This window comes from Leptospira harrisiae, assembly GCF_002811945.1.
GTDB lineage: Bacteria > Spirochaetota > Leptospiria > Leptospirales > Leptospiraceae > Leptospira_A > Leptospira_A harrisiae.
This window is the reverse complement of record NZ_NPDX01000002.1, coordinates 288358-346028: the sequence shown is the minus strand read 5'-3', so window position 1 is coordinate 346028 and position 57671 is coordinate 288358. Positions and strand designations below refer to the sequence as shown.

Annotated in this window: 55 protein-coding genes (2 of these 55 only partly in view); 38 read left to right on the top strand and 17 right to left on the bottom strand. The window is 36.9% G+C overall.

Features of this window, described 5'->3' with window-relative positions:
- The 5 genes in view from CH364_RS11485 to CH364_RS11465 are tightly spaced (at most 60 nt apart) and all read right to left on the bottom strand, a layout consistent with a single transcriptional unit that may run on beyond the window.
- On the bottom strand, window positions 1-186 hold the start of the coding sequence (locus CH364_RS11485) for an efflux RND transporter periplasmic adaptor subunit (protein ID WP_100744026.1). Its footprint begins 759 nt before the window's first position; 186 of the gene's 945 nt are visible here — the first part of the coding sequence; the start codon lies at window positions 184-186; its stop codon lies beyond the left edge, outside the window.
- Window positions 176-1525 carry a TolC family protein gene (locus CH364_RS11480; protein WP_100744025.1) on the bottom strand — a complete coding sequence of 450 codons (1350 nt, stop codon included), beginning with the start codon at window positions 1523-1525 and terminating at the stop codon, window positions 176-178. The genes CH364_RS11485 and CH364_RS11480 overlap by 11 nt, the downstream gene beginning before the upstream one ends.
- A gap of 60 nt (window positions 1526-1585) precedes the next feature.
- Window positions 1586-2530, bottom strand: coding sequence for a TPM domain-containing protein (locus tag CH364_RS11475; RefSeq protein ID WP_100744024.1), 945 nt, complete (start codon window positions 2528-2530; stop codon window positions 1586-1588).
- A gap of 48 nt (window positions 2531-2578) precedes the next feature.
- A complete protein-coding gene (locus CH364_RS11470; RefSeq protein WP_100744023.1) occupies window positions 2579-4189 on the bottom strand; it encodes a SulP family inorganic anion transporter in 1611 nt (536 codons plus the stop codon).
- 32 nt (window positions 4190-4221) lie between these two features.
- Complete coding sequence (locus CH364_RS11465) at window positions 4222-5781, bottom strand: AraC family transcriptional regulator (RefSeq protein WP_100744022.1); 1560 nt, start codon at window positions 5779-5781, stop codon at window positions 4222-4224.
- A gap of 144 nt (window positions 5782-5925) precedes the next feature.
- On the opposite strand from CH364_RS11465, the gene CH364_RS11460 reads away from it, so the two are divergent.
- From CH364_RS11460 to CH364_RS11450, 3 genes are read left to right on the top strand one after another with little or no spacing between them, the layout of a single operon-like run.
- Window positions 5926-6912, top strand: coding sequence for a sodium-dependent bicarbonate transport family permease (locus CH364_RS11460; RefSeq protein ID WP_100744021.1), 987 nt, complete (start codon window positions 5926-5928; stop codon window positions 6910-6912).
- Window positions 6913-6949: 37 nt separating this feature from the next.
- Entirely contained in the window at window positions 6950-8788 is a 1839-nt protein-coding gene (locus tag CH364_RS11455) for an alginate export family protein (RefSeq protein ID WP_100744020.1), read from the top strand.
- 60 nt (window positions 8789-8848) lie between these two features.
- Window positions 8849-9472 carry a TetR/AcrR family transcriptional regulator gene (locus CH364_RS11450; RefSeq protein WP_100744019.1) on the top strand — a complete coding sequence of 208 codons (624 nt, stop codon included), beginning with the start codon at window positions 8849-8851 and terminating at the stop codon, window positions 9470-9472.
- On the opposite strand, the gene CH364_RS11445 is transcribed toward CH364_RS11450, so the two are convergent.
- Window positions 9469-10224 carry a lysophospholipid acyltransferase family protein gene (locus CH364_RS11445; RefSeq protein WP_100744018.1) on the bottom strand — a complete coding sequence of 252 codons (756 nt, stop codon included), beginning with the start codon at window positions 10222-10224 and terminating at the stop codon, window positions 9469-9471. The two genes, CH364_RS11450 and CH364_RS11445, sit on opposite strands and share 4 nt — an antisense overlap.
- A 453-nt stretch (window positions 10225-10677) precedes the next feature.
- Between CH364_RS11445 and CH364_RS11440 the strand changes: the two genes are divergently transcribed.
- From CH364_RS11440 to CH364_RS11415, 6 genes are all read left to right on the top strand, one after another.
- On the top strand, window positions 10678-11307 hold the full coding sequence (locus tag CH364_RS11440) for a hypothetical protein (protein WP_100744017.1): 630 nt from the start codon (window positions 10678-10680) through the stop codon (window positions 11305-11307).
- Window positions 11308-11335: 28 nt separating this feature from the next.
- A complete protein-coding gene (locus CH364_RS11435) occupies window positions 11336-12199 on the top strand; it encodes an LIC_13355 family lipoprotein (RefSeq protein WP_207762264.1) in 864 nt (287 codons plus the stop codon).
- A gap of 364 nt (window positions 12200-12563) precedes the next feature.
- Window positions 12564-13121, top strand: a complete 558-nt coding sequence (locus CH364_RS11430; RefSeq protein ID WP_100744747.1) for a slr1658 superfamily regulator — start codon at window positions 12564-12566, stop codon at window positions 13119-13121.
- Window positions 13122-13134: 13 nt separating this feature from the next.
- The gene (locus tag CH364_RS11425; protein ID WP_100744016.1) at window positions 13135-13482 is read left to right on the top strand and encodes a slr1659 superfamily regulator; all 348 of its coding nucleotides are present in this window, start codon (window positions 13135-13137) and stop codon (window positions 13480-13482) included.
- Window positions 13483-13683: 201 nt separating this feature from the next.
- Window positions 13684-15195 carry a PP2C family protein-serine/threonine phosphatase gene (locus tag CH364_RS11420; RefSeq protein WP_100744015.1) on the top strand — a complete coding sequence of 504 codons (1512 nt, stop codon included), beginning with the start codon at window positions 13684-13686 and terminating at the stop codon, window positions 15193-15195.
- A 149-nt stretch (window positions 15196-15344) separates the two neighbouring features.
- On the top strand, window positions 15345-15929 hold the full coding sequence (locus tag CH364_RS11415; protein ID WP_100744014.1) for a DUF6272 family protein: 585 nt from the start codon (window positions 15345-15347) through the stop codon (window positions 15927-15929).
- Here CH364_RS11415 and CH364_RS11410 read toward each other — a convergent pair.
- Window positions 15904-16575 (bottom strand): TetR/AcrR family transcriptional regulator, encoded by a 672-nt coding sequence (locus CH364_RS11410; RefSeq protein ID WP_100744013.1) that lies wholly within the window; start codon window positions 16573-16575, stop codon window positions 15904-15906. The genes CH364_RS11415 and CH364_RS11410 overlap by 26 nt on opposite strands.
- A 68-nt stretch (window positions 16576-16643) precedes the next feature.
- Between CH364_RS11410 and CH364_RS11405 the strand changes: the two genes are divergently transcribed.
- Window positions 16644-17567 carry a hypothetical protein gene (locus CH364_RS11405; RefSeq protein WP_100744012.1) on the top strand — a complete coding sequence of 308 codons (924 nt, stop codon included), beginning with the start codon at window positions 16644-16646 and terminating at the stop codon, window positions 17565-17567.
- Entirely contained in the window at window positions 17564-18001 is a 438-nt protein-coding gene (locus CH364_RS11400) for an ABA4-like family protein (protein WP_100744011.1), read from the top strand. Before CH364_RS11405 ends, CH364_RS11400 begins: the two co-directional genes overlap by 4 nt.
- On the opposite strand, the gene CH364_RS11395 is transcribed toward CH364_RS11400, so the two are convergent.
- On the bottom strand, window positions 17998-19638 hold the full coding sequence (locus CH364_RS11395; RefSeq protein ID WP_100744010.1) for an ankyrin repeat domain-containing protein: 1641 nt from the start codon (window positions 19636-19638) through the stop codon (window positions 17998-18000). The genes CH364_RS11400 and CH364_RS11395 overlap by 4 nt on opposite strands.
- Before the next feature lie 86 nt (window positions 19639-19724).
- On the opposite strand from CH364_RS11395, the gene CH364_RS11390 reads away from it, so the two are divergent.
- From CH364_RS11390 to CH364_RS11325, 14 genes are all read left to right on the top strand, one after another.
- Window positions 19725-20552 (top strand): hypothetical protein, encoded by an 828-nt coding sequence (locus tag CH364_RS11390; RefSeq protein WP_100744009.1) that lies wholly within the window; start codon window positions 19725-19727, stop codon window positions 20550-20552.
- Window positions 20553-20609: 57 nt separating this feature from the next.
- A complete protein-coding gene (locus CH364_RS11385; RefSeq protein ID WP_100744008.1) occupies window positions 20610-21632 on the top strand; it encodes a zinc-dependent alcohol dehydrogenase in 1023 nt (340 codons plus the stop codon).
- Between the two features lie 61 nt (window positions 21633-21693).
- Entirely contained in the window at window positions 21694-22473 is a 780-nt protein-coding gene (locus CH364_RS11380) for a DUF4846 domain-containing protein (protein ID WP_243401357.1), read from the top strand.
- Window positions 22470-23609 carry a hypothetical protein gene (locus CH364_RS11375; RefSeq protein ID WP_100744007.1) on the top strand — a complete coding sequence of 380 codons (1140 nt, stop codon included), beginning with the start codon at window positions 22470-22472 and terminating at the stop codon, window positions 23607-23609. The genes CH364_RS11380 and CH364_RS11375 overlap by 4 nt, the downstream gene beginning before the upstream one ends.
- Complete coding sequence (locus CH364_RS11370) at window positions 23596-24186, top strand: LOG family protein (protein ID WP_100744006.1); 591 nt, start codon at window positions 23596-23598, stop codon at window positions 24184-24186. The genes CH364_RS11375 and CH364_RS11370 overlap by 14 nt, the downstream gene beginning before the upstream one ends.
- 27 nt (window positions 24187-24213) lie before the next feature.
- Window positions 24214-24996 carry a hypothetical protein gene (locus tag CH364_RS11365; protein WP_100744005.1) on the top strand — a complete coding sequence of 261 codons (783 nt, stop codon included), beginning with the start codon at window positions 24214-24216 and terminating at the stop codon, window positions 24994-24996.
- 55 nt (window positions 24997-25051) lie between these two features.
- Window positions 25052-26227 (top strand): MFS transporter, encoded by a 1176-nt coding sequence (locus tag CH364_RS11360; RefSeq protein ID WP_100744004.1) that lies wholly within the window; start codon window positions 25052-25054, stop codon window positions 26225-26227.
- Between the two features lie 217 nt (window positions 26228-26444).
- Window positions 26445-27008: an RDD family protein gene (locus tag CH364_RS11355; RefSeq protein WP_100744003.1), complete on the top strand. Its 564-nt coding sequence runs from the start codon at window positions 26445-26447 to the stop codon at window positions 27006-27008.
- Window positions 27009-27568: 560 nt separating this feature from the next.
- The gene (locus tag CH364_RS11350) at window positions 27569-28195 is read left to right on the top strand and encodes a hypothetical protein (protein ID WP_100744002.1); all 627 of its coding nucleotides are present in this window, start codon (window positions 27569-27571) and stop codon (window positions 28193-28195) included.
- Between the two features lie 66 nt (window positions 28196-28261).
- Entirely contained in the window at window positions 28262-29443 is a 1182-nt protein-coding gene (gene mreC / locus CH364_RS11345) for a rod shape-determining protein MreC (RefSeq protein ID WP_100744001.1), read from the top strand.
- The gene (mreD, locus tag CH364_RS11340; protein WP_100744000.1) at window positions 29440-29955 is read left to right on the top strand and encodes a rod shape-determining protein MreD; all 516 of its coding nucleotides are present in this window, start codon (window positions 29440-29442) and stop codon (window positions 29953-29955) included. The genes mreC and mreD overlap by 4 nt, the downstream gene beginning before the upstream one ends.
- Entirely contained in the window at window positions 29952-31889 is a 1938-nt protein-coding gene (mrdA, locus tag CH364_RS11335; RefSeq protein ID WP_100743999.1) for a penicillin-binding protein 2, read from the top strand. Before mreD ends, mrdA begins: the two co-directional genes overlap by 4 nt.
- Complete coding sequence (rodA, locus tag CH364_RS11330) at window positions 31889-33403, top strand: rod shape-determining protein RodA (RefSeq protein ID WP_100743998.1); 1515 nt, start codon at window positions 31889-31891, stop codon at window positions 33401-33403. The genes mrdA and rodA overlap by 1 nt, the downstream gene beginning before the upstream one ends.
- A gap of 8 nt (window positions 33404-33411) precedes the next feature.
- The gene (locus CH364_RS11325; RefSeq protein WP_100743997.1) at window positions 33412-34176 is read left to right on the top strand and encodes a hypothetical protein; all 765 of its coding nucleotides are present in this window, start codon (window positions 33412-33414) and stop codon (window positions 34174-34176) included.
- On the opposite strand, the gene CH364_RS11320 is transcribed toward CH364_RS11325, so the two are convergent.
- A complete protein-coding gene (locus CH364_RS11320; RefSeq protein WP_100743996.1) occupies window positions 34162-35094 on the bottom strand; it encodes a bifunctional riboflavin kinase/FAD synthetase in 933 nt (310 codons plus the stop codon). The genes CH364_RS11325 and CH364_RS11320 overlap by 15 nt on opposite strands.
- Window positions 35095-35130: 36 nt before the next feature.
- On the opposite strand from CH364_RS11320, the gene CH364_RS11315 reads away from it, so the two are divergent.
- Window positions 35131-35700, top strand: a complete 570-nt coding sequence (locus CH364_RS11315; protein WP_243401356.1) for an LIC10729 family protein — start codon at window positions 35131-35133, stop codon at window positions 35698-35700.
- Window positions 35701-35709: 9 nt separating this feature from the next.
- Here CH364_RS11315 and CH364_RS11310 read toward each other — a convergent pair whose 3' ends face one another.
- The gene (locus CH364_RS11310) at window positions 35710-36054 is read right to left on the bottom strand and encodes an STAS domain-containing protein (RefSeq protein WP_002973307.1); all 345 of its coding nucleotides are present in this window, start codon (window positions 36052-36054) and stop codon (window positions 35710-35712) included.
- 118 nt (window positions 36055-36172) lie between these two features.
- Here CH364_RS11310 and CH364_RS11305 point away from each other — a divergent pair, with 118 nt between their 5' ends.
- The 4 genes from CH364_RS11305 to CH364_RS11290 are packed head-to-tail and all read left to right on the top strand — an operon-like array spanning window position 36173 to window position 39001.
- Window positions 36173-36892 carry an LIC_12936 family protein gene (locus CH364_RS11305; protein ID WP_100743995.1) on the top strand — a complete coding sequence of 240 codons (720 nt, stop codon included), beginning with the start codon at window positions 36173-36175 and terminating at the stop codon, window positions 36890-36892.
- 15 nt (window positions 36893-36907) lie between these two features.
- Window positions 36908-37615 (top strand): DnaJ domain-containing protein, encoded by a 708-nt coding sequence (locus tag CH364_RS11300; protein ID WP_100743994.1) that lies wholly within the window; start codon window positions 36908-36910, stop codon window positions 37613-37615.
- Between the two features lie 11 nt (window positions 37616-37626).
- A complete protein-coding gene (locus CH364_RS11295; protein WP_100743993.1) occupies window positions 37627-38643 on the top strand; it encodes a type I phosphomannose isomerase catalytic subunit in 1017 nt (338 codons plus the stop codon).
- A 55-nt stretch (window positions 38644-38698) separates the two neighbouring features.
- Window positions 38699-39001: a hypothetical protein gene (locus CH364_RS11290; RefSeq protein WP_243401355.1), complete on the top strand. Its 303-nt coding sequence runs from the start codon at window positions 38699-38701 to the stop codon at window positions 38999-39001.
- Window positions 39002-39018: 17 nt separating this feature from the next.
- Here CH364_RS11290 and CH364_RS11285 read toward each other — a convergent pair whose 3' ends face one another.
- Genes CH364_RS11285 through CH364_RS11270 form a run of 4 tightly spaced genes read right to left on the bottom strand, consistent with a single transcriptional unit; the run spans window position 39019 to window position 42861 of the window.
- Window positions 39019-39879 carry a pirin family protein gene (locus CH364_RS11285; protein ID WP_100743992.1) on the bottom strand — a complete coding sequence of 287 codons (861 nt, stop codon included), beginning with the start codon at window positions 39877-39879 and terminating at the stop codon, window positions 39019-39021.
- The gene (locus CH364_RS11280; RefSeq protein ID WP_100743991.1) at window positions 39876-40940 is read right to left on the bottom strand and encodes a glycoside hydrolase family protein; all 1065 of its coding nucleotides are present in this window, start codon (window positions 40938-40940) and stop codon (window positions 39876-39878) included. The genes CH364_RS11285 and CH364_RS11280 overlap by 4 nt, the downstream gene beginning before the upstream one ends.
- 15 nt (window positions 40941-40955) lie before the next feature.
- Complete coding sequence (locus CH364_RS11275; protein ID WP_100743990.1) at window positions 40956-41498, bottom strand: SRPBCC family protein; 543 nt, start codon at window positions 41496-41498, stop codon at window positions 40956-40958.
- A gap of 43 nt (window positions 41499-41541) precedes the next feature.
- Window positions 41542-42861: an MFS transporter gene (locus CH364_RS11270; protein ID WP_100743989.1), complete on the bottom strand. Its 1320-nt coding sequence runs from the start codon at window positions 42859-42861 to the stop codon at window positions 41542-41544.
- Window positions 42862-42907: 46 nt separating this feature from the next.
- Here CH364_RS11270 and CH364_RS11265 point away from each other — a divergent pair, with 46 nt between their 5' ends.
- Window positions 42908-43882 (top strand): cysteine synthase A, encoded by a 975-nt coding sequence (locus tag CH364_RS11265; protein ID WP_100743988.1) that lies wholly within the window; start codon window positions 42908-42910, stop codon window positions 43880-43882.
- Between the two features lie 56 nt (window positions 43883-43938).
- Here CH364_RS11265 and CH364_RS11260 read toward each other — a convergent pair whose 3' ends face one another.
- Complete coding sequence (locus tag CH364_RS11260) at window positions 43939-44700, bottom strand: hypothetical protein (RefSeq protein WP_100743987.1); 762 nt, start codon at window positions 44698-44700, stop codon at window positions 43939-43941.
- Window positions 44697-46661, bottom strand: coding sequence for an acetoacetate--CoA ligase (locus CH364_RS11255; protein WP_100744743.1), 1965 nt, complete (start codon window positions 46659-46661; stop codon window positions 44697-44699). The genes CH364_RS11260 and CH364_RS11255 overlap by 4 nt, the downstream gene beginning before the upstream one ends.
- A gap of 91 nt (window positions 46662-46752) precedes the next feature.
- Here CH364_RS11255 and CH364_RS11250 point away from each other — a divergent pair, with 91 nt between their 5' ends.
- From CH364_RS11250 to CH364_RS11225, 6 genes are read left to right on the top strand one after another with little or no spacing between them, the layout of a single operon-like run.
- Entirely contained in the window at window positions 46753-48123 is a 1371-nt protein-coding gene (locus tag CH364_RS11250) for an MBOAT family O-acyltransferase (protein WP_100743986.1), read from the top strand.
- Between the two features lie 9 nt (window positions 48124-48132).
- Complete coding sequence (locus CH364_RS11245) at window positions 48133-49221, top strand: DUF1574 family protein (RefSeq protein ID WP_100743985.1); 1089 nt, start codon at window positions 48133-48135, stop codon at window positions 49219-49221.
- A 4-nt stretch (window positions 49222-49225) separates the two neighbouring features.
- Window positions 49226-49621 carry a hypothetical protein gene (locus CH364_RS11240; RefSeq protein ID WP_100743984.1) on the top strand — a complete coding sequence of 132 codons (396 nt, stop codon included), beginning with the start codon at window positions 49226-49228 and terminating at the stop codon, window positions 49619-49621.
- 40 nt (window positions 49622-49661) lie between these two features.
- Window positions 49662-50993 (top strand): TolC family protein, encoded by a 1332-nt coding sequence (locus tag CH364_RS11235; protein WP_100743983.1) that lies wholly within the window; start codon window positions 49662-49664, stop codon window positions 50991-50993.
- Complete coding sequence (locus CH364_RS11230) at window positions 50990-52129, top strand: efflux RND transporter periplasmic adaptor subunit (RefSeq protein WP_100743982.1); 1140 nt, start codon at window positions 50990-50992, stop codon at window positions 52127-52129. The genes CH364_RS11235 and CH364_RS11230 overlap by 4 nt, the downstream gene beginning before the upstream one ends.
- 2 nt (window positions 52130-52131) lie before the next feature.
- A complete protein-coding gene (locus tag CH364_RS11225) occupies window positions 52132-55242 on the top strand; it encodes an efflux RND transporter permease subunit (protein ID WP_100743981.1) in 3111 nt (1036 codons plus the stop codon).
- On the opposite strand, the gene CH364_RS11220 is transcribed toward CH364_RS11225, so the two are convergent.
- Entirely contained in the window at window positions 55191-55997 is an 807-nt protein-coding gene (locus tag CH364_RS11220; protein WP_100743980.1) for a dienelactone hydrolase family protein, read from the bottom strand. The two genes, CH364_RS11225 and CH364_RS11220, sit on opposite strands and share 52 nt — an antisense overlap.
- Window positions 55998-56286: 289 nt before the next feature.
- Here CH364_RS11220 and CH364_RS11215 point away from each other — a divergent pair, with 289 nt between their 5' ends.
- On the top strand, window positions 56287-57671 hold the 5' portion of the coding sequence (locus CH364_RS11215; RefSeq protein WP_100743979.1) for an acyl-CoA dehydrogenase family protein. 328 nt of this gene lie beyond the right edge of the window; 1385 of the gene's 1713 nt are visible here — the first part of the coding sequence; its start codon is at window positions 56287-56289; the stop codon falls past the right edge of the window.

Genomic DNA, 57671 nt, shown 5'->3' with positions numbered 1-57671 from the left:
TTTGATTTCCAATCGGTTTTTGGGGATGGCGGTACCTGTGGCACGAACTGTGACAATCAAATCTCCACGAAACACTTTTGAAGATTCTACTTTTATATTTGGTTTCGATTTCCCAAATCCAATAAAATATATTGCAAAAGAAATGATTACAAATGCAAAGGTTATGAAAACAAATTTAATCTTCATCAAAACACTTTCCTAAATTTCTCAAATATGTAGCTTCTGCCAAACCTAAATCCCTTTTGCCTATCAATAGATTTTTTTCCCGATTGATTAAATCGTTTTCAATGATATCCCAATTTTCAAAACTAATAAGTCCATTCGAATACTGAGATCTAGCAATCATGGCCCGAATCTCAGAAGCTTTATAGAACTCTGTCAATACAACCAATTGTTCTGAGGCATTTTTGAAATTAAGGTGTGACTGCTCTAAGGAAAACGAAAGAGAATTTTTTTTGGCATCTCTTGTGTGGATTGATTTTTCATATTCAGTTTTTGCAATTTTTACGTTATAATAATCTCTTCCACCGTTAAACAAAGGATAGGTTAAATTCAGTCCAAAACTATAATTTCTTGGTTTTGGTAACCATACATCATCTTGTCTAGTGACAGTGGCACTTAAATTTAAATCTGGATAAAATCCTGCTTCTGCTACTCCAATGTTTGCCTGTGCAGCCCGCACTTTCGATTGTTCAGCCATTACAGATGGATGGGATTCTAACAAAGTTTCTTTTTCCTTATCCGAAAACTTTTTTTCTAAAACCGGCTCATAAACAAATTCTGAACTTATATTGATATCTAGTTGGTTGGCTATGACCCTTTCCACTTCGTTTACATTACTTTCAAATAAACGAAAGGCAGAAGATACTTCGAATTCCGATTGTTTTACAAAAGATTCACTCAGTAAAAAACTTCCTTTATGTTCTCGACCCACTTCATAACGAAGTTTTACCAAATCGCGATTTTTTGTACGCCTCTCTCTAATTTTTTCTGAAAGTTGGTGTAATTCTTTTGCATATAACATTTGAGAATAACCAGACTTTAATTCAAAACATACCTTCAGTCTTGAATCATGTAATGTTTGTTTGGCTGCCTGGAGTAATGCTTCTGTTTTTTCAATCCCACTTTTATCCTTGAATCCAGCAAAGAGATTTTGATTTGAACTGAGACCTACCGAATAACGATTGATTGCCGTTGGCCTTGATTCCCCGGAACTACTTTGTTGGTTTGTACTCGAACCTGTTCCAGCCGATCCATTGACCAAAGGATCGTTGACAGTTCCTGATCCACTAAAATTTGCAGAGGATTGTCTTGCGGAAGCTAAAACATTTACGGTAGGCAAATAGGCAGCATAACTTTTTTCGTTCTCAAAAAAAGCTTTATCATAGTCTGCTTTTGCAGATAAAAACTCAGGATTGGATTGTAAAGCTGTTTGCCAAAGTTCTTTAATGAGAATGGGTTTTGCCGATAGAGCAGCGACCGATCCAGAGGTCACAAAAAAAATCAAAGGAATACTACGAAACATCACTATAAACTAAACCTAAGTTTGATTGAAAAAGTTCCAGAGAATTTGATTTTAAAAAAATTACCAACTCCCAGAACTCCCTCCTCCTCCGAAACTTCCACCCCCTCCACTAAATCCACCTGACCGAAATCCACCACCTCCACCGCTGGACCAACCACTCCTACTTCCAGAACTGCGAGAAGAACCACCAAATATACCCTTTTCCATTCGTTTTCTTCCATGTGGGGTCAATAGATGGTAGAGTTTATAAATTCCTACGCCGATGGCATAAGTTAAAAATATGGAAGCACCAATATTGGCACCATAAATCGCGGTTGGAAATAAACTCCAAAAAGGAAACAAAAAGAAATAGATAAACCAGCCAATATACGGTGCGTTAGCTGCTACATAAGTAAAGATTCCAAGTATGAACAAAACAAAAATAGAAACAAAGACTTTCACCCCCAGTGGAATTTCTTCTTGGCCACCTGATAGTTCACCTAAAAAAGACAATGGACCTAAATGAGAATAATCTTCGGGAGGGGGAGCTGTATAGGAACCTTCGATTGCATCAATGATCACATTGACTCCGTTTTGGATGCCAGATTGAATATCCCCTTTTTTAAAATACGGTTTTATTTCTTTTTCAATGATATGATGACAGAGAACATCCGTTAGGTTTCCTTCTAACCCATACCCTACTTCAATTCTTAATTTTCTATCGTTTAAGGCGACTAATAATAGAACACCGTTGTCCTTCTTTTTTTGCCCTAATTTCCATTTCTCCACAACTTTCATGGAATAATCCTCGAGCACCTCACCGTCCAAGGAGGAAATCACTAATACAACAATTTGGTTGCTCGTTTCCCTTTCATGTTCTTTCAGTTGCCTTTCTAAGGCTGAAACAAATCCAGAATCCAATGTCCAAGATTCATCCATAACTCTAGATTTTAGATCTGGAATGTCTTTTGATTGGATGAGAATGGGAAAAAAGAAAAGAAGAGAAAAAACCAATACTCTCTGCATACAGGAATATTGGTTTTGAAACTATAAGTTACAAGAATTTTTTGTTACTTACTTGTGGATTCGAGTTGCTCCATAATAAGCTGAGATAGGTTTTAAGTCCTCAAAACCTATTAAATTTACTTGCCCACCTCTTAATTCGTAGTCTCGTTTGAAACTTTGCAAAAATTCTATGGCAGAAAATCCAATCATCTCAACATTTTTATCAAACTTAAGGTCCACTCTTTCGCCTGGTGTCACTTTTCTAAGTAAAAGTTTCAATGAAATCATATTAGAAAACAATAATGCATGTTTTACATACAATTCATGAATTTTATTTTCAGATTTTACTGTTATATCCGCGACAAAAATATATCGAAGAGGAACTCCAAAATAAATTTGAATCAAAATTGCAGTGACAATTCCACAGAAAACTCCAACTAATAAATCTTCTACAATTGTTAGAACCACAGTGACTGTAAAAATTACAATTTGGTCCCAACCTTTATCATAGGTTTCTTTAAATACATGTGGAGAAGCCAATCTAACTCCCACCATAATCAAAATTCCAGCAAGAGATGCGAGTGGGATTCGATGAATGAGGCCAGGCAAAAGTAAAATAAAAAACAATAAAAACAAACCATGAAAAAAATTGGACCAACGAGTTTTGGCACCATTTTCCATATTGGCAGATGACCTGACTACCTCTGCAATGATCGGTAATCCTCCGATCCATCCTAAAAAGAAGTTACCAGCACCTTTTGCTAACAACTCACGATCCATATCAGATTTTCTTCTGTAAGGATCTGTATTATCAACAGCAGTGGCAGTTAACAAGGATTCGATGCTTGCAATCAGTGCAATAGTAACTACCATTACCCAAAACACTCCATCTTTCCATCGCGAAAAGTCAGGAAATGTGATCCCATCATAAATATGTGCTGGGAGATTTACCAATTTTTCTGGTCCAATTTTATAAGTTTGATCGAGCAGTGTATAAGAATGTTCATCTGCTAAATCAAAAACAAGACCCAAACCAATCCCAACTAACACTGCAACAAGTGGTGCAGGCAATTTTTTAAATAGAGGATTTTTGATTTTTGCAAGGATTGCAATTATCAAAATTGCCGAAACCCCAATTATCGCCACTTCTGGATTTACAAAAGAAAAACTAGTTGGTATTTCTAAAAGTAATCCACCGATTGTTTTGGCTTTCGGAGTAATTCCAAGAGCCACATAAAATTGTTTAGAGATAATGATAATTCCAATGGCAGCCATCATTCCATGGACAACAGAGATTGGAAAATATACGGTTAAATTTCCTGCTTTTACAAGGCCTAAAACGACTTGGATGGCACCAGCAATCACAATGGCTGCGAGTGTTAATTCAAACCCAAGTTTTGCATCTCCACCACCCAGAACCATAATCGAATTCAAAACAACAGCAATAAGTCCAGCAGCTGGGCCATTGATTGTTAGGTGAGATCCACTCAGTAAGGAAGCAATGATTCCTCCCACAATGCCCGAAAAAATTCCAGCCATTGGTGGAGCACCCGAAGCAAGCGAAATGCCCAAACAAAGGGGCAGTGCAATCAGAAACACAATAAAACCGGAGACAATATCAGATCTCCAATTTTCCTTTAATCCGGGTAACCAATCTTTTGGTTTATTTTGATTGTTCATAGCGAACATCCTCTCTATCTATCTAACTATCTTTATTTATTTGGCCTTTTGGTTTTTTTAAATTGATTCGGATTCACACCGGACTGTTTTTTAAATTCCAGATAAAAAGCAGATCTGGACCCAAATCCAGATAATCTGCCTACTTCAGCAATATTAAGTTCAGGTTTTTCATTTAACAAAGCCATAGCTTCTTTGATTCGATATTGATTTAACAGTGAAGGAAAGTTGAAGTTATACTCTGAATTGATCAGTTCACTCAATTGGTGGTAAGACAAACCCAATTTCAAAGCGATGAGTTCTTCGTTGCATTCTGGATCGAGATAAATCTTTTCAGCACCTAATAAAGATTCTAATTTATTCCGAAACTCTGTTTTATCTAATTTTGTTGTTAACGATCTATATCTGGTCTTTGATTTGTCTTTTTTTTCGTAATTCCGCAAAAACAAAAAAGAACCTGCAGTTAAAAAGGGCAGATAAAAAACAGATGCGTAAATAAAAAATGGCTGATAAGGATAAAAATCAAAGTGGAACAATGTCTTTAAGAAGACGGAAAAAAGAAAGAAGAACCAACCAAGTACGTAAGAACGATTTTCACTTTCTTCCTTCGATAACAAAAATTCATGAGTTTTATATAAATGATAAGCTGCCGTTCCAAAAATAGATAGAACTAGAAAAATTCTAAATTCATACACCCTTGGAAAAAGAGGGACAAGGATATATAAAAATCCTGCAAAACCTGAAATCCAAAACAAAAACTTTTTGGAAACACGATTACCGACAAACTGATCAAAAGAAGCTAAGTATACGAAGAAGATAAAATGGTTAATCGATAGAAATATATAATAGGAGTGCCTCACTAAATTATTTGTATTTCCAAAAAGAGAAGCTACCTCTTTACCGTGCACTGAGTACACGAGGAGAAAGAACATAAGAAAGTGGACTAAAATGGAAATATAAACCCTTTCCTTGGATATCAGATACTCCGAAATTGCCCAACCAAACGAAACAATCCCAACCATGGAAAAAAATAAAAAGGTAAGAAATCGAAACAAAACAACGGACCGATAACCTGATTCTGATACTGTACGAATGGGAAAATTTAAATCTTCGTTAGAAATAAGATAAATGTAAAAGTAACGACTTTCTTTAGGTCGGAGTGTGACATTAAAATGCGGGAATGGAGAAAGTAAACCCAACCAATCTTCCCAAACATACCCACTATAAGAATCAATAATGTTCCCTTCGGGACTTTCGGAACAAAGTTCCACAAAAGGAATGTTAATCCATTGGATCAACACACTAAATTGAGAGTCCATTTCCAGTTCATTTAGTAACTGAAACCGTACCCATTGACCACCTTCTTCCCGATTTCCCCTCATTGCCTCTGCACTGCGGTTATTGATCCAAACCAAATTACGCAAAGATTGGATTGATTCGTGGCTACAATTTTTGGGAATTTCTGTCTTTTGGGGTACCAAAAACTGGACATCACGACTGATGTTCCGTCCGTAAAAACTTTCTGGCTTCCACAAACACCCACCCAATCCGGCAAGGATTGCCAATAAGAGCGGGATACCAGCCATTCGTTTCATCTGAATCACCAGTCTTCGTGTTATCTACGCATGAGAAAGCGATTTCGATGTTTGATGAATTTTGAAATGAATTATTTTTTGTCCAATTTTATGATTTTGGACAAAATACATGTCTAAAATGATGACAAATAGAGGGATGAAATTATGGATTTCCACGCAGCACTCAACAATATCTTAAACCCACCGGTACTCTTTTTCTTTTTAGGAATGGGGGTCGTTTTCTTTAAATCGGATCTAAGGATTACGGAAGGAGTTTCCAAATTCCTATCTTTGTATCTTTTATTCTCCATTGGCTTCAAAGGTGGACACGAACTATTCAAATCTCCTTTTGCAGAAGAACATTTGTTAACACTCATTGCCTGTATGTTCATGGCATGTTTTGTTCCCATTTATTCTTACTTCATTTTCAAAGCGAAATTGGATCATGCAAACTCTGCAGCTCTTGCAGGAAGTTTTGGTTCAATCAGTGCCGTTACCTTCGTAACCGCTGGTGCCTTTTTACATAGTTATGGATATGAATACCAAGGTTTCATTGTGGCTGGAATGGCTCTTATGGAATCTCCAGCAATCGTTCTTGCGGTGATTCTTGATCGATTGGGAAAAAAGAAAAACCATGAAAACATAAATGAAAAAATTCAATGGAAACAATTACTCCACGAAGCTTTCTTCAGTTCTTCAGTTTATATTTTGATCGGAGCGTTGATTGTGGGTTATTTATCTGGTGAATCCGGTTGGAATACAACAAAACCTTTCACTGAAGATATTTTTAAGGGACTTCTCACTTTCTTCTTATTGGATAAAGGGATTGATGCCGCAAGACAAATGCGTGAACTTAAGAAGGTTGGATTCTTTTTGATAGGATCGGCCCTTGCCATTATGGCAATCAACGTAGTCATCGCAATCCTACTTACAAAAATCATTCAAATGCCAATTGGTGATGCTTTGATGTTTGTAGTTCTTTGCGCTTCTGCTTCTTACATTGCAGTCCCTGCTGCCATGAAGGAATCCATTCCAGAGGCAAATCCAAGCATTTACCTAACAATGGCATTGTCCATTGTGTTCCCAATCAATATTATTATTGGAATTCCCTTATACTTTTATATATTAAAAGTAATTGCGGGAACCACTTAATCAGAGTAAACATCACCTAAGGAAAAGGAGATATCACATGCAACGTTCAAAAGGTTATTTCTATTTTCTATTGTTAGCGGTTATTATGCCGCTAACAAGACCTAGGGCAGAACCAACAGAAACACAAACTCCCGAAGTCACGGTCCAAACACCCAAACCTTATGTTTCCACGATGAAAGAAAAGGGGATCGATCCAGAATACAATCGTCATATGTTTGTAGAGCCGGAATTGTCAAAACATTCGGCAAACTCTCAACAATTTTGGTTAAACGATGTATTACGTTTTGGATTGTATCTAAGACCAAGACAAGAATCCAGATACAATTTGGATTTTAATGCCTCTGACAAAGGTTATATTGACAGAACCTTACAAACATCTTCGATTTATTTTATTTTTGATCCTAGTCCTTATGTACAAGCAAAAGTAACACTTCAAGATGCTCGAGTTTGGGGAGGAGAATCGCCTGCTTCCTCAGGAGACATCCGAGCTAACTTTTTTAACAACACGGCAGATATCTATTCAAAGAACCAAACAAATGCAGTTTCATTAAACCAAACAGGCGTAAGAGAAGCTTTTGTGACACTCAACCAACTTCCCCTTCATTCCAAGTTTCAAATCGGAAGACAAATTTGGGCTTACGGCGACCAACGGATCATTGGTGGAGGAAACTGGACAGTGAATGGACTTTCCTTTGATGGGGCAAGGCTCATGTTCAACTACGACAATTTTAAAGTCCACTTTCTCATGGCTCGGCCTTACTGGACCCAAAGTGGAACAAACGGAGTAGTTTCTGCCAATGATTCCAAACTCAACTCTGCAGCAACAGGAACTGATACAACTCTTCTGGGAACGTATAATAGTTTTACCATTCCTGATTGGGTGACATTGGATCTTTATAGCTTAGGAGTGGTTCGCAAATGGAAAAAAAATCCAGTGAATCCTGTGACCGGACTTCCAGCATCTTCCAATGATGATCCACTGGCAACAAACAGAAGTAAACAAAACCAAAACCTCATCACAACTGGTTTTCGTCTGACCAATCGAACCAAAGGAAATTTTCTTCCGGAAGGAAAATCATGGGACTTTACTTGGGAATCCGCATTCCAAACTGGTACGAGTGGTCGAAGAATCCAAGACCCGTATTTAAAAGAATTCTTACCGAATGAATATGATAATTCAAGAACCGAAAGAGAAAAATACACGGGACAAATGCATGTCTTTCAAACTGGTTATACGTTCTTCAAAAAACTACGGTTAGGTGGACAAGTATTGTATGCTTCTGGTGATAAAAATAGGGCCGATGCTTCTATATCTACTTTCCAAACTCTCGCCAATCCAAGATTTGGAGTGATCCCCTATTTCAACAGTGTGGCCGGAATTTCTGAAAATATCAACGCTCAGAATCTTTATTCAAAGTCTATCAGTATCAGTTATAAAACTGATTCCTTTGGAGAATTCCAAGTTACTTATTTCCAAAATGATAAAGCGGAAAAACAAGATGCATGGTATGCCATTAGCGGTGCGGCCAACTCGACGAGTAATTTGGGAGAAAAAAATCCTTATCCAGTTTCCTCTGACAAAGGGAGTACGGAGAACTATTCGAATAATTCCTACTCCTCTCCTTATGCCCTTGGGAAACGAATTTATACGGAAGTGGATGTAACTTGGCACGGACAAATAAACGACTTTGTTTCTTTGTGGATGGGCTTTGGGTATTTGAATGCAGGTGACTCGGTACGCAATTACCGAAATAGCAAAATTCAATACAATACAACCACCCAATCCTTTGAATGGAACCAAAACTACTTACAAGGCAAAAACCAATTGGCAAAAGACGCATATATGGCCTATGCCCAAATCAACGCTGCTTTTTAAGAAAAACGTTCGATTTTTAGCTGGATTTGAATACGATGGAGGTCAGATTGATTCAAGTCCATGTTGGAAACTTCAAATAAACAAAGACGGATTCGCAATAGCCTTTCTCGTGAAGAAATTAGAAACGTATCCCTCCTGATTTTAAAGGAAGAAGGATTGGATGGTCTTTCTATGCGAAAAATTGCCAACAGACTTGGTTGTAGTGTTGCCAGTCCTTATTCCTATTATGAAAGCCAAATTGACCTTGTCCAAGATTTAATCAAATCAGGTGAGGATGAACTCCTTTCCATGTTAAAAAAAGCAAGTATGGAAGTGGACACAAAATCTGCCTTCCAACAATTAGCTGCCATTGCTCGTGCTTATTTCAACTTCGCAAGTAACAATCGCGAATTACACAAAGTTATGTTTGTGACTGATTACGGTGGTGTACATAGAAAAGCATTCCCTCAATTGCCAAAAAGTTATCGTTTCTTTTTAGAAACTGTTCGTATTGGGTTTGAATCCGGTGAAATTCCTTATCCAAAAAACGAATACCCAGCCATTGCTCGTATGATGTGGAGTTGGATGTATGGAGTGATCGTTTTGGATATGACAGGTATGCTTCGAAAAAGAAAAGGTTCAGGAAATCCCATTGAAGAAGGAATTTCCTATTTCCAAAAACTTCTAAGTAAAAAAGAAATCTAACCTACTGGTGAAATTTCCATACCTTCATTTTCATCATCTAATATTTCTTCGTTTACTTTAGTAATTGAAACAGAAGTTCCTTTGTCTTTCAACCGAATGAGTTCACTTCGAATGTAATTGATAGTTTCTGGTGCATCAGTCACTTCCCAAATTGGATTTCCAACAGACAATCGAATGGGTTTATTTAAATTATATGCATCAAGATACAAAGGAATGATCGGTAAGTTATAGCGTTTACTCAAAACCACCATACCGGGATATAATTTTCGACTTTTTCGAAATCCGCGATACCAAGTGCCTTCAGGAAAAATTCCAATCCCCAAGTTACCACGCCCAATTCTACGTTTAAAATCTTTAATCGTGGTAGGATCTGACTCACTTCGGTTCAGTGGAATCAAATCTATAGACTTTACAATTCCTTTCACCAATTGTTCTTTTCTATGTAACCATTTTCTTTTTTTCCCTTTATTGGAAACTCCAGAATCGTAGCTAGTAAGTGCGGTTGTATAAATACCATAACGTTTCAGAACCCCTCGAATCACAAAGGCATCATAAGGCATCGTAATCGCTTTTAAAAACTTATTCCTTGGTTTGATGTGGTTTGAAATCAGGATTGCTGATTTTCCATTTAACTTCCGTAAGATATGATCATTTTGAATTTCAACTTTTTTGTGCCCGTATTTTAAACGCATTGGTTTCACGACAATCCACATCAGCACAAATCCAATTGATCTTCCCACATAATAGAACATAACTTTTCCTCTTATACAGTCAGTGCCCCAAAAACCAATTTGGTTGCAAAAGTTTACCTGAGATTTTAGCTACAATTCCAAGTCATTTCTGTTTCAAATGAATCTCAGGCACACGACAAGTTGGTTTAAAAATTTGACAATTCCACCTTTGGCAAAAATCTGGGAAATACCTTCAGGGAGGAAACAGGTGCAATTCCTGTGCTGACCCGCAACTGTAATCCAAATCAAAGTTTGGTGAGCCAGATCTTCCCCGTAAAGTCTACCTCGTGGTGATGGAACTTTACACACTGATTCCAAATGTCCTCCATTTGGATAAGGGGCCCCGAAGGCATCGGGGCACCCGAAACAATCAAAACAATATTTATATTTTAAGTTCCTTTACTTAAAATATAACAACAATTTGTTTATCGTTGGCCGGAGTTCCCCAAATTTTCAATCCTTAGGAGACTTTCTATGAAAAAAATTTTCAAAACCACTGCCTTATCTTTGGTTCTACTAGCACAACTAATTGCCTGCCAAACAGAAAAACAAGTTTCGGAATCAGACGCAAATAACAAACTTTTGGTGGGTTTACTTGCCGGTGGAGCACTCTCTACTTCTTTTTTATTGGAATACAATGGACAGTGGAACGCAGGTTTTACTTATAATGCAAGTGGACAAATGACAGGAACTCCAAATGGAAGACTCATCATTGCTACTAACCCTGACGGATCAGGAAGTATTATTTCTGGATTTAACTCCAATGCAAACTACTTTGGTGGTGGAGATACGGCCTACCGAATTCTTTCTTTTGACAAAGCGACTCGTAGACTTTACTACCAAAACACACCTGGTGGAAATAACTTTGCAAACTCTACTTACGGAAGAATAGATTATACTGCTGTTACCACTTCAGGTTGTGAACTTGGTGCTTCTAAATGTTTTTATTTTTGTGAAGCAGTTTCTGGGAAGGCAACTCTTGCAGAAGTACAAGCAAGTACGGTTACAAGTAATTCAGCTAATTACGCAACCAATGGTTGTGGTGGATTTACATTCAGCAGAGCTCTTTCAAGAACTGAAAACTCAACTTGGACTGGACTTTAAGAAATAGTTTCTAAAACTAGGAGATGTGATGCAAAAACATTTGAAAACAAAAACATTATGTCTAATGTTTCTCTTGATTTTTGTATCCTTCTCTGTTTGCAAACCATCTGCATCGGGAACTGCGGAAGAAAGCCTAGCTGCTCTATTGCCATTACTGAATGCGGCAAACAGTGCTACCGCATGTCCCAAATCTCCTTTACCGTCCGACATTAACATCGCGACGACAGTCGTTAGTGCGAGTGCAAATATTTCTGGGTTTTCCGACTCAAACAAAGCAGTCAACGGAGTTTGTGGCGCAGGCGAGCTTGTGGGATCACTGGATGTTTATGCTTTAGAAATTACAGGACCCGGTGCCTCGATAGTTCTCAGTTGGGGCGGCAAAACCGTAAAAAATTCTTTCGGTGACGACTTTATTGTTTATGATAATAGTTTTCGAATTTCCGATGAAACCAATACATATGCGATGGACCCATCTGTGGTTCAAGTGTCGATTGACAATATAAATTACTGTGGATTTAACCCAAGTTATACGGCTGGAAACATAAATTTGTTATCCAGTTGGACAAAATTTGGTGGCCTACGACCTGTATATTACAATATGACAACAAAACCTTTTTCCAACGAAGATTTATTTATCAACACAGGAGGATTGTTTTTGTTAGGTGGCGGAGATGGATTTGATTTAGACAATTTGGATCCAACAGATCCGAACGATACCAATTGTGACGGCGCACTTGTCACCAATATCCAAACAAATGGATTTAAATTTATCAAAATTACTTCGGCAAGCAACGTAAACAATCCAGGAAATCCTGGGAACAAATTCCCATGGCCCCCAGGAAGTTATAATGGCAGTGATATCGACGGAGTGGTTGCACGCGAAATCCAATGATTCTATGATCGTTATTTCAGATCCATAGCCCCTTCGAGTTTTTACTAAAAAAAACAGAAAAAAGCGATACGTATTTCAGTTGACCGATCTTTAAAAAAGGGTTCTTTTTTTAAAGCCACTTCTGACGTTTATTCCTTTGAGAGAAAACCTATACACACAAAAAATATCCAAAAGGGATGAGATGCCGAAGTTGCCAGGACTAGCAAACCTATTCAAACTTCTCCTCGATCCTTTCTGGGATTCTACTACTTTTGTGATAGAAAATTTGGGATTTCGATGGCTCACAAGGATCGATTTTATTGCGTCGAATGATAGCAATGACGACATACCCTCGTTGAATTTCCAAAAATAAATGGAGGCAAACTTGAATCAAAAGGCACCCATCATTATCGGGGATTACCACATCATTCCAGAAAATTTGCCTGCTGATGGCCAACTTCGATTGATTTTCCAACCAATCGATATGACCACTTATTGGAGAAGGTGCGGGCTCACAGCAAACTTTGTTGCTGGATTTTATTCCTATTGTTACGAGGCAAGTGAGGCCAAAGCCAACGCTCTCTCTACCATCATTAACGAACTTTTGGAGAATGCTTCTAAATTCTCAAAAGCGAGAGAAGGCACAATCAACGTAGAATTGAAACAGTATGGAAATCTTTTAAGGATCGATGTTTTAAATGTGGCGTCAAAAACCTTACGAGATAGTTTTGAGCTTTTTGTAAATAAACTCTTGTCGGAGAACGTGGAGGAGATGTATTTTTCTACACTCGAAACCAAAGTAGACGGCGATACCAATTCAGGACTTGGACTTCTCATGATGTTAAAAGACTACCGTGTCAGATTTGGTTATAGTTTCACTGAGATCGATGCCGATACTCATGAAATCATGGTAAGAGCAATTATCAACGTAGAAGAGATATAATAGGCGAAGCTTCATGGAAATCAAAGACTTAGATTACAACATTCAATACGACGAAGCCACTAAAACCGTCAAATTCACTGGATCCATCCGCTTGCAGAACTTACCGGCTTATGAACCCTTAAAAATATTCTTAAGAGACGCAGCTAAACTTTGCCAAGGGTCCTTGTTAACCTTGGACTTCAGAGGTTTACAATTTGTAAACAGCTCAGGAATCACTACCCTGTCCATGTTCATTATTGATTCAAGAAAAAGTGCTGCCTGCCAAATCAAAATCCAAGGATCCCTCAACGTTTCTTGGCAGTCAAAGTCTCTATCTAACTTCAAAAAACTTTGGGACCAAGTGGTTTTGGAAATTTCTTAAACCACAACTTAATTGGTACAATGTTAATTGAAATTTAGAATAAAATCCATCTTCATAATTGATTTAAAAAACATAGAAAGTAGCTTCTTTGATTCGTAATCTTTAGATTATAAAAAATCATTTGCAATTTAAACAAAATGTATAAAGTTAAATATAACTTTCCTCATTCTCACAAACGAAATATAAAGAAACCTTTACTCTATGCAGCAATCTCCTCCCAAAGAAAATCGATTCGTTCTTTCTAACTATTACAAAAAACAATTAAATGAGATTGCCTACCAAGGTGAATTTCGAGCAGAAATTTTCGCAACAAAGTTTCGATTCTTCTTCCTAGGAATGATATTTATCTTTTCCACTTTGGGGCTGCTTTCTGGCCGTCCTGTAGTTGAATTCTATTACCAAATTTCCTCCATCTTAATTCTTCTCTGTTATAACTTTATTGTTCTTTATTCGTTAAATAAATCTGGCAAATACCTTGAAATCTTTAAATTTTTATCTTCCTTCTTAGAAATTACTCTACTAACTTTCGTTATAGGATATACCGCACAGGCTCAAAAAAATCCAAGCCTTGTTTATGCGGCTCCAATGATCTATGTTTTTTTTATTCTAATCGCACTTGCTTCGATACGCAATAATACGAAAGCTATCATCTCTGCTGTCATTGTCCTGATTGTAGAGTATGCATCTTTAACCATTTACTTTTATCCAGAGATGTCCGATATGAATACAAAACTCATCGAGTTGTCTTCTTATCTTAAACCAAACTTCTTAGAAGAAAATAGCACATTCTTTTTAGTTAGCGCCGTTCCTATGGGTATCTTTCTCATCCTTCTTTACATGATCGTTACCGGTGGATTAATACTATATGCAATCCGGAATACTTCTCGCACCACTCATGAACAAGCAGACTTAATTTTTAACGCGGAAAGACAAGCCATCCTAGAAGAAAATATGCATCTCGGTATGGAATTGGAAGTAGCTAGGCAGATTCAAGCAATGGTACTACCCCGTAATAAGGAATTAAAAGAGATTCGAGAATTAGAAATTTCCGCCAGAATGGATGCTGCAAAGGAAGTAGGTGGAGACTATTATGATGTAGTCCACCATGAAGATGGGACAGTGTATATCGGGATCGGAGATGTTACAGACCATGGTCTTGCTTCTGGCGTTGTGATGCTGATGACTCAATCTGCATTCATCACCACATTACGTTCAAAAGTCATCTCTTTAAGTGAATCTCTTCGCTCTATTAATTCCATTTTATTTTCTAATATCCATGTGAGAATGAATGACGTTCGAAACCTAACACTCGCACTCTTTTCTTATAAAAACGGAGTATTTACTACGGCAGGACAGCACGAAACCATTATGGTCTACCGCTATGCTTCGAAAAAAACTGAAATCATGGATACTGCTGAAAATGGTATGTTAGTTGGTCTTACAGAGTCCATTGATGAATTTATTCATGAAAAACAAATCCCACTCCACCCAAAAGACATGATCCTTTTATATACCGATGGGGCAACAGAAGCAGAAAATCCAAAAAAAGAACAATTTGGTTCCAATCGTTTAATCGAATCTTTGGAAAGACATGCAGAACTAAAAACAACCGACGCAATTTTAGATGCAATTTTTAAAGATATTTATGTCTTCATTGATGGAATGGATGTTTATGATGACATTACCATAATGATTATGCGTAAAAGCGACTAACACGGTTGTATAAGGTATCCACATACCCATTTTACATTTTGATAAACTGAGTGCAAAGCCCGAAGAACGCAGATTAATGCAACGTACATTAGAAAAAGCGCTTGCGATATTGAAATAAATAGTCTAAATTCCTTAGTTGAACTAAGACTATGCGAAAATACGGAAATTTTAAATCTGCAAATCTTATCAACCAAGAGCCCAGTTCAAAAATCGAAATCCATTTAAAACCCATGGATTTAATGCGTTATTGGCGTCGAATCGGAATTCTTTCCAATTTTATCGGATATTTTTACGGGTTCTCTTTTTTACCCAATATTCCTAATGAATCCATCGATATGAAAAATTCGGAGATTGTTAATTCTATCTCTACGGTATTCAATGAACTATTGGAAAATGCTGCCAAGTATTCTTATGATAAAAAAGCAGATATTGAAATCTCTCTCATTCATAAAGGCAAAACTTTTGAGATATATGTTCGTAACAAAACAAACGAATCAAATGTTGTGGCTTATGAGGCAAGTTTAAAAGAAATTTTTTCTGCAAAAGACTTAGATAAATTGTATATTGAAAAATTAGAAACGAAGGAAAATGATCCTCATCGTTCCGGAATTGGCCTCATTATGGTTTTAAAAGATTATCCAGTGGAGATGGAAGTCTCTTTGGAATCGGAAGGAAATGATACAATCATATCAAGTCACGTCATCTATTTTACAGACGGGTTCCCTCAATCATAATCTCTAAAATTTGATTAACCTCTTTATGAAAAGATTCTTCATCTTCTTTGGATTTGATTTGTTTCCACTTACGTTCATTCAATACAGCAAATCCATGAACTCCACTCCAAAAACTCATCATCAAAGTATCAGTAGATACTGAGTTTTTTAACTTCAAAGACTTTTGGCCATACTCAACAATCTTGAACATTCCCATGTATGCGAGTTTTCCACATTCTCTCAAATCATCTGAAACAGGATCACCAGAAACATAAATTTCACCACCAAACATAAGTTCTGTCCTTCTTGGATTTTTAAGGAGAAGGAAAATATATTCTACTCCTGCCATTCTAACTTTTTCTAACGGATCTTCTGCATGGTTCCATGCCCTTTCCATTGCCTCGGATAATTCACGAAAACCTTCGGTCACTAGTGCCTGGAGAAGGTCCATTTTTTTGGGAAAATGGCGATAGGGGGCGGTATGACTGACTCCTAAATCATTAGCAATATCTCGCAAACTCAAAGAAGAGACACCTGTGGTTTCCAAAACCTTCTTCGAATGTTCCAAAACCATTTCCCGGAGATTTCCATGATGGTAACCGCTTGGTTTGGTGGAACTGGTGGATTTTAGTTTAGGAAGAGATTGTTTTTTTTTGGCTGGATTCATAATAAAATGTTTACGGTGTATACTTTAATGTTGACAGAGCCTACATCTATATATACACTGTCTACATTATGGAATTCGATGACTACAGAAAACAACCACTTTTTTGGAATGGGATCGCTATGGCAGTACTCACTGTTGCCATCCTTCCTCTCCTATTTTTGGACACAAGAACCCTTTTGGGGGCAAATGTCTGGATCAAACCTTTAAAATTTTCCCTATCTCTGGGATTGTATTCCTTTACCACGATTTGGGTATTGATGAAATTTCTAAAGGATTGGAAATTCAATCGCCGAATTCAAATTGTTTTAACCATTACGGCCCTGATCGAAATTGTCCTTATCACCTTACAAGCCGCACGCGGAGAGATGAGTCACTTCAATGTAACCAATACTTGGAACCAGATTATTTTCTCTATCATGGGAATCAGTATCTCTATATTTTGGGTTTTCCATCTTTGGATTGGATATAAAATCTTTAGAAAAAAATCTATACCTTTGTCGGTAAAAGAAAGTTTGGTTTGGGGGCTTACGATCGCTGGGTTTGGGATGATCATTGGATTTTTTATGACCTCCCCTCGTCCCGAACAGCTAGAATCCATGAAACAGGGAATCTTTCAAACGAGTGGATCCCATAACTTCGGATCAGGAAATTCAGGTGGTTTGTTATTTTTCTTTGGTTGGGATAAAAAACTGGGAGATATGAGAGTTCCCCACTTTTTTGGAATGCATGTAATGCAAATCTTTGTATTTCTTTCCGCATATTTGTTAGGAAAAACAAATTTCAATCAAAATTTATTATTAGTAAGGCTTACTGGTATTTCTCTCTTATTAATGAATGTGGTGATGGTCATACAAACTTTAAAGGGAGAATCAGTGTTTCAATGGAACCCTATGTATACAAGTATCTATGGATTCTGTATTTTGATGGTTTCTATTTGTATTTTCAAATTAGTTTCACAACCAAAAGTATTTCACAATGAGGTAACTGTATGAGCCCTTCCCTAATTTTTCAAATAGCCAACGGCGTTACGCTCCTTTCCTGGTTAGTATTAATTCTTTCACCGAACCAACTAAAGGTGATTCGTCTTCTACGATTTTTTATATCAGGGTTTATTCTTGGTGGAGTTTATATTTTTTTGATCCTTATAGGAAGTGGAGAAGCAGAAGGAAATTTTTCGAGTTTGGAATCGGTACGCTCTTTATTTGCCAATGACTACGTCTTACTTGCAGGTTGGATCCATTATCTAGCCTTTGATTTATTTTTAGGAACCTGGGAAGTGGAAGATGGAAGTAAAGTGGGAATGAACCGATGGATTCTTGTTCCTATTTTGGCCCTCACATTTTACTTCGGTCCAGCAGGATTTGTTTTGTATTTAATACTACGATTTTTGAAAGGATTTGTCTTTAAAAAAGAAAAGGTAACCTAACCTCCGTAAACATCTAAGAGAGAAAGAACTCGTTGGCACCTGTCCTTTTTCTCTTCATCACCTTCCAAATCAGCAATTTCCAAATTTTCAAAGGCAAGATCCCTACCAGTTTTTTCATCGACTGTTTTAGCATTGGATTTGGCACCTGATTCTAATAACAAAGCAAGTACAGCAGAATTTCCAAACTTACATGCTTCATGAAGTGCCGTACTACCACTGTTATCTGTTGTGTGAATATCTATACCAGCATTGATTAACCTTTTGGCCAAACTAGGTTCTCCAAAAACTGAACACCAATGTAAAGGAGTCATTCCATTCACTGATTGGAGATTTACCTTTGCTCCCCGTCTGATCAATTCATCCATTAATGATGTTTTTTCTTGCAATCGAAGTGTACTATCTTGGCATAATTTAAAAATTGCAGATTCTCCATTGGCATCCAATTGGTTTGGATCAGCCCCGCGTTCCAGCAAACGCATACATGATTTGTATCTAGCACGAACAAAACATTCTTGTAAAAGTGAAAAACCCAATGGATTCCGAATTGAATCATTAATGACAAAGTCGAGCGAGCCTACTGTACGAACAAAGGAATCCAAGAGATAAATGTCATCTGAATCCAACCAATCCAAAGTTTTATCGTCATTTTTTAATTCCAAACTAGAACCTAAATTAATTTCATAACCATCTGGAAACTTGTGTTTTAAGAGAGGAATAAACAGTGGTTCGCCATCAGAATGGCAGACAACATCATGGATGAGTCGCCAATGTTTTTGATTTGGTACAACTTGATTGGATAAAAGGAAAATCAATGTTTCATTAAGTTTTTTTTGTGTAAGTTGAAACACAACTTGTAAGTTTCCTTCTTTAAAATGAACTTCCGAAATTGTAGATTGATTTTCTGGCCAATGGTACATTACCAAAGTTAAAAGTTCTTCTTTCCCTAATTGGTCCAAAAGAGAAAATGATTCTTGAAGAGATAAAATATTTCCTGACAATGCATAAATTTTTGCACTGAGTTCATTTGAAATAAAACCAGGAAGTTTTTTATCTGAATCTCCGTGTTCGTCAAATTGAATTTTATAAATGTGTGTAGCTGTAAAACTTCCATGCAACAATGTATTCCATTCATCAGCGATTGCTAAATACAATTTCCCTGAAACTGAATGTTCATCTAGTAAATCGACTGTGATTGATAATCTTACTGGTGAAACATTTACATTTTGATTGATAATTATGTTTAGAGACTTAGAAGGAGACTCTGTTGTAATATCGAAAATAAAATTTTTTAATCGAATGATTTCTGGTAAACCTGAAATAGAAATACGCAAATCGTTTTCATTTCCTTCCTCATCTTTTAAAAATACAAGTTCCTCGTTTGACCAGTCAGAGATAAAATCTGTAGTATACCTACCAAAAATTTGGCCTTGTAATTTGTGTTCAGGGATATGATCTTTAAATTTAAGATCATATAACACGAGTGAGTCGGATGCCGACGAAGAAAAATCAGTGTGGTAATCAAAATGGTTCCACGAAGCACATTTTTTGCAGCGATACTTCCCTTTTTTACCTTCCAATTTGGAAGTTGAAACAGAATGGCCACTAAAACAATTAGAACAGGATAAGATCGTTTTCATATTTCGCTTGTTCCGATAAATAAAACAGGACAGTTTTGACGGATCAATCGAAAATTCAAATCTTCTAACCATTCAGGCAGGAATTCATGAGACAAAATCAATATTTGGTCATCGGAGGATCGGGGGAGGCAGGCCAAAGTGCCATCACTTGCCTCAAAGAAAAGGATCCGTCAGCCTTTATCATAACATCGACTACAACAAATGAACCTGTGTCGAATGCTGATCTTACTTTTTTCGGTAAAACAGCTACACAGGGAATTTCACAGAAAATTGCAGAGGATCTGCAAACTCAAAACATTGTACCTAATTTTAAAGCTATAATTTATACACCTGCACTTGGTGAAGTGGGATTTCCCATAATTGAGTCTACACCCAACCAAATTAAAGAAACTTTAGGAATCTGTTATGATCCTCTATTAGAGTTGGAACAAATCTTTCAACCAGAACTTACAGTCGCCTATTCAGCGTTTTATTGGTTGAGCCATACTTTGTCTTTTTACGGGTCGATGGGAATTGCCAAATACAAAGCGGATCTTTGGGCATTGGAAAATCCTCAAAAAAGAAAGATTGTAAGAGCAGGAACATTTTTCTCAAAAAGTGTTCGAGGAATATCAATTGTCCTCCAACGAACAATGAAAAAAACTAATAATCAAGACCTACTAACATTAAAAAGTCGGTATGAAAACTCAGGCCAGAAATTTATGGACTTTTTTCTTACTTATGCTTGGGAACATGAAAAAGAAACCTTTCAAAAACAATTTGAAATACCATATCGTCCAACGGAAAGGAAAGATTTAAGTCGCGGTTTAACTCTCGCCCTTGATTCTAACGAACCCATTGTTACAGTTCTCGGAGATTGGACATGGAAAGAAACAGAACTGCCCAAAGTCCCAGATTGGTTTAAACAATTCTAGTTGTTTCTTTTCGGACTCTTTTAATAAATAGACCAATCGGTACACGAGAGGTATTTTATGCGTCGATTAATGTTTCGCAAAAAAGGAATTTTAGAGTGGGAGGAAGTAGAACCACTCAGCATCACAGGGGAAAACCAAGTGATTGTGGAACCAATTTCAATTGCCCGTTGTGATTTGGATTTACCTATCCTTCGCGGCGAAACTTTATTTCGTGCACCTTTCCCCGTTGGACACGAGTTTGTTGGCAAAATCAAATCAGTCTCCGAAGATTTAGCAAATTTATATTCTGTGGGAATGACTGTGGTTAGTCCCTTCCAAATTTCCTGTGGGACATGCCCGGCTTGTTTACACCATCATTCCAATTCTTGCGAATCTGTACCTTATACTTCTGGGTATGGAATGCCACCAGGTGCTCATTCTTTTGGTGGAGCCATTGCAGATGAAATTAAAATTCCATTCGCAAAACAAATGCTATTCGAAATTGACAAAAAAATCGACGCTATAGGAATCGCAAGCCTAAGTGATAATATCGCAGAAGTTTGGAAACTTGCAGGAAGATTTTTAAACCAAAAAAAAGATCCAAAAGTTTTGGTTGTTGGAGGTTTTGCAGGAAGTATTGGACTTTATACTGCATTGTTTCTCCACCAAACAAAAAAAGCGGAAGTGTTGTACGTTGATACAAATTCTGAGCGCATTCAATTGGCAGAATCTCTGGGAATCCCCGTTGAACATTATTCCCAATTTCCCAAACCAACAAAAAAATATGATTTAGTTTGTGATGCATCAGCAGAGAAATCTGGTTGGGATTTTGCATTACGTTCTCTTGGAAGAAATGCAATCTTTAGTTCCGCTTCTATTTTTTGGACCAACCAGTGGGAAATTCCTTATTTAGAAATGTATAACCAAGGAGTGGAAATTCATTTGGGACGTGTGGAATCAAAAGAATCCATTGAGGCTTTGTATCCTTATATTTTATCAGGAACCTTCACTCCAGAAAAAATTGTAACAAAAACTGCTAACTTTGATAATGCGAAAGATGCTTGGCTCGAAGAATCGATTAAGTTGGTTATTACAAAATGAAATCGAAAAAAATCCAATCAAAAGCTTGTACTGGTCTAATTAAACAGTTATATTTTTTTCCTTGTTTTTTTTTCTTATAACCATTTCATTTTTTTTACAAAATCTATATGCAGATTCCATAATAGAACGGTTTCCACCACCAGAGGGATTCAAAAGAGTTCGATATTCAAACGAAAGTTTTGCAACCTATTTACAAAGCTTTCCCTTAAAACGCCAAGGTAGCCCTGTCCGACTTTTTGATGGAAGGACCAAAACCAACGAAGTCCATGCCGCTGTATTGGATTTTCCGCTCCTAAAAGCAGACCTAATCCAATGTGCAGATGCAGTGATGAAACTACGAGCAGAGTATTTTTATTCCTTAAAACAATATGAAAAAATTAAATTTAAAATCAGCAATGGAATGGAAGTTAATTTTTCTAGATTTTCAAAGGGAGAACGATTACAAGTCATTGGAAACAAATCCAAATGGAAAAAAGGGAATTTTAAACAAGGAACTGGACGTGATGTATTCGAGGAATATTTACGATTTATTTATACTTACGCCGGAACCATTTCTTTAAAATCCGAATTAAAGAAAAAACAAATTGGCGAAATTAAACCAGGCGACGTTTGGATCGAAGCAGGTTCCCCAGGCCATGTGGTTCTGATAGTAGACCAATTAACAGGAAAAGGTGGACAAACTTTAATTCTTTTGGCACAAAGTTATATGCCTTCTCAGGAAATGCACATTCTAAAGTCAGAAAGTAACTATACCCCTTGGTTTGAAGTTCCGAAAAACAATTCATTCCGAACTCCAGAATGGGAATTTCCTACAAAAGAAATTTATGGATTTGAAAAATGAAACACTGGTGCATCTATTTATTGCTATTTACGAACATCAATCTACTTGCAGAAACGTATGAAGAGGAAGTCATTCAATCCATTGAATCCATCCGAACCATTAAGGATTCTGAGGACAAAAAAGAAATTGAAGAATTCAATTCTTTGATGGATTCCAACTGGAAAAAATTTGCAGAAAAAAAGTCCGTATCAATTCCCATAATCCAAAACAAACTAAAAGAAGAATTATCTTCTAAAACGCCAAACCAAATGATTCTTTTAGATTTAAGTTGGTACTTAGTAAATTCAGATCCAAACTGCGACTTACAAATAATAACCCAAACGTTTGAAGCAATTGACTTTCGAAATCCAACTATTATACAAAATACCCAACAGTACTTTCGATTAGCACTGTTCCTCAGCGAAAAAAGTATTCCTGGTTTTTTGAATTTAATTGATCAAAGATTTTTAAGAAACGAAAGTAGAACATTTTTTATTCCGCAACATGTAGCTTTGGTCGATGCACATGCACAAAGAACACATCTTTATGGAGTATACGGCGACCAAAGTGTTCCGCATTTACTTAAATTACTCAAAACAGAGACAAATATTAAACTACGGCAATCAATGACAAGCATCCTTAGAAGGATTTGTACACCTGATTGCGCCAATGATATATCTGAAATCTTGAAAACAGAACAAGACCATACGACCTTTGTCAATGGAACTTATATTTTATTAGATAATGTAGGTCCTGTAGGAAAAGATCTATATTTAAATCTAAATCCAAAATCCCTTTCCAAAGAAACTGAAGATTATTTTCATAGTGAACAAAATTATGTGAAAAATCAAAGTTATAGTTTTTTCATTGGGAAACTTAAAAAGAAATATGGCGAGAGTAACAATGATTTTTCCGATTCCCAACTAATGACAGAATTAGAAAAAATGATTCAAAATAGAGGAGAGTCCGATATCATACATCCATTGGATTTTTTTTCCAATTCAATTGATAAACAAATTTTGATTAATAAACTTATCGAAGCACGTAGAAAAAGTTTTTTGCGAATCAACCACCACGGAATGCAGGACATTGATATAAACAACTTAATTTTAAACACAATCTATTACCAAAAACAATCCACAGATGACACAATTTAAAAACATTGCAGTATATTGTGGCTCTTCACCTGGATTTGATCCAAACTTTATGACCGCAGCATACGAATTAGGTGAACTTCTTGCATTTCACCAAATTGGTTTGGTCTATGGCGGAGCCAGTGTCGGCCTAATGGGAGCTGTAGCCAATGGTTGTTTGTCAAAAAATGGATCGGTAATTGGTGTACTTCCAAAATTTCTAAAAAAGAAAGAAATCGAACATAGCCACTTGAATCAACTCATCCTTGTCGATAGTATGCACGAAAGAAAACGAAAGATGTCAGATTTGTCTGACGCATTTGTTGTGTTACCAGGTGGTTTTGGAACCATGGAAGAGTTTTTCGAAGCAATCACCTGGTCTCAGTTAGGTTTACACCATAAACCCATCATCATTCTCAATTGGCATGGGTTTTACAACCCCCTCCTAACACTCATTCAAAATATGGTAAGTTCCGGATTTTTAAAAAAAGAAAATGCCAACCTCGTACAAGTTCTAGAAAGTTCGAAAGATCTCCTTTCTGCACTACAAAACTATTCACCGTCTAAGACGGAGAAATGGTTGTCTGAAGACACAGTATAAGATTCTATTACCTATATGAAATTCAATATGCGAATTTGGTTGTATGGAATTATACGTTTCATTTTGATCGGATGCATTTTTGCGAATTGGTTTGTTCTTGCAAATCCAAAAAATGATCAACAAGGAAACCATGAAACGCGCCTCACACCTCTTCGCCAACTGACGCCCGAGGCCAATCGAATTCTCAATGCACCACCACCTGTCCATAGCCATGTGACCACTTTTGAAAGTCGTGTCACAGACCGCACAGCCTATCCGTACATACAGACAACTTTAAATTTTGTAGAAGGACATCTTTCCTATAAGGCATTTTTATCCGATGGGCAAGAAATTTCCTATTCCACTCGTGGTGAACACATTTGGCACTCCCAATGTTATGGTGATCTTTGTATCTTAGTCACACAAAAAAATCTATTAGGTGTTAGTAACTCAAGTACTGAATGGGAAAAAGGACATCATTTTGGAGAGGAACGGTACCGTGTTGCGATGGGGCACAAAGCAGCTTTGGTTATGAGTGATAGAAAATTATATTTGTTTAATAGTTATACAAATCATTGGGAAACAATTAGTTTAGAACAAGAAATCATACGCTCCTTTGCAAACCTCTATGACAAAGTTGCCATCACAACAACACGCAGAATGATTGTGATCGATTTGCCATCAGAAACCCAATTCGAAGAAAACTTATTACTTCGAAGCGTTTATCAATTTGAAATGCGTGATGCTTTTATCAATTTTTATTCAAGTGATAAACTCTGGATGTTTCGGCAACAAACACAAATGTTTGAAGAAGTAGATTTAACAGACTAACTTGTTTACTCTCTCAGTAAAATTTTAAATGCACCAACGATAATCAAAATCAAAAATGAAGCATATTTTACCAATAATCATAGTTTCTCAATTTCTATGTACCTCCCTTTGGTTTGCTGGAAACTCAATAATAGCTGATATGGCGAACGATTTACATCTTGAACAAAACTTTTTAGCGAATCTAACAAGCGCGATTCAGTTTGGCTTTATTATTGGAACATTAGTTTTCGCATTGCTTAATATATCAGATCGCTTATCTCCTTCATTCGTATTTTTTATATGTTCCGTTTTGGCAGGACTATTTAATCTAGGAATTACTATAGAAAAAATAAATCCCATCGAAATTCTTTCATTCAGACTTTTAACTGGTTTCTTTCTTGCCGGAATCTACCCAGTTGGAATGAAAATAGCCTCTGACTACTTCCAAGTTGGCCTCGGAAAATCATTGGGTTTCCTAGTTGGTGCGCTAGTTTTTGGAACTGCCTTTCCTCATTTATTAAAAATTTTTACAATTGGATTGCCTTGGAAATACGTTTTGTATGTAACCACAATTTTATCGTTATGCGGTGGATTGAGTATTTTCTTTTTTGTTCCTGATGGACCTTATCGCAAATTTAATCAAAAATTAAAATTTGCCGCATTTACAAATGCATTCAGAAATAAAAATTTTCGCGCAGCTTCCTTTGGTTATTTCGGACATATGTGGGAACTATATACTTTATGGGCTTCTATCCCCGTAATACTTATTTCCTATAACAGAAATTATCCGAATGTGAATCTAAACGTATCATTATTTTCATTTTTGATCATTGGATCTGGGGCCATAGCCTGTGTGTTCAGTGGATTGTTTTCCAAGCGATTCGGAGCAAGAAGGATTGCAACTACATCTCTTTTTTTATCTTGTTTATGTTGTTTGACTTCTCCATTTTTTTTAACATCGGAATCGGTTGTTTTATTCATCATGTTTCTATTTTTTTGGGGACTTGTAGTCATTGCAGATTCACCAATGTTCTCAACACTTGTGGCTGGGAATGCTCCGGAAGATTCCAAAGGATCTGCATTAACCATAGTAAATTGTATTGGATTTTCAATCACTATTGTAAGCATCCAACTGACAAGTATCTTCGCAGACAAAGTCAATTTTCAGTATCTTTACTTACTACTTGCAATTGGCCCCATCTTCGGCCTCTTCGCCTTATTAGGCAGGAACAAAGAGGACGCCTCACATTAGTTTGGTGTTTTGGCATTTCCCGAGACCGTGACCGCGCTTTCCGCTCCAATCTTTCCTTAGAGATTCCATTCAGTTCTAAATTCAGAGAAACTGTTAACCGATATTTCCATAAAACAAATACAATTAAAAAAGAATTTGACCTAACAGCAATTCACCTATATCATATAACGCTGAACTCAACCATTCAGCAAAAATAATTGAATATTAAGGACAATCAATGAACTCAATCGAAACTACCAACGAACAAGAATTTGTGCTCGCATCTCTAGGGAAAAGATTTTTAGCCCATATTGTTGATTTTTTAATCTTGTCGCCATTCATAGGAATTCACCTATTTCTCATTTTCAAATCCATGCAAATCGGATTAATATACTATTTTATCGCGACAATAGTATATTCGATCATCTTCATTAGTTACAGAATTTTTCTAACATTCAAATTAGGCGGAACATTCGGAAAGTTAGCAGTTAAAATCAAAGTAGTTAACTCAGAACTTGGAACTTTATCACTCAAAGAAGCTTTTTTAAGAGAAGTTCCGCATATACTCATTTATCTATTTTTTATTATTAATGTTTATTTTATGGTTATCTTTTTTAACCAAAATTCGGAAAAACTTTCTAACCTCATTTTTTCAGAGTATTATAAAGAAATCAATAACCAAGAAAAAGTTCCGAATTTGTCTCTATATTACTATCTAATTTCCATTCTTTTTATATTATTCAATAAAATGAAAAAGACACCGCATGATTTTCTTGCAAATTCAATAGTAATTTCAAAATAATATTTTCTAAAAAAAACTTAGTACTATTGTATTTTTGTAATGATACAATTTCCCAAATATCTGTTTGCTTTTAATCAACAAGATATTCTATTTTGACTCATCATCGTTTAAGTAGAACAGCTATTTAAACGATAAACTTTTCTTTAAGTATCACTTCAAAGAACTATTTCATTAAATCATGGAAGACAATTTACTAGACCTTAAAAAAAATTATATATAACTCAGATCATGGATTTTTTTTCTAATCCTACGAATTCTTGGTTATAATCGAAACCATCCTAGTCACCTAGTGTATCTAAAAAAACAAATTGGTTATCCTGCTTATTGATCTCGGCCAGTGTATTTTTTATTGCCTTTCCAATGACTCTTGGATTCTTCCTATACAAAACTTTATAATCCGTCTGGTTCGGAGTAATCATAATACCTTTTTTTTCTCGAGAAGTATGAAGGATTTTGAATTCTCATAGATCTGGAATAGCAAGATAAATACAAACCTTTGTTCTCTCTAGATTCCAATATAACGAGTAACAAACGATCCCTTCCCATTCGTCTAATCTCCAATGTTTCCTGAAAGACCAGTTTGGATTTGGAAGGGTGATTCCGAATTTGCCTCGTTACAATTAATCCTCCTTGTTCTTTTCTTTTATCTTTCCTTTCGGCTCAGCGCTTATTTCACACATCGGTTCGAACTTGTGCGTATGCATAGCAAACGACTCGACCGTCTGGCCTTTCGCGCAGGATGCAATCGAGAGGAAAGGGATCTTCTCCAGTCCTTTTACTCCCAATTGGATCGTCGCCATCGTGTGTTACTTGCACACAACCACGCAAAAGAATTTCTCCGCCAACATTTACTCAGTTATATATCTTCCCTAAATACAAAAGATTTCCCAGGTTTCCTTTCTTTGGTTTCGAAATTTTTGGGAACCGCAAACGACCCGAGGCCAGTTTTTGGAATTCGTGAATTTGCCGTTGTGCAATTAGGGACAAAAACTTATTTCTCACAAGTGGTTGATCCAGGCCTCGGAGAAGTCCGACTGAAATTAGGACTCCATGGGGGTGCCCTACCAAGGGCAACAAACGTTCGGGTAACTGTTTTTCGAAACCCCAAAGGACTCCAAACCTTTCAGGGAGACTCACGGTGGGAGAAGCCGGCCTCTCTTTATTTCCTACCCGCGTCCATGAAGTGAAAAATTGTCCAAAATTGATTCTCGCTTGAAAGATTCTTTCCGATAAAATTAATGTGACATAAGTCCATGAAGTGGAATCGCATCAATCAAAATGACGAATTGTTCTCCCTACTTTTCGTATTCCTGTTTTCCTTTACTTCCCTAATTTGGAACGGCAACTTCATGGTAAGAGGGATTGCCAGCTTTCAGGGTGTAGGCGACTTTTTTTCAGGGTCCTTTGATTCCTTCGGATCCCTAATCAAAAGTAGCTATAACAAACTCGAGTCATTTGAGCGGGTCCGAGAAGAGCGTGATTCTTGTTTGAACGTCATGGAAGAATACCGCCAACTTTCTAAAGATGTAGAAAGGTTGAAGGCCGAGAATGCCATCCTTAGGCAGGAGTTAAACTTTCCTCTCCATTTAGATTATCCTTCTGTAAGAGCAGAAGTACTAAGTGTTCGTTTGAACGCAATTTATAGAACCATCATTATCAACAAAGGATCGGAAGAAGGAATCAAACCTTATATGCCAGTTGTGGCTCGTTCCCTTGACGAAAAAGGGAAATTTACCGAAGCCCTTGTGGGTAAAATCATCGCTGTATCCAAAGGATCTGCTGTCATCCAACCCATCATCAATTCAAACTTTTCAATGGGAGTCTCCATTCCAGGAACCAACCTTTGGGCATCCCTTAACGGAAACAGTGGTCGCGGAACCGATGTTTTGTTAGATTATATTGATTCGGGAATTGTGATTGATCCAAAAGCCATAGGAAATTTTCCTATGGGCCCCAATCCTCCTCCCACTTCTGCAGGTACAATGTTTACAGAAGGATTTAGCAAAATCGGTAAAGCTGTGTTTAGTTCAGGCGGATCTGGAGTGTTTCCTCCAGGAATTCCTGTGGGAACAATTATTGAAGAAGGTCCAAGAAACGGATCATTCAAAACTGCCATCTTACGTCCGTTTGTCGAATTTGATAAACTTTTACATGTGATCGTTTTAAAGAAACAACCTGAAAAATGGCGAGAAGAGTGGCCTGCGGAAAAAACAATTCAAATTGATGGCCCTTATTTTGGTGAAATCGATTTTCCAAAAGATAAAGACTATAACAAAAAAGGAAAAGAACCAGAGAAAAGACAAGGAAACTTTCCTTCTACTTTTGGAACTCCACAATATACAAAACCTTCTGTGAATACAACTGTACCTGATTCAACACCGACTACCCCACCTTCTCCTTCCACGCAGGAAGGTCCAAAGGAGACAACACCATGATTTTAGATAAATTATTTATCATCATTGGATTACTACTCTCCCATTTTTTAAATGGATCCAATCTATTTGAATTAGGAAATGCAATTCGTCCGGACTTTATGGTGATCTTTGTGGTCTTTTTTGCATTAAGAAAGGGACCATTGTATGGACTTTGGTTAGGATTTTTTGGTGGCTTACTCACTGATACTGCGTTAGGTGGTGAAATAGGAGGAGATAATATTGTATATTATAAAATTGGCCTCCATTCCTTTTCTTATGCCATCATCGGCTACATCGTTGGTAAAGTGATGCGAAGTTCCTATACAGAGAACTATATTTCCATTACAATTTATATTCTTGGGTTTACCCTTCTTTCAAGACTCATAACTTATTTATTGTTTTTAATGTTCTTTCACTCGAACCAAAGTTATTCCTTTTTATATGTTTCGTTGTACAATGCGTTCATCGGACCAGCATTATTCTTTTTATTCTCTTGGGCTTTTCGATTGGATGCAGATGAGGTTAGGCAATGAGTCAGTCGGCATCTGAATTTCGATTAGAAACAAGTTTCCGTAAACGACTCTATTTTTTTACAGGAATGGTTGTGTTTACTCTCACTGCCTATATCCTACAATTGTTTAATTTACAAATTGTCCAAGGAAGTGAAAACTCTCTCAAAGCCGAACGTTTTGTCCGGAGAAGTGAATCCATTCCCGCAGACCGCGGGAATATTTTTGATAGGAACTTTCTCACTCCTGAAACAAGCCAACCTTTAGTTTCCAATTCTGCATCTCTTGACGTAATCCTAAATACAAGTTTACTTAAGAATGATCCAAGAAAGGTGAAAGATTTTATTTATAAATTCTGTGAAGCACTTTCAATCCCCATTGTCTATTACGAAAAAGAACTCCAAGACTCAAGGATGATCAAAAAAATTCGTTCTAGAGAACCTTTTGTTCTGTTAGAAGGGATTTCTCGTGAACAACAAGAACGAATTCTTGTCCTCGACAATATCAATAAATATGTGTATCTAGTTTCTTCACCGGCCCGAGTTTACCATATGGGACCTGCACTTTCACATGTGACTGGTTATGTGGGAAAACCAACAACTAGCGATTTACAAGAAAAAGAAATCAAAACCTACCAACTCATCGGTAAAGGTGGAATTGAATCCCTTTATGATACGACCCTTCGTGGCCAAGACGGATTTCGAATCCAAAAAAGAAACACAGAAGGGAATATTGAAGAAGAACGTGTCATCGAACATTCTGTTCCAGGCAATAACTTAATTTTAACAATTGATCGTGATATGCAAATTGCAGCCTATCGCGCGTTAAAAGGTGTTCGAGGAACTGTCCTTGCTATCAAAGCAACTACAGGCGAAGTTTTGGCTATGGCTTCCAATCCCGCCTATGATCCAAATATCTTATCTGGCAAAAACAAATTAGATCGCTCCAACCACTTTACTCGAGTTACTAATAACGGTGGTTTTTTAAATTTAGCAATCCAATCCAGGTTCCCACCTGCCTCTACTTTCAAAACCCTTGTAGGTCTTGCGGCAATGGAAAGTGAACACAAAATCAATTATGATCCGAAACAAACCTTTTCCTGCCCGGCAAGTTTTACTCTCAAGTCAACTTTCAAAGGTGTACCTGACCAAGTGTTTTATAACTGGGATAAAAAAAATCACGGCGAACTCAATCTTGCCCAGGCATTAGAAAAATCCAACTCCGTATACTTCTATCAATTGGGATACAAATTAGGTGCAGAACCCATTCTCGCCTATTCACGGTTATTCGGTTTAGATAAAAAATCAGGAATCGATCTGCCTGGTGAAGCAACGGGATTCATTCCAAGTTCCGATTGGAAAAAAAGAACTTACGGAAACAAGTGGTTTGATGGAGATACGGTAAACCTTTCCATTGGACAAGGATTTATTTCCGTAACTCCCATTGAGATGGCACTCTTTTATATGGCAGTTGTCAATAATGGAAAAATCTACAAACCTTATGTGGTTTCTGAAATTAGAAGCCCACTCGATAACTCACTCATTCAAAAAACAGAACCTACTATCCTCCGAGACATTCCTCTTAAACGTTCCACAGTGGAAGCACTCAAGGAAGGACTGTATTTAGTTGGATATTCTGGAACCGCATCTGGTGTTCTCAATTCACCGACACTCCCAGAAATTGCAGGTAAAACGGGAACCGCCCAAACCAGAAGACGAGGAGCATCTTCTTCCAACCATGCTTGGTTTATTGGATATGCACCTGTAAATGCACCTCCCGAAAAACAGATATTAGTTGCTGCCTTTGTGGAATATGGTGTCGGTGGTGCTGCCTCTGCGGCTCCTGCAGCTCGTGAAGTATTCAAAGCAGCATTCCCTCCAGGTTCTTTCCCAAGAACAGATAGATCACGTGCTAAAACCATGGAAGAAGAAGCACCAGTAGAACAAGAGGCATTTTAATGGCTGATCGCAATACAGAAAAACTCGATTTTTTTCTTATCTTCTCTGTTGTCCTCGTGGCAATGGCAGGAGTCCTTACTTTATACACACAAGAAGCAAACACAGCCGATGGACTTGGTCGTTGGTACAAACAGTTCACTTTTGTTTTTGTGGGACTCATCTCCATGTGGTTTATGTCGAGAATCAACTACCAATTGATAGGTTCTTATGCCCTCTTCATTTATATCTTTTCGATTGTTTTATTAGTCCTCACATTAATTCCCGGAATTGGATATCTTCCTTCTGGCCGTGGTGCACGTTCTTGGTTAAAACTTGGTCCCATCACCCTCCAAGCATCTGAATTTTCCAAATTAGCCACAGTGATCCTACTTGGTCAGTATTTAGTTTTGAAAGAAAAGGAAATGCACAAAATTACGGTGCTGATCATACCATTTATCATCTGTTTGGTGCCAATGCTCTTTATCATTTTGCAACCAGACTTTGGAACTGCCGTTTCCTTTTTACCAATGTTATTCACCATGTTGTATTTAGGTGGTGCAGACATTTTGCACGTTGGATCCTTACTTACCTTTGGTAGTATTTCTCTAATGGTTCCCATGTATCTTGCTTATTCACAGCTTACACTCATCCAACCGCTCATTGATTTACTTCGCAAAGATAACAAGGTAGAGTTAGTATCGATTGTAAACCAACTCCAAGGTAAAATTTGGTTAATTTTAGATGGGAAAAAAGTATCGGGACTCACCTTACCCGGAATCGAAAACCCAAAAAACCTCCAAATGATTCGCGAAGCCGCAGAAATAGTCAAAGATGAATATGCGAGTGTCGGATATAAAATTCTATCCAATGAAGCCTTTATGTTTGGTCTCGGTGGAACACTTGCCCTCATTAGTCTTGTGATGATTTTTATCCGTATTGCTCGTGGTTCCAAAAATCTTAGAAACTACTACATCACGATTGGAATTTTAGGACTCTCCATCCTTTCGGCTATTGCCGTTCACAAATCCATCCCTTTCCGAGAAAACCAAGTCATTCGTCTTACTGCTTTTTTAAATCCTGACCAATTCAAACAAGGTGCTGGTTACCAACTCCGAGCATCCAAACCTGCCGTTGGATCCGGAAAGGTTTTTGGAAAAGGACTCTTTCACGGCGAGATGACGGAAGGAAGAGTTCCCCATGTTCCCGAATCGGGAACAGACTTTATCTTTGCGTCCTGGGCTGAACAAACTGGTTTTTTTGGTAGTGTGTTATTATTATTTTTCCTAATGTCGATTCCTCTTCGAGGTCTTCAAATTAGTTTTGAAAGTAAGGATAGGTTTGGTTCCCTTCTTGCGGCAGGGATCGTGGCTATGATCTTTTTTCATATTGCCATTAATGTAGGAATTGTGATTGGACTACTTCCTGTAACAGGTGTTCCACTTACTTTTATGAGTTATGGTGGTTCGCATTTGGTGATGGCGATGACGGCCGTTGGAATTATTTTATCCATTAAAAAACGTAAGTTTGCAAACTGAGTTCCATTATGAAACCGACCAAAAAAATATTGGGGGCAGAAGAGTTCTTTCAAACCAAAATCAAATTAGAAAATGAATTGATTCGTTTGGAAGAACTCGAAAGAGAATCAAAAATTCATATCACTTCCATGATTGTATTGTCGGAACAGTTGATCCAATTATCAAAATCAAACGAATCTCCTTATTTTTTACAAAGGAGCAAACGATTAAGTTCAGAAATTCATAAGTTCAAAATTAAAAATGAATACAAACAAAAAGAATTTGATTCACTTTTCCATATTTTAGAAAAGATTAAATCAGAAGATAAAATTGAGTTTTTGGATTCTGCGTTAAAGAATCGAATCAATCGAATTGCAAAAAATCTCACTGAAAAAAAACAAAATCCAATTGTACCACAAAGACTCAGTGGTAAGTTAGTTTTTATTTGTTATGTGTTAGAAGGTGTAAACTTTCTTATCCCTAAAAAAAGTTATCGGATCCTCCGAGATATACCTGCTTTCAAAAAACAATTACGTATCAGAGAAAAATTGATCCCATTGTTTCCTGGACCTGGATTTGTTTTGATGGAAGAAGGTGAAAAAAAACAAAAAAATGTTCTTTTGATTAAGGACTCATCAAAAAAGGAACTTGGATTTTATTTTGACGAACTAAAAGAAGATTGGGCAGTATCAAAAACTTCTTTGGAAGGATTGTTGGAAAAAGATAAAACAAACGGACAAATTTTAGGAAAAATCAAACGGAAAGGAAAATTATACCACTTAGTTAAAATTTAAAATTCGTATACTTTCTTCTTTATCTTTTGTTAGCTGGCTTTTTAATTCGTCAAGTCCACTAAACTTTTTTTCCTCTCTAATTTTGTGAACGATTTCTAATTCCAATTCTTTACCATACAAATCACCATCAAAATCAAAAACATTCACCTCCACGTGGAGCCCTAATCCATCAAAAGTAGGATTGTGTCCAATGTTGACCATTCCCCTGTGATCTTTCCCTCCAAACTTCGCAAAACAAGCGTAAACTCCAATTGAAGGAAGGAGTTTGTCATCCGGAACTTTGATATTGGCAGTTGGAAATCCAATGGTCCTTCCTCGTTTGGCACCTTGCGTAACAATTCCTGAAATATGATAATTTCTTCCCAAAAGAATTTTAGCTTCTTCCATTTCCCCTTTTTCTAAAAATCCGCGGATGAGTGAAGACGAGATTTTACTTTCCTTTTTTAGAACCGCTTCCTTTAATTCGACCGCATAACTATATTTAGTTTTATTTGAATCGAGCAGAGTAAAATCTCCACGTCTTTCGGCTCCAAAAAAATGATTATATCCAATGACGATATGTTTGGCATTCAACGTTTGGATCATAATTTTTTCCAAAAAATCTTCTGCCGACATTTTTGAAAGTTCCAAAGTAAAATCTAAAACAACCAAATAGTCGATACCGAATCCGCGGATGAGTTCTTCTTTTTCCGTTTCAGAAGATAAGTATTTGAAGTTTGGTTTTTTGCCAAGAACCACAGAAGGATTTGGAAAATAAGTGACAACGACGGAAGGAAGTCCTAACTCCTTTGCTTTTTCCACAGTTCGCAAGAGTAGGGTCTGGTGGCCAACGTGGATTCCATCAAAGTTTCCGAGTGTCAAGGAGGAGCCGTTTTGAAACTCGTTTTGGATCGATTCTAAAGAGCGAATAATTTTCAAAGGGGGACTTGTCTCGTAATCCGATACTTGTACTAGGTGCTTCCATTGAAACTACGAATCCTTATCCTAACGGCAATCTTTTTATCAACCTTGGTTTCGGTGTTTGCAGAAGGCTCTGTCATTCCCAAACAAGAATTTGGTTTGGAGGAAGGATTGCTCCCTGAGGACATAGCCACCTACCCAGAACTCAAAACTTGGGCCATCTACCAATCTTATGAATTAGAACCGGATGCACCCCACTTAGGACTGCAAGATTATATCTGTCGAATGGTTCCAGAAACTGGACTCCAATTCCTATTGGAAAAACAAGTCATCTCTAAATCGACAGTGTATCTCTATTTGGATTTCACTCGTTATCGTCCACTAAAAGGTTCCAAATTCAAACCAAGAAAATTGAACATCCTTGTGAATGGTAGGCCAAAACTATCTATCTACTCCGATAAAAACCAGAGTTTTGTAAATCCAGTGGAAATTCCCCTTGAACCTTCAGAATACCCTGATGGAAAGATTTATGTCGATCTCGTGCCAAGCAACAACTCACTCGGGAGATTTTGGGGGGTTTGGGATGCGTTTGTTTTGGAAAACCGTTTGGATGCGAAAAACTAAAGTAGAAGCTTAAACTGCGTATTTTTCTCGGTATTCGTCTTCACCAATGGTTTGGAAGTAACTGGTAAGCCCAGCGACTTTAAAAACCTTCTCAATGGCTGGTTTCATATTGGCAATTGAGAACTTTCCCTTGAGTTCCTGGACATAATTCAGCTGTTTGATGAGCATTCCGATTCCAGAGGAGTCAATATAATTGAGTTTCTCTAAATTGATGATTACATGCAGATTTTCGGTAGGTTGGCTAGGAACATTGGTTTCCAGGAAATTTTTAAAATCCAGGGAAGTATAAATGTCCAAACTTCCAGAAATGCTGATCACATAAGCGTCGGCATTTTTTTTTAGATTTATTTCCATGGGAGACCTACCGCAAGACTCGGGTTTTTGCGTTTTTTATCAACCTTATTTTTAACAAATTAATGATTTCATTTCAAAAGTCGAAAATATATATAGAGTCTACTATCTGGGAGTTCGTATGCGTATCTCGTTTGTTCTAATTTTATCCTTCCTATTCGCCGTTGGCCTTATTGCCGCGGATGAAAAAAATGAACCTGCCAGCCAAGCAGATTCTCAAAAGTTAAATCCGGATGGAAGTATTGCTCTCATCCCTTATAATGCGAAACAACAACAGAAGATTGAACGAATTGGTAAAGAAGTGGATGAATACCATGCTGTGATCAATGAAAAAGTTAAGTTTTTAAGTTTCGAAAAGAAAATCAAAGATAGTCGTTATGGCCAAGTGACCAATGCAAGGGAAATCCACCTTCCATTTGAACCTCGTTATGTTATGCACAGTCGTTTTGTTATGAAACTAAAAGGTGGTGGTGGAGCCGAAGGTGGTGGATTCTCTTTAGATGAAATTTCCTTTTGGTCCAGAAAATCACTCACTGAAAAAGGCAAAGACCCTATCACTACCTACCGTGAATTAAAAAATAACACTGCAGGTGGAGTGAAAGGACTTTCACTTTCTGTTCGCACTGTGACAAATGCAGATGATAATACTCTTAACTTTGAGTTAGAAAAAATCCAAAGTCCTTGGGAAAGATTGCGTTTGGCTACTGCCTATCGTGATAGACTCCGTGAAGTGACAAGAACCATTGACAGATACATCCAAGCAAAAGGTGGTTTGGAAACCAGAATGGTTTCTGAATCCGTGATGGAAGTTTCTGTCAGTGGAGATTTCCAAGAACCTTAATACGGCGCTGGTGGAATGAGTTTCTCCATACCACCACAACCTTCTAACCTTTACGAAGTCCTAGAAATTCCTTTTGGAGCCACGACGGAAGAGATCAAATCCTCTTTCCGTCATCTAGTAAAACAATTTCATCCAGACAATCCATACACTGGCTCCTATTCAAAATTCCAAAGCATCTACTTTGCTTACCAGACTCTAACAGGTGATGGGCGAAAACGTTACGATGAAGAATTTAAAAAAAACTACGCTCGTGAATTTTTAAAACGAAAACTAGAAGAGCACCCTGTTGTCCTTCCGGTCTCTCGTGTCCGTTTTACTACAGGAATCTTAGAGCTTGCTAAACGTGGACTGATGAGAAAAGGATTTCGGAACAAAGACCGACGTAAGGTAACTGGAATTGATTACGATCTGATTATTGATTTAAAAGAATCGGAAATCATTCGTCCTGTGATTGCCGTCATCCCACTGACTGTCAGAATTGTTTGTAGGGATTGTATGGGAGGTGACCCGCATTGTCCTGCATGCAATGGGCGAGGAAGCTACAAAGGATATAGAAATCTAAAAGTGGAGTTTCCAAAATCTGCTCTCGTACATGGGAAAGTTTTTGAATTTGATCTTTCAAAATTCCGACCAGATTCCTTCACCCATTTTAAGAAAAAATTCCTACGTGTGAAACTCTTAGTACATAAAAATATCCCTTTACGAGTGAAGAGTGCTGTCTAAAAAGGAAATCGATGGAAAAGATTCCCAAAGTTCTATTTGTAACCCCCCTTTATAAAGAAAAAATCTGGGGAGGAAGAAAACTCGCAACTTCTCTAGGCCGTAATATTCCAGAAGGATCCATTGGAGAATCTTGGGAAGTTTCAGTTTACGGAACCGATGTTTCTCCTATCAAAAACATAGAATTTCAAAATATCCCACTAACAGAAATTATCCGAAAAGCTCCAGAAGCTGTCCTTGGTAAACCTTTTATAAAATCGGGATTACCATTACTTGTAAAGATCATTGATGCAAAAGAAAAACTGTCGGTCCAAGTACATCCTGATGATGATTACGCACTTAAATATGATCCAAAATCCAATGGGAAAAAGGAATGTTGGTATGTTTTGAGTGCCGAACCAGGAGCAGAGTTAGTGGTTGGATTTGACACCCACACAAACCGAGAAGATTATGAAACTCTGGTAAAACAAAATTTAGGTGAAAATGTTCTCCGTAAATGGAAAGTAAAACCAGGTGATGTATTTTTATTAAACCCAGGTACTATCCATGCCATAGGCGGAGGAGTTTTACTCTTAGAAGTACAACAATCGTCTGATTCCACATACAGAGTGTACGATTATGGAAGATTGGGTGATGATGGAAAACCAAGAGAATTACATTTAGAAAAAGCACTTGCCGTACTTAATTTTCAAAAATCCGATGGATCTGAAAAACAAACCAAACAATTAATCACTTACCATCCTTTTCCAAGATACCTTTTTACTTCTAATGACAAATTTCGATTGGAATCTTGGGATTTTAACCAAGCTCAAAATTTCAACTTTTCAAAGTTATGTGATCCTGTGTCTTTCGGAATTTTTTACACTGTATCTGGATCTGTTTATTTTCCTGAATTCCAAAAACTAGTTGGCCCTGGGGAAACTTTTATGGTCACTGCTTCTGGGTTTTCGGAAACTATCTCTGCCTTTGCTGAAACCGGTACTAAATTAGCATTTATGTCCGCAGGTTCCGATTCCGTAAAATATCAATAACTTGCCCTATTGACATTTTAATAGAATCAGTATAATAGTGACGAGAGAGGTATCTATGAAAAAAATAATTTCCCTATTACTCGTGTTAGCATCTACATCCGTATTTGCTTTGTCCGATCTGGAAAACTTGATGATTAAAGAGGCAAATACTCCAGAAAGTAAACAGGCTGCACGTTCTTATCTCAATGCAATGGCAAAAGAAAAAGAAGTAAGTGCAAAAAGACACGAAAAAATGGCGGGCAACAAAGCTGGAAAGGCAATCAGTGAAGCAAAGTTTAAAGAACATTGCTTATCTCTTGCAAAAGAATTTCGTACAGAAGCAGAAGAATATAAAAAAGCTGCGGATGATTTGAAATAATTTCTAAACTTTAACTTTTAAGTGGGCAAAGGAATTCGATCGTTCTCCTTTGGAACTTTCGGAAATTCATCTTTTGCCCATCTTTCCTTTGCCCTTTCAATGGTTTCCTGTTTTGTTGAAACAAAGTTCCAAAATAAATGTCTTTTTTCCGTGAGCGGTTCCCCACCTAGTAAAATCAAACGACTATTTTGTTTGGCCTTAAAAGAAACGGAAGTTCCCTTTTCAAACAATACCATTGATCCCACTGTGTAAGATTCACCATTAGATTCAATCGTACCTCGAGACACATATAACCCCGCTTCTTCTTTGTCAGAAAGAACCCAGTGGACAGCGTCCGCACCTTGTTTTATTTCAATATCTGCATATATCAAAGGAGAATGGACAGTAGCTGGAGAATGTAATCCTAAAAAACTACCACCTAACAATCGAAATACGAGACCATCTTTTGTTAATACAGGTATTTCTTCTTCTGAAAAATGTTCAAAACTAGGCTCTATTTCTTCTTTATCCTTAGGCAAAGCTATCCAAGTTTGGATGCCTTCTAAAATTTCATATTTAGGATCAAATTTGGAGCGTTCACTGTGCACGATTCCAGATCCTGCCACCATCCAATTCGTTTCATGCGGCCGAATGTCCATTTCCACTTTTAAGCTATCACGATGAGTTATCACTCCATCGTATAAAAAAGTAATGGTCGCAAGTCCAATGTGTGGATGCGCTCGAACGACTAGTTCTTCTCCCGTCACAACAGGTACAGGGCCAAAGTGATCAAAAAAAACAAAAGGTCCGACAGAACGTTTTTCCATAGCTGGAAGAACTCGGCGGATGATGAAATTGTCACCTAAATCTTTTGAGTGGCCCTTGAGAGAATTTGTCATTTGCGTTTAGACTTCTTAACCTTCGGTTTTGGTTTGGATATTTTCTTTTTCGCAATGAGTTTTGAAGTTTTACTTTGTTTGGTAGGTTTTATTCCAGAAGATTTGGATTCTTCTACTTTGCCCACAAAAAGACCAATGGCTTCTTTTCCTTGGGTCCAATGCGCTTTGTTTCTTGCATTAAAATAAAGGATAAAGATCTTTTCTTTTTCTGAATACTTCACATCACAAGCATATACATGACTTGCCTTCCACCCTCTTCCGGTAGGACCAAGGATTGGAGTATGGTTGATCCGTTCAAAATTGATTCCATCTTCACTTTGTAAGAAGAGAATTGCCGAACAAGATTCTTTCCTGACAGGATTCCAAAAGATTCCATTTTGAAATCCAAGGTAACGCCCTTTCCACTCAATCACTTTAATGGAACCTGCACCCAAATTACAAAATGGATCCATCTCATTTGGTGAAATTATGGGATCAGAAAAATAAGAAAACGGGCCCAGTGGGGAGTTTGCTTCGGCAACAGTGATATGTTTTGGTTCACAAAATCCACAATCAGGGATAAAAACCAAAGAGGAAGAAAAGTACATTCTGTACTTTTTTCCAAACTTTAACATACATGGATTACTAACCGAATCTCCATGTTTTGGATCTTTGTGAAAAGGAAATTTTGGAGTAATGACTGTTTGTGGCGAAGACCAAGATTTTAAATCTTTACTGGTTCGCACTTCGATATGGGACTTCCATTTCCGATATGGAAACCAAGACATCAATACATGTAAGAATTTGTATTTTTCGTAGTATAAATAATAAGTCCCTTCATCAAAAAAGATAAAAGGACGCATAGCATTCCAAATTACTGTTTTTCTTTTGTTCCAGTGGATTCCATCTTCAGAAAGGAATTCTTGGACACCAAAAACATTGTGTGCGAAGAGGTGCCAAAGACCATCAGGGCAATTTTCGGGAAATAAAAAACTCGGATCCGCCAATATGGGAGATGGGAATCCGGGTTTTAAAATTGGATCATCTTGGTAAAGTTGCCAATAGATATTTTGTTTGTTCAATCGAAATGAATTTCCTTATTTTTCTAATACAACTTTAAGGTTGGATAGTCCCTCTTCAAAGTCTTTTCCTATTAATTCTTCAAAATTCATAAAAAGGCAGATCAAATTGGAAGGGTAAGGCAAGGAACCATCAAAACCCCAAATAACCTTGGATTTTTTTTGATCCAAGGAGGATACTTTCATATAACTCCGTTCGGTTCCTTCAAAAGGTTCGATGAATCGAAGTTCTGTTTGCATCTCCAACGCATCTGCATTAATCATTTTAATTTCTTGTTCGCCAGTTCCAACTTCTTTGTCCAAACTTTCCCAACGAGATATGAAACCGACCGTTCCATCTTGGCCCGTATAAATTTTCTTCATACCCGGATCTTTTTTGGCCCAGACGCTATATTGGTCTTGGTTCTTTAACATTCGAATGTATGCAAATACTTCTGATGCAGGTTTGTTGATGTCGATAGAACGTTCTACTTGGTACCCTTTAGGTAAGAAGAGTGCCACAACTAACGGGATGGCTATGATGCCGATGATTCCTAAGGAAATTTTTCTGCCGAGTGTCATAAGTTAAGTATTTTATCTCTCTCTTTCCATTTAGTCAATTTATTTACCCACGTGGGCGCAAATTCCAACTGAAAACTAGGAGGAAGATGGCTATCAAAGTGGAAACAAGAATCGCATATAGAGCCACATCCCAAGAATAGTTTGTGGCGAGGATAGCTAGACCTTTGCCTTGAGCTGTTCTTCCCAAAGATCCAAATAGTCCAATAAATCCAGCAGCAGTTCCCACTGCTTTTTTTGAAGTGAAGTCCATTCCTGCAACACCTAACAACATTACAGGTGGATAGATAAAGAGTCCAATCAATCCAAAAAGCAAATAATCAACCCAAATGGATCCAGGAGGATTGAACAAAATTCCCAAAAAGGCGAAGAAAATAGGAATGATACAAAGTAAACTCACCATTCCCCGTCGACCGTCAAATCGATCAGATACCCAACCCATAAGAATGGTCGAACCAATCCCTCCAAATTCTAGAATAAGTGTGGAGTATCCACCACCTAATAAATCGGCTCCCTTTGTTTCTTTTAAGTACGTTGGACCCCAATCGATCAAACTATAACGAATGATATAAACAAAAAAATTTATCACCGCAAACAACCAAATGTATTTGTTCATTAAGACTTGCTCAACAATTAATTGTTTGGTGGTCAGTTCTGCTTCATGGTCTTCTTTTTCTTCAGGCGGATAATCATTTTTATAAACTTCTATCGGTGGGAGTCCTTCAGATTGTGGTGTGTCCAGAAGTCGAAAGTATAAATACACAGATCCAAATAGTGCGATGATACCCGGTATAATGAAAGCATATTGCCATCCAAACTTGGCTGCTGAATGAGAGGCTACTACTCCCACAAGTCCGCCTCCAATATTATGTGCAATATTCCAAAATGCAAACGTAGTACCTCGTTCTCTCACCGAATACCAATGTCCCAAAGAACGTCCGCAGGGTGGCCAACCCATTCCTTGAACTAAACCATTGGCACCCCATAAAAATAGATGAATCCAATAATGATTCGCAAATCCAAATGAAAAATTCAAAATGGCTGTAAGAAACAAACCAACAGCCATAAACTTTTTTGGATTGGAACGATCGGACAATGCCCCCATTAAAAATTTTCCAATTCCATATGTGATGGCTGTGACTGCGAGGATGTCACCTATCTCTGCTTTCGAATAAGATAAGGCTTCCCCAATTTCTTTTGAAACAGGTGAGAAGTTATTTCGAGTTAAGTAATAGGTCGTATAACCAAGGAAAGTTGATTCCAATACTCGGAACCGAAATTTCGGATAAAGAGCTTGGATTTCTTTTTCGGATTTTTGGGGTATAGACGGAGCAGGAGCGAACCACCGGCGAATGGTTTGTAACATAGACTAGGAAGATGATGTTTAGAGAGAAGGAGTCAAGTCGATTCTCATGAAAACAAATATACGAAACGGATTTATTGATACAGTTGGGAATACCCCACTCATCCGCATTCACTCACTTAGCGAAGAAACTGGATGTGAAATTTTAGGTAAGGCAGAATTTTTAAATCCAGGTGGGTCTGTTAAAGATAGAGCCGCTTTGTACATCATCGAAGATGCAGAACGGAAGCGACTCCTGAAACCCGGTGGTACTGTCGTAGAAGGGACGGCTGGGAATACTGGGATTGGCCTCACACATATTTGTAATGCAAAAGGTTACAAATCAGTCATTGTCATTCCAGAAACACAATCCAAAGAAAAAATAGAAATATTGCGCACGTTAGGTGCCGAAGTAACACTCGTTCCTGCAGTTCCCTATTCAGATCCAGGAAATTATGTTCGAGTGTCAGAACGTATGGCACAGGAAATTCCTAATTCCGTTTGGGCCAACCAATTTGATAACTTAGCCAATAGAAATGCACATTTCGAAACTACTGGCCCCGAAATTTGGGAACAAACACAAGGTAAAATTGATGTTTGGACCGCTTCTCTAGGAACGGGCGGAACCTACACAGGAACAGGACTTTTTTTCAAATCCCAAAATACCAATATCAAATGTATCGTTGCGGATCCTTACGGTTCTGGAATTTATTCCTTTGTCAAAACAGGAAACATCACCATAGAAGGTTCTTCCATCACCGAAGGAATTGGACAAGGTCGGATCACAAAAAATATGGAAGGAATGCCCGCTGATGATGCCATTCGTATCCATGACAAAGAGGCACTTCGTATTTTAAATTTGGTTTTAAAAAAGGATGGTTTGTTTATGGGCGGAAGCGTGGGCATCAATTTGGCCGCAGCGTACCAAATAGCAAAGGATCTAGGCCCAGGTCATACCATAGTCACTGTGTTATGTGATAGCGGAGCGAAATACCAATCAAAAATTTACAATGAAGAGTTTTTAATTTTCAAAGGACTCCAATGATACATTTAGAAATTAGATTTAGAAGGTATGGAAATAAAGAAGTAATACCTGTGTTGTTATCTTCCCAAATTCATAAATAAGGTAAACATTTCACAAGCGGAAGCAGATCCTAACTCACAAGAGTCACTCAATTCCTCCAATGCGATTGTTATCTCTTCTGATTTTTTGGTTTTCAATCGATCAAGGGCACTCACTTCCAATTCTTTTGCTTTCGAAATTTGTTCTTCAGGAAGTTGTTGCTTCCATGGTAGAGGTCTTGTATTCCAAGACAAACTGTCCAAAAATTGATAAATATCCTTTTCTATTTGTGGATACACCGACTCGTAACAGGTAATTAAAATAGTGAATCCAAATTTATCTTCTGTCGCAGTGATATAGTGTTGTACAACTGTATCTTCTTTATCTTTAAAACTTCCGAACATTCCTAAAAACTTATAACTATTTTCAGTGTTAGGAATTTTCTGTAGGCTGAATGATTTGCGAATATTGGTAACCATACTAAATCTTCTAGAGTCTGCATGAAACAGTATAGGATGGAGTGGGAGTTTGTTTTCTGATTCTTTAAAAAGAATCACTAGAGCAGGTATGATTTCTCGGCCGGATTCTTCTTTTAATGGCAAAGTTTTGAAATGATCAAATTTTGTAGTGGTTCCATTCGATCGACGTTCTGTAAGAAACCACTTGGATGGAAGATTAAAGGAAATACAATTCGTTTGAAAACAGGAGCGCCAACGGGTTGGGTTGGTATCTGCAATAAGATTGGTTGTTAATAACAATCCAATCATTACTAATCCAAAATCTTTAGGACTTAGAATCATATTTGCAACTCCTTTCTGTCTTTAAAAAAATCCAATGAATTTGGGTTAGCAAGTGCGTTTCTATTTTTTACCTCAAGTCCAGCTACTGTTTGTTTTACGGCAATCTCTACTTTTTTTCCATTCACTGTATAAGGAATTTCAGGAACCGAAAGAACCAAAGAAGGAACATGTCTTGGAGATGTTTCCAATTTGATGCGGTCTTTAATTTTTTTCACTAAATTATCATCTAAAGAAACTCCATCCGCCGTAACGACAAATAGAATCACACGAACATCATCCTTGTAATCCTGTCCAATAATAACGCTATCTTTGACTTCAGGTATGTTAGAAACTACAGAATAAATATCAGCTGTTCCTATCCGCACACCACCTGGATTCAAAGTGGCATCTGACCTACCATAAATCACCAAACCATTTTCAGGTGTGATGGATGCAAAATCTCCATGACACCAAATGTTATCGTATGTTTCAAAGTAAGCGGATTTATACTTTGTACCAGATTCATCATTCCAAAAGAAAAGAGGCATAGAAGGAAATGGTGTTGGACATACCAATTCGCCTTTTTGGCTCACAACTGATTTACCCATATCATCAAACACTTGTACATCCATACCCAAACCCTTACATTGAATTTCACCTTCAAACACAGGTAAGTTGGGATTTCCTAAAGCAAAACATCCATTCAAATCGGTTCCTCCAGAAATAGAAGACAATTGTACATCTGATTTGATATTCTGGTACACATACCGAAATCCAGAGTTTGGAAGTGGAGAACCTGTAGATAAAATTACATTTAATTTTGGCAAAATGTATTTTGATTTAATGTTTATATTTTCCTCTTCCAATACGGAAAGATATTTGGCACTTGTTCCAAACACTTTGATCGATTCATTTTCTGCCATAGACCAAAGAGTTTCCCATGAAGGATGGAATGGATTTCCATCAAATTGGTATAATGTAGCACCTAATGCCAATACAGATTGTGACCAATTCCACATCATCCAACCGCAAGTTGTGTAATAAAAAAAACGATCGTGTTTATACACATTACAATGTAGTGCAAGTTCCTTTGTATGGTTTAATAAAACACCACCACCTTGGACGATACACTTCGGGAGACCTGTTGTTCCAGAGGAAAACATAATGTACACTGGATCTGAAAAGGAAATGGATGTGTAAATCAACTGATCAGGAGAATTGGGAGGACTAATCTCATTATATCGAAATGGAAACCGAATTTTACCAAAATCCTTGATAGGCTCTACAAAATCATAAAGTAAAGTTTGTTTGTATTCAGAATTCTTTGCATTGGCCAACTGCGCAGAAACTTCTTCTAGTTTATCTGTAATCGAAATCTTTTTTCCTTTGAACAAATACGATTCCACTGAAATTAATACTTTTGGATTGATTTGTTCGAATCTGTCTAAAATTCCGCGTATACCAAAATCTGGAGAGGCACTTGACCATATAGCACCTAACGATGTTGTTGCTAACATCCCAATAGTAGCGATAGGAGCATTTGGTACAAGTCCAACGATGCGATCTCCTTTTTTTACTCCAAGCCCTATCAAATGTTTTTGAAGTTTTAATACTTCCAATTTTAGTTCAGAATATTTTAATTTTTGGATCTGCCCATCTTCAGAATAAAATACCAATGCAAAAGAATCGGGATCCCCAACCTCAAGTAAATTTTCAGCAAAGTTAAAGAGTGCATCCGGAAACCAAACTGAGTTTGAAAAATGTGATCCTCGTTCGATTGTTTTTTTGGGTTCTTTATGTAACTTAAAACCTGAATAAGAAAGCCACTCCTTCCAAAACAGATCGTATTCATCCACTGAAAATTTGTGTAAAGAAACATAATCAGAAAATGATTTCGCAAACTTAGTTTCTAAATGCCCTTGGAATCGGGAAAGATTGGTTTCTTTTGAGCTTGGTGTCCACAGTGTATTTTGAGTCGCCATGAAGACTGATCTTCTTGGATTTGATTTTTGAGGCAAGTATGATTGTGTAAAATGACTGGCAGAAAAAAATATCGCGGAAATTCTAGGGTAAATGCTGTTCAATTCCATTGATTATTTTTTCTTTTTTATCGCCTGTTATATTATCTATTGGATTTTACCTTCTCGTTTTCGCAAATACCTCCTCATTGTTTTTTCGCTTATTTTTTACGGATACTGGAGTGGATCATTTTTAATACATTTCGTAATTTTCATCCTTCTCACTCATCTTTGTGTTCTTGGTATACTTAAAACTAAAAACAGATTCTTTTTAATTTTGGGTGTAGGAATCAATTTGATCAACTTATGTTTTTTCAAATATTTCCTAACATATATAAAATATTTAATGTTAGAAGGCGAATTGAGCATTCCTTTTTTCCAATCTTTATCCGAAATTGTATTACCACTAGCAATCAGTTTTTATACCTTCCAAATGATTGCATATTTGGTAGATGCATGGAGAGGAAAATTTACAGAATCTCCGTTTATTAACTTTCTATTATTCATTTTATTTTTTCCACAACTCATTGCTGGCCCAATCATGCGCCATGATGATTTTTATGATCAAATCGATCATTCCAAATTGACTTTGGATTTTGTCCAAAGAGGAATCTTACACATCCTTTCTGGTTTGGTCAAAAAAGTACTCATCGCAGACCAACTTGCAAAAATCATCAATCCAGTTTACATAAGCCCAGGGGAATATGATGGAATTTCAATATTATTAACTACAGTGGCTTTTTCTTTTCAAGTGTATGGAGACTTTTCCGGATATACGGATTTAGCGAGAGGTTCTGCTTTTCTACTTGGTTATGAAATTCCAGAAAACTTTCGTTCCCCATTTTTATCGGTTAGTTTCACAGAACTTTGGAGTCGATGGCATTATACTCTTTCTACATGGATTCGCGACTATTTGTACATTCCGTTAGGTGGAAATCGAGTTTCAGAACTTAGATACAATATCAATACCATTCTAGTAATGTCCCTATCTGGGCTTTGGCATGGGAATACTTATACTTTTTTTCTCTGGGGATTTTTTCATGGAATTTTTCTTTCCATCGAACGATTTGCTTTTGGAAAACCAGATAGAAAATCTATGTCATTCACAAAACAGGTTTTTGCTACCATTTGGATATTTATAGTTTTTTCTGTTCTCGCCACTTTCTTTCGTATCGATACTTTAACAAGGATTTCCTCCTTCTGGTCTGCTAGTATTAATCTTACTGGTAAAATGATTTATCGCCCAGATTTCTGGGGACTCATTTTTGCCAGTTGTCTCTTTCATATTGTAGAATACAAAAATTACTTCAAAGACAAATTACAAAGATTTTCAAATTGGTTGATTCCAATTTTCGCATTACTTGTTTTCTTTGCTTTAGTAAAAATAGAGAGTCCTGTAGAAACGTTTATTTATTTCCAATTCTGAGAAAATCATATGAACCAAAAACGAATTTATCTTTATCCCTTTTTTATCTTACTTTCGATTTTTATAATCGATAAGCTGGTTTGTATTCCTCAAATCAGAGAAGCAGGAAGAAGAGCATACAAATCGGGGCAAAACGTACTAATCGGATTACCAAAAGTTTGGGATGAAGACAAAAAAAAACAATCTGAAAATGTAAAGGTGATTGTGGTTACAGGTACTTCGCGGTCAGATATTTTTCATGAATGGGAAAATATACCTGTAAATAAAAATACCTATCCATACCCTACCTACTTCGAAACAAGATCGTCAATCAAAGCTTCCGAATATTTCTTATTTTATTTAATGATAAAATCTATGATAAAGTCAGACTTTAAGCCCGATGTATTATTTTTAGAATTTTCGGAAGAAATGCTTAACGAAAATAATATTTTTTCCTACAAATCCAAATGGCAGGAACTAATGTTACACGAAGATGAATTGATAGACATCTATCCAGCTTTTAATTTTAAATTTCAGCGGGAAATTTTGATGCGTTTAGCATTTGTTTCTTATAACTATCACATTAGTCCTATCCAAACAATATCGAATTTGATAAAGGGTAAAACTGCTAACGATGATACATATTTCATTGCGCTAGCTTCTTATCTGAATAAAAAGCGACCTTTTGATCCCAATTTTGTCGGCATGGAAATAAATAATTTTACGCCCAAAGAATACAAAGATCGAATTATCGATTATAGTGAATCGCAGAGAGAACGTTTATTGCCAAATTTTGTTTTTTCCGAAACAGAATATATGTTCTTAAAAAAAATCATTCAGCTTGTAGAGGAACATAATATTCCAATGGTTATCTGGGAGCCTCAAGTCCACCCTTACTATAACGAACTTAGAAAATCGATTACAGGTGGGGATTTATTTGAAACTTTAGGCCCAAATTTGGTTAGTGCAAATTCAAAAAATATTCGTCTAATCTCGTTAAACAAGGGAAACACTGATTGTAAAACTTTTTTGGATAGTAGTCATGTTTCCCCTATTTGTGTTCCAGAAATTGCAGATAAGTTATTGCAAACCGCGAAGGAGATTCCAAACTATAAGTAACCCTATGAAGTTAAATTTGAAAAAACTCAGTTTCTGGAGACGATTTTTCCTATTTAGCTTTATCTTATTATTTTCTGCCAATTTTATGTACCAACGCATTGTTGACAATGAGGTCAATTGCGGATTGATTGGTTCGCCAGAAAGTGCATGCCCTTATGCCTTCCTCGATCATGCCTTAGGTGTTAATCCCGGACACGATTTAAACGAGGAAGGAGAACACGCAGACCATGTTTGTTTTTCTTGTCCTTGTAATTTTATTGTTTCTTGTTCCTGGGACTTGTATCTATCTCACATACTCATCCAACTTCATAAAGTTTATATCCATCAGCCCGAATTACAAATTCCAAACCTTGTTACCGTAAACAGTTTCTTTCGCCCGCCCAAACAGAACCTAACTTAGTTAATTCGCAATTCATTTGCGTGAACACTTGGGAGGTTCCATGAATTTTCATTATTTCCCCAAACTGCAAAGAATCCCTCTTCGTTGTTTGGTTTTTATCTGTATATTTAATTTACCAATAAATCCAGAATCAAATGATTCTAATGGATATAGTTGCAATAAATACAATTCCATACTCGAACTAAGTCAATGTATCGTAAGGAAACATCCAGACTATCGTATCGAAGAAATTAAACTAAAGGAAATTTCTGGAAGAAAAAAAATTGCTTCCTATTATTTTCCTTCAAATCCCGTTTTTAGTAGTTATGTGGCCACGCGAAAAGGAGAATCAACCGGCCCTACACTTTTGTCTGGTCCCAATGCTGCCAATAACTTTCAGGTCATGGTTAACCAAGAAATTTTTACAAATGGCAAAAGAGAAATCGCAGTTCAGATTGCAGATGAAGAGTTCAAAGCCCAAGTCTTTCGATTAGAATCTGTAAAAAGAATTTTAGAATTTGAAGCATTAAAAAAAATGACTCGATTTCGATACCTTCAACTAGAAGAGGAAAATAGTTTTAATAGTTTAAATCTTGTTAAAGAATTAAAAAAAATTTCAATAGCAAGAGTCAACGAAGGACTATCACCGGGAATTGATGAAGCTTTATCAGAATCAGAGGAAATTCGAATCTTTAAAATTTGGAACCAAACACGTAGATCATCCGAAAATTCCAAATCTGAATTAGAAGTATTACTTGGAATGCCTGTCGAACTAAATTCGATCAAATTGCAATACTGGACGATTCCGAGCGATTTACCAAAAGAAAGAGCAGATTTAATCCAAATGGCAATGCAGATGCGTCCAGAACTATCACTTTCCGAAAAAGAAATTGAACTCGCAGTTCTTCGGCAAAATGAAGTTAGGCGACAAAAAATTCCGAATGTATCACTTGGTGCTTTTGCCCAAAACGATGGATTTAACGAAAGAGTTGTTGGTGGAATGTTGACATTTCCGATGATAATTTGGAGAGATTATGAAGGAGAAAAAATCATAGCTTCTTCGAAAATTGATAATTCCAAGGAATTGAAAGAATCTGTCTCTAGAAATATAAAACAGGAAGTTTTATTTGCATTAACAAATTATATAAACCTTTCTGAGGAAATCAAACTATATGATGAGTCAAAAATGGAACGAGCAGAATCAGACTTGAATCACCTTCAAGAAGCAATTCGATTTGGAAAAATAAAAATCATCGATGCCATCAACCAACAAAGAATCCTTTTACAAACCAAATTAAACTACCTTAATACCAAATCAGAATTTGAATTATCGCAAATTGAATTGATACGTGTTTTAGGTCTTCCCATCCATTCATTAGGAATGAATCCATGAAAAAACAAACAATAATACTCCTCATCTCTTTTCTATTTATTGTGATTTCTGTCACCATTTGGAAGTTACGAGAGACAAATACTAATACAGGAACTACAGAGAATCCGAAAAACATTGTGACATTATCGGAAGCAAATCGAAAAAACCTTTCTATCGAAACGTTCGTTGTTAGTAACCAACCGATCCAAACGAAAATTGAATTAATTGGCGAAACGGAAGCTGTTCCTGATGCGATCATTGATGTTGCATCAAGAATTTCCGGAAGAATTACTTCAGTTTCCTTTGTTGAAGGTGATACTATCAAAAAAGGACAAAAGTTAGCTACCATCGATTCACCAGAGTTAGCAAAACTAAGATCAGCTTATTTAGTAGCAAAATCAAAATTCACTGCGTCAGAACAAAATTTAAATAGAATCAGTTCATTAGTAAAAATGAATTTGGCCGCAAAACAAGAGTATATTGATGCTGAATCTAATCTTAAAGTCATTGAATCTGAAAAGATTGCCGCAGAAGAAAACTTACGTGCCAATGGACTAGCCATTGATAATGCAGCCTCTGGAGTTTACACTGTATATGCGCCGAGATCAGGGCTTGCTCTTTCTAGAAATGCAATCCCTGGATCCATTGTATTAGGGAATCAAAATCTAACTACAATCGCAGAACTTTCGCAATTATGGTTTCAAGCAAAGATTTTTGAAAATGACTTAAAATATCTATCTGAAGGTATAAAAGGTAAAATTGTCTTAAATGCATATCCTGATTTCGAATTTGATGGTGTATTAGAACATATTGGAGAAAAAGTTGATCCAGAATCCAGAACCGTACATGCTCGACTAGTTTTTAAAAATAAAAATCGACAAGCAAAAATAGGTTTATTTGGAAAAGCAATTTTAAGTGTAAATGGAAGATCTGGAATTCAAATTTCAGAAGAAGCCGTTCAATCGTATCAAAATCAAAAGTATGTTTTTATCGAATCAAAAACCAATCAATTCCAGTGGATCGAAATCTCAATAGGAAGCACTAATGATGGAAAAACAGAAATCTTATCTGGAATTTCAGAAGGAGATCGAGTAGTAACAAAAGGTGCCTTTGAGTTAAAAGCGATCCTCTTCAAATCAACCTTTGGTGGGGAATAAACATGGAATTTTTAACTAAAATTGTACAAGTTTCCTTACAAAATCGATTATTGGTAATTATAGTCACAGCCTTACTTGTATTTGGTGGTATTTATTCATTAAACCATTTAAAAGTAGATGCTGTTCCTGACATTACAAATGTTCAAGTACAAGTCATCACTACATCACCCGCACTATCAACTTTAGAGATAGAACAGTACATCACTTTGCCTGTGGAAAGAGCCATTACGGGAATTCCAAACCTAATCGAAGTAAGATCTGTTTCTAGATACGGATTTTCATTGGTCACAGCTGTATTTGCCGATGGAACGGATCTATGGAAAAGTCGACAATTGGTCAGCGAAAAATTGACAGAAGCATCAGAAAACATACCGGCAATTTTTGGAAAACCAGTCATTGGACCCATCACGACAGGCCTTGGAGAAGTGTTCCAATTTACATTAGAAAGTGAATTTCATAGCCAAATGGAACTTACAACTTATTTGAATTGGTATATTAACCCAACTCTCAAAACAGTGCCTGGGATTGTCGAAGTCAATAGTTTTGGCGGAAAAACCAAACAGTATCAAGTCATTGTCGATCCTTTTAAAGCAGCATCTCTCGGTGTTTCTTTAAACCAAATTGTGAACGCAGTCCAAAGTAATAATCTATCTACAGGTAGTGGATATATAGAAAGGTCCGGCGAACAGTTAATTGTTGGAAGTGATGGATTATTAAAAACAACTACTGATTTTGATAAAATTCAAGTAGGGAAAATGGGAGATGGATTTCCCATTTATTTAGACAACTTAGCAAAAATTGTGGAAGGACCTAGACTACGGAAAGGTGCTGCCACAGCAACAGGTAAGTCAGAAGTTGTTGGTGCAGTGACTCTTATGTTACTTGGTGAAAACTCATTAGAAGTCACAACAGCAGTAAAAGACAAAATTACTCAAATCGAAAAAACACTACCAACAGGTATGAAGATCAAACCTTATTATGATCGTTCGATTATGGTAAAAAATACATTGAATACGATCATTTGGAATTTAACAGAAGGAGCAATTCTTGTCATCATCATTCTCTTTTTGATGATTGGTGATTTTAGATCAGGGCTTGTCATTGCATCGATGATTCCTCTCGCTATGTTATTTGCCATTAGTCTCATGTTTCTCCGTGATTTACCTGCCAATTTAATGTCTATGGGTGCCATTGACTTTGGACTCATTGTAGATGGAGCTGTGATTCTTATTGAAAATTCACATAGACGATTGGGTTTAAAACGAAAGGAGTTAAAAAGAGATCTCACGGACTCGGAACAGAAAGAAACGATTTTGAATGCCACTATCGAAGTTAGGAAAGCAACTATTTATGGTGAAATTATCATCGGAGTTGTTTACATTCCTATCCTCACACTCAGCGGGACAGAAGGAAAAATGTTCATTCCTATGGCAACGACCGTCTTATTTGCGTTACTCGGTGCATTTTTTCTCACACTCACAATCATTCCAGTTTTAGCATCTTATTTTTTGAAAGGTGGACATATTGCAGAAGGAGAAACTCCCTTTTTTCAAAAAATCCACCATTGGTATACGCCAAAACTAGATTATTGCCTTAGAGAACCTAAAAAGGTTACCTATTCAACAATCGGAATTCTAATCCTTTCAATTTTTTTATTTTTCCGACTCGGTGGTGAATTTCTTCCAAAATTAGATGAAGGAAATTTGTTAATTGAAATTAGTCGATACCCCTCAACAACATTAACCGAATCATTACAATCATCCATGAAAATAGAAAAAACGATTCTAAAAGAAATTCCAGAAATCACTGAAGTAGTTTCGCGAACTGGATCACCTGAACTTGCCATCGAACCCATGGGTGTAGAAAAAACAGATATGTATTTGGATATGAAACCAAGATCAGAGTGGAATCTTTCAAAAAAAGAAATCGAATCTAAGTTACAAGAAATTATAGAGAGAGTTGCACCTCAGGTAGCATACGGATTGTCTCAACCAATTGAAATGCGTAATAATGAAATTATGGCAGGAATTCGTGCTGATGTCGGAATCAAAGTATTTGGTGATGATTTGATCCAACTAAAATCTATAGCAGAAGAAATTTCTACAAAAATCAAACACATTCCAGGTGTTGTAGACCTTAGAATAGAACAACTATATGGACTCGAATATTTAAGAATCAAACCTAACAGAGAAAAGTTGGCCAGGTATGACCAATCCATATTAGATGTCAATCGTGTCACTGAATCTGTATCGTCAGGAGTGCCGGCAGGTATCGTCTATGAAGGAATGAAACGATTTGAAATTGTTGTCAAAACAGATATTCTTCCAAACCCAGAACAAATTAAAAACATTCCAGTTAAAGTTGGTAAAAATACTTTTGCACCATTACATGAACTATCAGAGATACAAATTGAAGATGGTCCTGTTCAAATTTACCATCAAAATCAAAATCGTTATGCACTAGTTCAGTTTAATATTCGAGGAAATGATATGGTTAGCACTGTCAATTCTGTACAAACCGTATTACAAAAAGATATAAAGTTTCCTGCAGGGTATCATTACACAACAGGAGGTGAATTTGAAAAGTTTGAATCGGCAACAAAAACTTTATACGTTGTTGTTCCAATCACACTCGTCATTATTTTTCTAATCCTATACTTTGCATTTAATGAAATATCATCGGCAATGATCATTTTTTTAAATGTTCCATTTGCCATCACAGGAGGAATCTTTGCTCTTTATCTCAGAAATTTACCATTTAGTATTTCGGCAGGTGTAGGATTTATTGCTTTATTTGGAATCGCAGTTCTCAATGGATTGGTATTAATCAGTTTCATTCGAAGTTTAGAACAATCGGGTAAAAAGAAAGAGGAAGCTGTCAAAGAGGCAGCGATTTCAAGACTACGACCAGTTCTTACCACTGCCCTACTTGCATCAATTGGGTTTATACCAATGGCAATCAGTACATCACCAGGTGCTGAAGTCCAAAGACCGTTAGCAACTGTAGTGATCGGAGGGTTAGTCACAGCAAGTGCGCTAACCCTCTTTGTACTTCCTTTAGTTTATTTGAAGTTTGCGGCAAAAAAAGCTTTCATGCTATCAAAAGACGCATAATCCGCTTTTTGATTGTATGCTAGTCCAGGTAACCCTAGTTTTTCGGAGCCTGGTCTAGTGAATCCATGTACAGCTCCTGGATGAGAAATAAAAGTGACTGGAGCTTTTGCTTCAGTTACTGTTTTCACAAAAGTTTCTACAGAGGCTTTAGGTACAAAAGGATCATCAGCACCATGGTGTACTAAAACTTTAGATTTAATTTTTTTGGCGCCGGTGGCAAGATTTTTGCTACCCAAAAAACCATGAAAGGAAACCACTCCTCCTTTTAAATCTGCACCATCTAATGCTAGTTCAATGACTCCGCCTCCACCAAAACAATATCCTATGGCACCAATTTTGTTCACATCCACATTAGGGTTTGATTTTAAAATATCCAATGCTTTGTAGATTTTTTTTAGGATCACTTTAGGATCACCATTGGCACCTGAAAGTTTTCCTGCCTCCACATGGTCTTTTGCAATGATACCTTTTCCATATACATCCATCACAAAAGCAACATATCCTAAATCAGCCAACTGCTTCGCGCGTTGTTTTGGATAGTCGTTTAATCCCCACCATTCGTGGATCACAAGTATACCAGGCCGTTTGCCTGTAACGGAAGAATCAACAGCGAGAAATCCCTCATATGTTTTCCCGTCTAGTTTGTATTCCACCGGAGTACCCGCTACGGTTGATTTGACTGGTAACTCTGAAGTTGGCACACTTGCGCATTGAATGGCAAAAATGAGTGTTAGAATAGAAATGAGTTGTTTCATACGTCTCCTGTTCTGCCAAAGGAAAAAATTACCAATCCAAAGGCAGAGATAGATCTAGAATTTTAATTTGAAACCGTAAAAAAGAAACCTTAATTTCTGCAAATGCCTACCGGTTTTTTCGTCCAGGTCGGCCAATTCCTATGTTCTTTTTTGTTTCCAAATTTACTCAAAAGCCAAAAATGAACTGATCGGTTCACTAAATACAAGGATTCAATTTTTTTTGTTATACGGATATTTTTTAATCGCCTGGCATTCATAAATTTTATCTTCTAATCCAAAAGGAATTTATATGATCCAAAGCAACTACTTTCAAACTAACGAAGATTTAAAGGAACATTTCGAAGATTTGATTGATTGGAACGAAATTGTACCAATTTACGAAAATCAATTTTCAGATTCCAAGTTATATTTAGAAAACAACAATCCGCGATTAGAATATGCACCATCTAATGTTGATGAGGCGAAATCATTTTACGAAGAAATCCTTAAATCATGTGGAGAAATCAGTGGAATGTATGTGTCACAGGTTGCTTCAATCGTAGACTCAAAAGGATTAAAATTTGAAAATGGAAACGTAATCCATCCGCAAGAGATGGTAGATGTAATCAAAATGTATCACGATGCTGGACTTGGTCCCGCAGCATTCAAAAGAAAATATGGCGGACTTGGAACGCCAAGTATCATCAAAGCAATGATTGCAGAGTTAATGTATAGATCCGATAGTTCAATAACCATTGCTGTGGGAAGTATGGGCCTTGCAGCCATCTTAGAAGTTTGTGCAACAGACGAAATGAAAGATGAGTGGATTCCTAAATTGATATCAGGAAATTATACAGTCACAATGGGACTTTCTGAACCTGACTTTGGATCTGACTTACCAAATATCACAACCAAAGCAGTAAAAAAAGAAGATAAGTGGTATCTAAATGGAACGAAAAGATTCCAAACAGTGGCATGTGGCATCAATGGAAGTCCTGGCATTACACTTACCCTTGCTAGGACAGGAACGCAAGAAAGCGGAGCGAGAGGGCTATCTTTCTTTATTGTTGAAAACAAAAACTACGCTGTCCAAGGAATTGAAAAAAAATTAGGAATCAAAGCTTCCGCTACTTGTGAAACTGTTTTTGAAAATAGCGAAGGTCATTTGGTAGGCAAAGAAGGTTTTGGGCTTGTAAAGTATGTTATGGGAATGCTCAACGGCGCACGTCTCAGCGTATCGTCCCAAGGCACAGGAATTGTTACAGCAGCATACGAAGAAGCTCTCAAATATGCGAAAGAAAGAAACCAATTTGGAAAACCAATCTATGAAATTCCTGCCGTACGCCGTATGTTGGATCGAATGGAAAGGGAACTTGCGGGTATGCGTTGTCTCATGGTAGAAGCAGCATATTCTGTAGATAAGTACTATTGGTATGAAGATGGCAGAACACCTAACCCAGAAGAAACAAAAACTGGAAAATTTTGGGAAAAAGTCGCAAACACACTGACTCCTATTTCCAAATACTATAATTCTGAAATGTGTAATGATCTAGTATACGACGGATTACAAGTATTAGGTGGTGCTGGATATACGGAAGATTACGATCTTTCTAGGCTTTACAGAGATGCAAGGATCACCAATATTTATGATGGAACTACACAAATCCAAGTCAATGCAGCCATTGGTGGAATTAC

Bases quoted from the DNA above. Each gene is read 5' to 3' on its own strand.
- CH364_RS11480 (WP_100744025.1), bottom strand. From the start codon at position 1,525: ATGTTTCGTAGTATTCCTTTGATTTTTTTTGTGACCTCTGGATCGGTC.
- CH364_RS11475 (WP_100744024.1), bottom strand. From the start codon at position 2,530: ATGCAGAGAGTATTGGTTTTTTCTCTTCTTTTCTTTTTTCCCATTCTC.
- CH364_RS11470 (WP_100744023.1), bottom strand. From the start codon at position 4,189: ATGAACAATCAAAATAAACCAAAAGATTGGTTACCCGGATTAAAGGAA.
- CH364_RS11465 (WP_100744022.1), bottom strand. From the start codon at position 5,781: ATGAAACGAATGGCTGGTATCCCGCTCTTATTGGCAATCCTTGCCGGA.
- CH364_RS11460 (WP_100744021.1), top strand. From the start codon at position 5,926: ATGGATTTCCACGCAGCACTCAACAATATCTTAAACCCACCGGTACTC.
- CH364_RS11455 (WP_100744020.1), top strand. From the start codon at position 6,950: ATGCAACGTTCAAAAGGTTATTTCTATTTTCTATTGTTAGCGGTTATT.
- CH364_RS11450 (WP_100744019.1), top strand. From the start codon at position 8,849: ATGTTGGAAACTTCAAATAAACAAAGACGGATTCGCAATAGCCTTTCT.
- CH364_RS11445 (WP_100744018.1), bottom strand. From the start codon at position 10,224: ATGTTCTATTATGTGGGAAGATCAATTGGATTTGTGCTGATGTGGATT.
- CH364_RS11440 (WP_100744017.1), top strand. From the start codon at position 10,678: ATGAAAAAAATTTTCAAAACCACTGCCTTATCTTTGGTTCTACTAGCA.
- CH364_RS11435 (WP_207762264.1), top strand. From the start codon at position 11,336: ATGCAAAAACATTTGAAAACAAAAACATTATGTCTAATGTTTCTCTTG.
- CH364_RS11425 (WP_100744016.1), top strand. From the start codon at position 13,135: ATGGAAATCAAAGACTTAGATTACAACATTCAATACGACGAAGCCACT.
- CH364_RS11420 (WP_100744015.1), top strand. From the start codon at position 13,684: ATGCAGCAATCTCCTCCCAAAGAAAATCGATTCGTTCTTTCTAACTAT.
- CH364_RS11415 (WP_100744014.1), top strand. From the start codon at position 15,345: ATGCGAAAATACGGAAATTTTAAATCTGCAAATCTTATCAACCAAGAG.
- CH364_RS11410 (WP_100744013.1), bottom strand. From the start codon at position 16,575: ATGAATCCAGCCAAAAAAAAACAATCTCTTCCTAAACTAAAATCCACC.
- CH364_RS11405 (WP_100744012.1), top strand. From the start codon at position 16,644: ATGGAATTCGATGACTACAGAAAACAACCACTTTTTTGGAATGGGATC.
- CH364_RS11400 (WP_100744011.1), top strand. From the start codon at position 17,564: ATGAGCCCTTCCCTAATTTTTCAAATAGCCAACGGCGTTACGCTCCTT.
- CH364_RS11395 (WP_100744010.1), bottom strand. From the start codon at position 19,638: ATGAAAACGATCTTATCCTGTTCTAATTGTTTTAGTGGCCATTCTGTT.
- CH364_RS11390 (WP_100744009.1), top strand. From the start codon at position 19,725: ATGAGACAAAATCAATATTTGGTCATCGGAGGATCGGGGGAGGCAGGC.
- CH364_RS11385 (WP_100744008.1), top strand. From the start codon at position 20,610: ATGCGTCGATTAATGTTTCGCAAAAAAGGAATTTTAGAGTGGGAGGAA.
- CH364_RS11375 (WP_100744007.1), top strand. From the start codon at position 22,470: ATGAAACACTGGTGCATCTATTTATTGCTATTTACGAACATCAATCTA.
- CH364_RS11370 (WP_100744006.1), top strand. From the start codon at position 23,596: ATGACACAATTTAAAAACATTGCAGTATATTGTGGCTCTTCACCTGGA.
- CH364_RS11365 (WP_100744005.1), top strand. From the start codon at position 24,214: ATGCGAATTTGGTTGTATGGAATTATACGTTTCATTTTGATCGGATGC.
- CH364_RS11360 (WP_100744004.1), top strand. From the start codon at position 25,052: ATGAAGCATATTTTACCAATAATCATAGTTTCTCAATTTCTATGTACC.
- CH364_RS11355 (WP_100744003.1), top strand. From the start codon at position 26,445: ATGAACTCAATCGAAACTACCAACGAACAAGAATTTGTGCTCGCATCT.
- CH364_RS11350 (WP_100744002.1), top strand. From the start codon at position 27,569: ATGTTTCCTGAAAGACCAGTTTGGATTTGGAAGGGTGATTCCGAATTT.
- mreC (WP_100744001.1), top strand. From the start codon at position 28,262: ATGAAGTGGAATCGCATCAATCAAAATGACGAATTGTTCTCCCTACTT.
- mreD (WP_100744000.1), top strand. From the start codon at position 29,440: ATGATTTTAGATAAATTATTTATCATCATTGGATTACTACTCTCCCAT.
- mrdA (WP_100743999.1), top strand. From the start codon at position 29,952: ATGAGTCAGTCGGCATCTGAATTTCGATTAGAAACAAGTTTCCGTAAA.
- rodA (WP_100743998.1), top strand. From the start codon at position 31,889: ATGGCTGATCGCAATACAGAAAAACTCGATTTTTTTCTTATCTTCTCT.
- CH364_RS11325 (WP_100743997.1), top strand. From the start codon at position 33,412: ATGAAACCGACCAAAAAAATATTGGGGGCAGAAGAGTTCTTTCAAACC.
- CH364_RS11310 (WP_002973307.1), bottom strand. From the start codon at position 36,054: ATGGAAATAAATCTAAAAAAAAATGCCGACGCTTATGTGATCAGCATT.
- CH364_RS11305 (WP_100743995.1), top strand. From the start codon at position 36,173: ATGCGTATCTCGTTTGTTCTAATTTTATCCTTCCTATTCGCCGTTGGC.
- CH364_RS11300 (WP_100743994.1), top strand. From the start codon at position 36,908: ATGAGTTTCTCCATACCACCACAACCTTCTAACCTTTACGAAGTCCTA.
- CH364_RS11295 (WP_100743993.1), top strand. From the start codon at position 37,627: ATGGAAAAGATTCCCAAAGTTCTATTTGTAACCCCCCTTTATAAAGAA.
- CH364_RS11290 (WP_243401355.1), top strand. From the start codon at position 38,699: ATGAAAAAAATAATTTCCCTATTACTCGTGTTAGCATCTACATCCGTA.
- CH364_RS11285 (WP_100743992.1), bottom strand. From the start codon at position 39,879: ATGACAAATTCTCTCAAGGGCCACTCAAAAGATTTAGGTGACAATTTC.
- CH364_RS11275 (WP_100743990.1), bottom strand. From the start codon at position 41,498: ATGACACTCGGCAGAAAAATTTCCTTAGGAATCATCGGCATCATAGCC.
- CH364_RS11270 (WP_100743989.1), bottom strand. From the start codon at position 42,861: ATGTTACAAACCATTCGCCGGTGGTTCGCTCCTGCTCCGTCTATACCC.
- CH364_RS11265 (WP_100743988.1), top strand. From the start codon at position 42,908: ATGAAAACAAATATACGAAACGGATTTATTGATACAGTTGGGAATACC.
- CH364_RS11260 (WP_100743987.1), bottom strand. From the start codon at position 44,700: ATGATTCTAAGTCCTAAAGATTTTGGATTAGTAATGATTGGATTGTTA.
- CH364_RS11255 (WP_100744743.1), bottom strand. From the start codon at position 46,661: ATGGCGACTCAAAATACACTGTGGACACCAAGCTCAAAAGAAACCAAT.
- CH364_RS11250 (WP_100743986.1), top strand. From the start codon at position 46,753: ATGCTGTTCAATTCCATTGATTATTTTTTCTTTTTTATCGCCTGTTAT.
- CH364_RS11245 (WP_100743985.1), top strand. From the start codon at position 48,133: ATGAACCAAAAACGAATTTATCTTTATCCCTTTTTTATCTTACTTTCG.
- CH364_RS11240 (WP_100743984.1), top strand. From the start codon at position 49,226: ATGAAGTTAAATTTGAAAAAACTCAGTTTCTGGAGACGATTTTTCCTA.
- CH364_RS11235 (WP_100743983.1), top strand. From the start codon at position 49,662: ATGAATTTTCATTATTTCCCCAAACTGCAAAGAATCCCTCTTCGTTGT.
- CH364_RS11230 (WP_100743982.1), top strand. From the start codon at position 50,990: ATGAAAAAACAAACAATAATACTCCTCATCTCTTTTCTATTTATTGTG.
- CH364_RS11225 (WP_100743981.1), top strand. From the start codon at position 52,132: ATGGAATTTTTAACTAAAATTGTACAAGTTTCCTTACAAAATCGATTA.
- CH364_RS11220 (WP_100743980.1), bottom strand. From the start codon at position 55,997: ATGAAACAACTCATTTCTATTCTAACACTCATTTTTGCCATTCAATGC.